At 71.8% G+C, this 57,671-nt stretch carries 46 protein-coding genes and 1 pseudogene (1 of these 47 running past the window's edge); 19 read left to right on the top strand and 28 right to left on the bottom strand.

Features of this window, described 5'->3' with window-relative positions; translation table 11 throughout:
* Window positions 1–1,193: the 3' portion of a cytochrome P450 gene (locus tag AB0B48_RS03705; protein WP_357195392.1), read on the top strand. Its footprint begins 85 nt before the window's first position; only the last 1,193 of its 1,278 coding nucleotides appear in the window; its start codon lies beyond the left edge, outside the window; it ends in the stop codon at window positions 1,191–1,193.
* 4 nt (window positions 1,194–1,197) lie between these two features.
* Window positions 1,198–2,226: a glycosyltransferase gene (locus AB0B48_RS03700; RefSeq protein ID WP_357195389.1), complete on the top strand. Its 1,029-nt coding sequence runs from the start codon at window positions 1,198–1,200 to the stop codon at window positions 2,224–2,226.
* A gap of 105 nt (window positions 2,227–2,331) precedes the next feature.
* On the opposite strand, the gene AB0B48_RS03695 is transcribed toward AB0B48_RS03700, so the two are convergent.
* From AB0B48_RS03695 to AB0B48_RS03685, 3 genes are read right to left on the bottom strand one after another with little or no spacing between them, the layout of a single operon-like run.
* On the bottom strand, window positions 2,332–2,949 hold the full coding sequence (locus AB0B48_RS03695) for a DUF3618 domain-containing protein (RefSeq protein ID WP_355009310.1): 618 nt from the start codon (window positions 2,947–2,949) through the stop codon (window positions 2,332–2,334).
* A complete protein-coding gene (locus AB0B48_RS03690) occupies window positions 2,946–3,413 on the bottom strand; it encodes a phage holin family protein (RefSeq protein ID WP_355009311.1) in 468 nt (155 codons plus the stop codon). Before AB0B48_RS03690 ends, AB0B48_RS03695 begins: the two co-directional genes overlap by 4 nt.
* A gap of 31 nt (window positions 3,414–3,444) precedes the next feature.
* Window positions 3,445–4,290 carry a hypothetical protein gene (locus AB0B48_RS03685; protein WP_357195384.1) on the bottom strand — a complete coding sequence of 282 codons (846 nt, stop codon included), beginning with the start codon at window positions 4,288–4,290 and terminating at the stop codon, window positions 3,445–3,447.
* Window positions 4,291–4,519: 229 nt separating this feature from the next.
* On the opposite strand from AB0B48_RS03685, the gene AB0B48_RS03680 reads away from it, so the two are divergent.
* On the top strand, window positions 4,520–5,011 hold the full coding sequence (locus tag AB0B48_RS03680; protein ID WP_357195381.1) for a DUF4383 domain-containing protein: 492 nt from the start codon (window positions 4,520–4,522) through the stop codon (window positions 5,009–5,011).
* A gap of 78 nt (window positions 5,012–5,089) precedes the next feature.
* On the opposite strand, the gene AB0B48_RS03675 is transcribed toward AB0B48_RS03680, so the two are convergent.
* The 11 genes from AB0B48_RS03675 to AB0B48_RS03625 all read right to left on the bottom strand — a co-directional run bounded on the left by AB0B48_RS03675 (window position 5,090) and on the right by AB0B48_RS03625 (window position 18,429).
* A complete protein-coding gene (locus AB0B48_RS03675; protein ID WP_355009314.1) occupies window positions 5,090–5,539 on the bottom strand; it encodes a GNAT family N-acetyltransferase in 450 nt (149 codons plus the stop codon).
* 70 nt (window positions 5,540–5,609) lie between these two features.
* Window positions 5,610–7,088, bottom strand: coding sequence for a GTPase ObgE (obgE, locus tag AB0B48_RS03670; RefSeq protein WP_357195377.1), 1,479 nt, complete (start codon window positions 7,086–7,088; stop codon window positions 5,610–5,612).
* A gap of 96 nt (window positions 7,089–7,184) precedes the next feature.
* The gene (rpmA, locus tag AB0B48_RS03665; protein WP_007464062.1) at window positions 7,185–7,439 is read right to left on the bottom strand and encodes a 50S ribosomal protein L27; all 255 of its coding nucleotides are present in this window, start codon (window positions 7,437–7,439) and stop codon (window positions 7,185–7,187) included.
* Between the two features lie 11 nt (window positions 7,440–7,450).
* Window positions 7,451–7,765 carry a 50S ribosomal protein L21 gene (gene rplU, locus AB0B48_RS03660; RefSeq protein ID WP_007464063.1) on the bottom strand — a complete coding sequence of 105 codons (315 nt, stop codon included), beginning with the start codon at window positions 7,763–7,765 and terminating at the stop codon, window positions 7,451–7,453.
* A 166-nt stretch (window positions 7,766–7,931) separates the two neighbouring features.
* Entirely contained in the window at window positions 7,932–8,414 is a 483-nt protein-coding gene (locus AB0B48_RS03655) for a hypothetical protein (RefSeq protein ID WP_357195374.1), read from the bottom strand.
* 116 nt (window positions 8,415–8,530) lie between these two features.
* On the bottom strand, window positions 8,531–11,647 hold the full coding sequence (locus AB0B48_RS03650) for an Rne/Rng family ribonuclease (RefSeq protein ID WP_357195371.1): 3,117 nt from the start codon (window positions 11,645–11,647) through the stop codon (window positions 8,531–8,533).
* Between the two features lie 131 nt (window positions 11,648–11,778).
* A complete protein-coding gene (locus tag AB0B48_RS03645) occupies window positions 11,779–12,591 on the bottom strand; it encodes a TIGR03936 family radical SAM-associated protein (RefSeq protein WP_357195368.1) in 813 nt (270 codons plus the stop codon).
* A 160-nt stretch (window positions 12,592–12,751) separates the two neighbouring features.
* Window positions 12,752–14,164, bottom strand: a complete 1,413-nt coding sequence (gene mycP, locus AB0B48_RS03640) for a type VII secretion-associated serine protease mycosin (RefSeq protein WP_357195365.1) — start codon at window positions 14,162–14,164, stop codon at window positions 12,752–12,754.
* A gap of 10 nt (window positions 14,165–14,174) precedes the next feature.
* Complete coding sequence (locus AB0B48_RS03635; protein ID WP_357195363.1) at window positions 14,175–15,662, bottom strand: hypothetical protein; 1,488 nt, start codon at window positions 15,660–15,662, stop codon at window positions 14,175–14,177.
* 10 nt (window positions 15,663–15,672) lie between these two features.
* Complete coding sequence (locus AB0B48_RS03630) at window positions 15,673–16,113, bottom strand: hypothetical protein (RefSeq protein WP_357195360.1); 441 nt, start codon at window positions 16,111–16,113, stop codon at window positions 15,673–15,675.
* Between the two features lie 261 nt (window positions 16,114–16,374).
* A complete protein-coding gene (locus AB0B48_RS03625) occupies window positions 16,375–18,429 on the bottom strand; it encodes a TIGR03960 family B12-binding radical SAM protein (protein ID WP_357195358.1) in 2,055 nt (684 codons plus the stop codon).
* Window positions 18,430–18,536: 107 nt separating this feature from the next.
* Here AB0B48_RS03625 and AB0B48_RS03620 point away from each other — a divergent pair, with 107 nt between their 5' ends.
* On the top strand, window positions 18,537–19,832 hold the full coding sequence (locus tag AB0B48_RS03620; protein WP_357195356.1) for a hypothetical protein: 1,296 nt from the start codon (window positions 18,537–18,539) through the stop codon (window positions 19,830–19,832).
* 39 nt (window positions 19,833–19,871) lie between these two features.
* Here AB0B48_RS03620 and AB0B48_RS03615 read toward each other — a convergent pair whose 3' ends face one another.
* Together AB0B48_RS03615 and ileS are read right to left on the bottom strand one after the other, a co-directional pair.
* A complete protein-coding gene (locus tag AB0B48_RS03615; protein ID WP_355009324.1) occupies window positions 19,872–20,561 on the bottom strand; it encodes a lysophospholipid acyltransferase family protein in 690 nt (229 codons plus the stop codon).
* A gap of 105 nt (window positions 20,562–20,666) precedes the next feature.
* A complete protein-coding gene (ileS, locus tag AB0B48_RS03610) occupies window positions 20,667–23,909 on the bottom strand; it encodes an isoleucine--tRNA ligase (RefSeq protein WP_357195354.1) in 3,243 nt (1,080 codons plus the stop codon).
* Window positions 23,910–24,217: 308 nt separating this feature from the next.
* Here ileS and AB0B48_RS03605 point away from each other — a divergent pair, with 308 nt between their 5' ends.
* From AB0B48_RS03605 to AB0B48_RS03590, 4 genes are all read left to right on the top strand, one after another.
* Entirely contained in the window at window positions 24,218–25,237 is a 1,020-nt protein-coding gene (locus tag AB0B48_RS03605; RefSeq protein WP_357195351.1) for an ArsR family transcriptional regulator, read from the top strand.
* A 362-nt stretch (window positions 25,238–25,599) separates the two neighbouring features.
* A complete protein-coding gene (locus tag AB0B48_RS03600) occupies window positions 25,600–26,040 on the top strand; it encodes a carboxymuconolactone decarboxylase family protein (RefSeq protein ID WP_357195348.1) in 441 nt (146 codons plus the stop codon).
* Between the two features lie 127 nt (window positions 26,041–26,167).
* Window positions 26,168–27,436: an oligosaccharide flippase family protein gene (locus AB0B48_RS03595; protein ID WP_357195409.1), complete on the top strand. Its 1,269-nt coding sequence runs from the start codon at window positions 26,168–26,170 to the stop codon at window positions 27,434–27,436.
* Between the two features lies 1 nt (window position 27,437).
* Window positions 27,438–28,778, top strand: a complete 1,341-nt coding sequence (locus AB0B48_RS03590; protein ID WP_357195346.1) for an O-antigen ligase family protein — start codon at window positions 27,438–27,440, stop codon at window positions 28,776–28,778.
* A gap of 30 nt (window positions 28,779–28,808) precedes the next feature.
* Here AB0B48_RS03590 and AB0B48_RS03585 read toward each other — a convergent pair whose 3' ends face one another.
* On the bottom strand, window positions 28,809–30,986 hold the full coding sequence (locus AB0B48_RS03585; protein ID WP_357195343.1) for a sialate O-acetylesterase: 2,178 nt from the start codon (window positions 30,984–30,986) through the stop codon (window positions 28,809–28,811).
* A gap of 142 nt (window positions 30,987–31,128) precedes the next feature.
* On the opposite strand from AB0B48_RS03585, the gene AB0B48_RS03580 reads away from it, so the two are divergent.
* Window positions 31,129–32,157, top strand: a complete 1,029-nt coding sequence (locus tag AB0B48_RS03580) for an acyltransferase family protein (RefSeq protein ID WP_357195340.1) — start codon at window positions 31,129–31,131, stop codon at window positions 32,155–32,157.
* On the opposite strand, the gene AB0B48_RS03575 is transcribed toward AB0B48_RS03580, so the two are convergent.
* Both AB0B48_RS03575 and AB0B48_RS03570 read right to left on the bottom strand, forming a co-directional pair.
* A complete protein-coding gene (locus tag AB0B48_RS03575; RefSeq protein WP_357195336.1) occupies window positions 32,154–34,145 on the bottom strand; it encodes a trypsin-like peptidase domain-containing protein in 1,992 nt (663 codons plus the stop codon). The genes AB0B48_RS03580 and AB0B48_RS03575 overlap by 4 nt on opposite strands.
* Before the next feature lie 90 nt (window positions 34,146–34,235).
* Window positions 34,236–35,840, bottom strand: coding sequence for a DUF6541 family protein (locus AB0B48_RS03570; protein WP_357195333.1), 1,605 nt, complete (start codon window positions 35,838–35,840; stop codon window positions 34,236–34,238).
* A gap of 131 nt (window positions 35,841–35,971) precedes the next feature.
* On the opposite strand from AB0B48_RS03570, the gene AB0B48_RS03565 reads away from it, so the two are divergent.
* Genes AB0B48_RS03565 through hutH form a run of 6 tightly spaced genes read left to right on the top strand, consistent with a single transcriptional unit; the run spans window position 35,972 to window position 43,805 of the window.
* Window positions 35,972–36,823: a MurR/RpiR family transcriptional regulator gene (locus AB0B48_RS03565; protein WP_355005433.1), complete on the top strand. Its 852-nt coding sequence runs from the start codon at window positions 35,972–35,974 to the stop codon at window positions 36,821–36,823.
* Between the two features lie 17 nt (window positions 36,824–36,840).
* A complete protein-coding gene (gene hutU / locus AB0B48_RS03560) occupies window positions 36,841–38,529 on the top strand; it encodes a urocanate hydratase (RefSeq protein ID WP_357195329.1) in 1,689 nt (562 codons plus the stop codon).
* Window positions 38,526–39,728 (top strand): allantoate amidohydrolase, encoded by a 1,203-nt coding sequence (locus AB0B48_RS03555; RefSeq protein WP_357195326.1) that lies wholly within the window; start codon window positions 38,526–38,528, stop codon window positions 39,726–39,728. Before hutU ends, AB0B48_RS03555 begins: the two co-directional genes overlap by 4 nt.
* The gene (locus tag AB0B48_RS03550) at window positions 39,719–41,086 is read left to right on the top strand and encodes a formimidoylglutamate deiminase (RefSeq protein ID WP_357195323.1); all 1,368 of its coding nucleotides are present in this window, start codon (window positions 39,719–39,721) and stop codon (window positions 41,084–41,086) included. The genes AB0B48_RS03555 and AB0B48_RS03550 overlap by 10 nt, the downstream gene beginning before the upstream one ends.
* Window positions 41,083–42,270 carry an imidazolonepropionase gene (gene hutI, locus AB0B48_RS03545; RefSeq protein ID WP_357195320.1) on the top strand — a complete coding sequence of 396 codons (1,188 nt, stop codon included), beginning with the start codon at window positions 41,083–41,085 and terminating at the stop codon, window positions 42,268–42,270. The genes AB0B48_RS03550 and hutI overlap by 4 nt, the downstream gene beginning before the upstream one ends.
* Window positions 42,267–43,805 carry a histidine ammonia-lyase gene (gene hutH, locus AB0B48_RS03540; protein ID WP_357195317.1) on the top strand — a complete coding sequence of 513 codons (1,539 nt, stop codon included), beginning with the start codon at window positions 42,267–42,269 and terminating at the stop codon, window positions 43,803–43,805. The genes hutI and hutH overlap by 4 nt, the downstream gene beginning before the upstream one ends.
* 31 nt (window positions 43,806–43,836) lie before the next feature.
* Here hutH and rdgB read toward each other — a convergent pair whose 3' ends face one another.
* The 9 genes and pseudogenes from rdgB to AB0B48_RS03495 form a co-directional block, all read right to left on the bottom strand.
* Window positions 43,837–44,454 (bottom strand): RdgB/HAM1 family non-canonical purine NTP pyrophosphatase, encoded by a 618-nt coding sequence (rdgB, locus tag AB0B48_RS03535; protein ID WP_357195314.1) that lies wholly within the window; start codon window positions 44,452–44,454, stop codon window positions 43,837–43,839.
* Entirely contained in the window at window positions 44,451–45,176 is a 726-nt protein-coding gene (gene rph, locus AB0B48_RS03530) for a ribonuclease PH (RefSeq protein ID WP_203117891.1), read from the bottom strand. Before rph ends, rdgB begins: the two co-directional genes overlap by 4 nt.
* A gap of 135 nt (window positions 45,177–45,311) precedes the next feature.
* Window positions 45,312–46,055 carry an MBL fold metallo-hydrolase gene (locus AB0B48_RS03525; RefSeq protein ID WP_357195310.1) on the bottom strand — a complete coding sequence of 248 codons (744 nt, stop codon included), beginning with the start codon at window positions 46,053–46,055 and terminating at the stop codon, window positions 45,312–45,314.
* A gap of 223 nt (window positions 46,056–46,278) precedes the next feature.
* The gene (locus AB0B48_RS03520; protein WP_357195306.1) at window positions 46,279–47,244 is read right to left on the bottom strand and encodes a pyridoxal-phosphate dependent enzyme; all 966 of its coding nucleotides are present in this window, start codon (window positions 47,242–47,244) and stop codon (window positions 46,279–46,281) included.
* 143 nt (window positions 47,245–47,387) lie between these two features.
* Window positions 47,388–47,687, bottom strand: a pseudogene (locus AB0B48_RS03515) (MoaD family protein); the annotation flags it as partial.
* Window positions 47,688–47,752: 65 nt separating this feature from the next.
* A complete protein-coding gene (locus tag AB0B48_RS03510) occupies window positions 47,753–48,241 on the bottom strand; it encodes a M67 family metallopeptidase (RefSeq protein WP_357195301.1) in 489 nt (162 codons plus the stop codon).
* Window positions 48,242–48,293: 52 nt separating this feature from the next.
* On the bottom strand, window positions 48,294–48,794 hold the full coding sequence (locus AB0B48_RS03505) for a DUF2017 domain-containing protein (protein ID WP_210780952.1): 501 nt from the start codon (window positions 48,792–48,794) through the stop codon (window positions 48,294–48,296).
* Window positions 48,791–49,081, bottom strand: a complete 291-nt coding sequence (gene clpS / locus AB0B48_RS03500; protein WP_088946433.1) for an ATP-dependent Clp protease adapter ClpS — start codon at window positions 49,079–49,081, stop codon at window positions 48,791–48,793. The genes AB0B48_RS03505 and clpS overlap by 4 nt, the downstream gene beginning before the upstream one ends.
* Before the next feature lie 148 nt (window positions 49,082–49,229).
* On the bottom strand, window positions 49,230–50,738 hold the full coding sequence (locus AB0B48_RS03495; RefSeq protein WP_357195297.1) for a hypothetical protein: 1,509 nt from the start codon (window positions 50,736–50,738) through the stop codon (window positions 49,230–49,232).
* A 235-nt stretch (window positions 50,739–50,973) separates the two neighbouring features.
* On the opposite strand from AB0B48_RS03495, the gene AB0B48_RS03490 reads away from it, so the two are divergent.
* From AB0B48_RS03490 to AB0B48_RS03475, 4 genes are read left to right on the top strand one after another with little or no spacing between them, the layout of a single operon-like run.
* A complete protein-coding gene (locus tag AB0B48_RS03490; RefSeq protein WP_357195294.1) occupies window positions 50,974–53,652 on the top strand; it encodes a LuxR C-terminal-related transcriptional regulator in 2,679 nt (892 codons plus the stop codon).
* 16 nt (window positions 53,653–53,668) lie between these two features.
* The gene (locus AB0B48_RS03485; protein WP_357195291.1) at window positions 53,669–54,955 is read left to right on the top strand and encodes a nicotinate phosphoribosyltransferase; all 1,287 of its coding nucleotides are present in this window, start codon (window positions 53,669–53,671) and stop codon (window positions 54,953–54,955) included.
* 51 nt (window positions 54,956–55,006) lie between these two features.
* Window positions 55,007–55,588, top strand: coding sequence for an isochorismatase family protein (locus AB0B48_RS03480; protein ID WP_357195288.1), 582 nt, complete (start codon window positions 55,007–55,009; stop codon window positions 55,586–55,588).
* A 40-nt stretch (window positions 55,589–55,628) separates the two neighbouring features.
* On the top strand, window positions 55,629–56,876 hold the full coding sequence (locus AB0B48_RS03475) for an MFS transporter (protein ID WP_357195285.1): 1,248 nt from the start codon (window positions 55,629–55,631) through the stop codon (window positions 56,874–56,876).
* Window positions 56,877–57,671 lie beyond the last annotated feature (795 nt).

The following is a 57,671-nucleotide window of genomic DNA, read 5'->3' as shown; positions in this document are numbered from 1 at the left end:
AGCGGTACGGCAGCGACGTCTTCACGACCCGGATCCTGCTCGCCCCGACCATCTGCCTGCGGGGCCGGCCGGCGGCGGAGTTGTTCTACGACAACGACCGCTTCCAGCGCGCCACAGCGATGCCGCTGCGCGTGCAGCGGACCCTGACCGGGAGGGGCGGGGTGCAGGGGCTGGACGGGCCGGAGCACGTCGACCGCAAGGCCATGTTCATGTCGATCATGACGCCAGCGGCGATCCAGCGGCTCGGTCAGCTCTTCGACGACGAGTGGCGGACCCGGGTCGCCGCCTGGGAACGTGCCGGTCCGGTGTCGCTCTACGACGAGCTGGGTCGGCTGCTGACCCGGGTGGTCTGCGCCTGGGCGGGGGTACCGCTGCCCACGTCACAGGTCGAACGCCGCGCCGTCGAGCTGCACGCCATGATCGAGGCCCCGGCGGTGATGGGACCCCGACACTGGCGGGGACGGATCGCCCGGTACCGCGCCGAACGCTGGCTCGCCGATCTCGTCGAACGGACCCGGGTCGGTTTCGCCCCGGCGCCGGCCGGCAGCGCCCTGGCCGTGATCGCCGAATACCGGGACGGGCGCGGCAACCTCCTGCCCCGGCGGATCGCTGCGGTGGAGCTGCTCAATGTGCTGCGCCCGGTGGTCGCCGTCGACCAGTACATGACCTTCGCCGCGCTCGCCCTGCACGAGCATCCGGCCTGGCGGGAACGGGTCCGCGACGACGACGAGTCCACCGAGCGTTTCGTCCAGGAGGTACGCCGTTACTACCCGTTCTTTCCGATGGCGGCGGCCCGGGTCCGGCGGTCCTTCGACTGGCAGGGCCACCACTTCCCGAAGGGTCGACGGGTGCTGCTCGACCTCTACGGCACCAACCACCACCCGACGCTCTGGCCACAACCGGAGCTGTTCCGCCCGGAGCGGTTCGCCGGCCGCCGGGTGGACCCGTACGAGCTGATCCCGCAGGGCGGTGGCGACCACTGGGCCGGGCACCGCTGCGCCGGCGAGTGGATCACCATCGACCTGATGAAGCGGGCGGTCACCAACCTGACCACCACCATGCGCTACGACGTGCCGGTCCAGAACCTGGCCCTGGATCTGCACCGGATGCCCGCGCTGCCGCCCCTCGGGCTGACCCTCACCAACGTCCGCCATTTCTCCCGCACGGACGATGATCGTGCGTGGTCGAGGTGACGACGTGACACGGCGGACCGAAGCCCCACCGACCCGCCTACCGATGACGTACGTACTGCCGCTGCGTTGGCAAACCGACACCGACACCGACACCGGCCTGACCGAGCTGACCGACTACCTGCGCTGGCTGGGTGACCGGGTGGAGGTGCTCGTTGTCGACGGCTCGCCTCCGCCTGTCTTCGCCCGGCACGCCGAGGCGTGGCGAGGGCTGGTCCGGCACCTTCCACCGGATCCGGGTGAGCGTGGGCTCAACGGCAAGGTGCTGGGCGTACACACCGGGGTCCGCGCGGCCGGGCACCAGCACGTGGTGATCGCCGACGACGACGTCCGGTACGACGAGTCCGCGCTGACCGCGGTACACCGGCTGCTGGACCGGGCCGACCTGGTACGCCCGCAGAACTACTTCGACCCGCTGCCCTGGCACGCCTGGTGGGACACCGGCCGCACCCTGCTCAACCGGGCGCTCGGGGCGGACTACCCGGGCACCCTCGCCGTGCGGCGCAGCACCTTCCTCGCCATGGGCGGGTACGACCCGGACGTGCTCTTCGAGAACCTGGAGCTGATCCGCACGGTGCGCGGGTACGGCGGCACCGAGGCGACGCCGGCCTGGCTGTACGTCCGCCGACTACCTCCGGACGCCGCGCATTTCCGTGGTCAACGAGTGCGTCAGGCGTACGACGATCTGGCTCAGCCGGCTCGCCTGCTGACCGCGCTCGCGGTGCTGCCGGCGGTGGCGGTCGCGTCGCGCCGCCCCGGGCTGTTGCTCGGCGCGGTGGCCGGTGTCGTCGCCCTGGCCGAGACGGGTCGCCGCCGCGCCGGCGGCACCCGTGTGTTCCCGCCGGGCACGGCGCTGGCGGCCCCACTCTGGCTGCTGGAACGTGGTGTGTGCGGCTGGCTGGCGGTCACCCGACGCCTCCTGCTGGGCGGCGTCCGCTACGGCGACACCCGAATCCGTCGAGCCGCCAACCCCGCCCCGCGAAACCCACGACTCCCCGCGATCTTGCACTTCCGGTTGGGACATTACCGCCGGTAAACGCATAGAACCCCAGCCGAAACCGCAAGATCGGCGCTGACCTCAACGCGACAGCTCGCGGGCACCGGAGGGTGACCGCGAGCTGTCGTGCTGGTTGGGGGTGTTTCAGGGAGTGGCGTGGTCCTTGACCTGGTGGGCGGCGGACTTCGTGTCGTCCTTGACCGCGTGCACGGCGTCCTGAGCGGTGGACTTCACCGACTCGGCGGCCTGCTGGGCCGGCTCGCGCAGCTCGCTGGCCACCTCGCTCAGCTTCTCCTTCACCGCCCCGCTGTGCTCGCTGACCTTCGCCTTCACCTGGGCGGCGGCCTCCTGCTCGCGGCGGGAAGCCGGGATCAGCGACGAGGCCAGCCAGCCGACCCCGAACGCGATCAGGCCGGCGGCGAGAGGGTTGCCCTGGGACTTCTGCCGGATCACCCGCGGCGCGCTGTGCGCGGCGTCGCTGACAGTGGTCGCCGCCGAGTGCGCGGCGTCGCTGACGCTGGAGGCCGCCGACGAGGCGCGGTCACCCACCGAGTGGGCGGCCTGGCCGGTGCCGTGGCCGAGGTCAGACGCGGTTCCCATGACCTTGTCCCTCACATTCTGCAGAGCGGAACGGGCCCGCTGCTTACGGTCGTCGACGATGCGGCTCGGGCTGACCTTGTACGCCAGCGCGTCCACGTCGGAGCTGAGACTGTTACGGGTGGCTTCGATCTCCCGGCGGATCTGATCGGGATCGGTGCTCATCGGGTGACTCCCTCCGGGTGCGGCTTGAGCGCGTCAGGGATCCGCTGCACGCTGTCGTTCGTCTGCTTGAGCCCGCGTACGTGCTGGGCGTTCTTCTTGGCCTTCGAGTAGAGAACCGCGGCGACCGCTGCCCAGATCACTGCCACGATCAGCGCGGCCAGGCCGGAGTCCATGACGTTGTCCAGGAACTGCCAGATGGCGATGGACACGAACAGGGCCACCATGTAGCCGCCGAAGCCGGCACCGCCGAACAGGCCTGCGGCCTTGCCGGCCTTCTTGCCCTCCTGGCGGATCTCAGCCTTGGCCAGCTCGACCTCCTGACGCATCAGCGTCGACAGGTCGGTGGTGACCTGACGCATCAGGTCGCCCAGCGAGCTGCCCTTCACCTCCGCCGCGGTGTGCGGGGCACCCGCGTCGGGGTGGTAACCGGAGTCCAGTCCGGACCCCTGCGTCGGCATGCTCATGCCGTCGCCTCCCTTCGGATGACTCGGTGGCTCACGGGCGAGGGGTGCCGCTGGACGGCACGCCCGGCAGCGGGTCGGTCTGGGTCACCGGCGGCAGCGGCTGGCCGGTGCCGGAGTGCTCCGGGTGATCGCCCCGAGTGGGCTCGGCGTAGTCACCGGGCGCCGAGTCGGCGTAGGTACCGGGCGTCTGGTCGGCGTAGCCACCGGACGTCGGCGGGGTGTGCGTACCGGGGGTCGGGTCGAGGTAGCCGCCCGACGGGACGGCGTCCGGCACCGCGCGGGGCGCGGGCGGCGGCGTCGGGATCACAGCGGTCTGCTCCGGGTCGTACGCCCCGGCGCCCCGGAAGTTCGAGGAACCGTTGCCGGAGTCGTCGCCGGCAGCCGAGATGCCACGGGTCAGCCGGCCGGCCAGCACACCGAGCACCGCTGCGCCGACCAGGAAGGTGCCCGGGTTACGCCGCGCGTAGTCGCGTACCTCGGTGATCAGGTCGCCGGGCTCACGCTCCTCGAGCCAGCCGGCGACGCCGTGCACCCGGTCGGCGGCTTGGCGGGCGAGCTCGCTCACCGGGCCGGCCTGGCCACCCTGCTCGGCCATCGAGCGCATCTCGTCGGCCAGCGAACGCAACCCGCCGGCAGCCCGGCGCTGCTGCTCACCGGTCTGGCTTGCCAGCTGACTGCGGGCCTCGCCGTACAGGTTGCGGGCCTGCCGGGCCGCCTCACGGCCGACCTCGGTGCCCTGCTCCTTGGCGGTCTGGGCGACCGCGCCACCAGCCTGCGCGGCCTCCGACCCGACCTGGCGCGCCTGGTCGCGGACGCCACCGCCGTTGGTCGACTGCTGCCCGTACGTGGAAGACGTAGGTGAAAGATCGTAAGTCATGATTTCCCTTCCGCTCAGAAAGTCGTCGCGGTTGTGCTGGGGGGATGCGGCCCGTTGCTGCGGCCGCTGACTATTGACCTACCCTCCGTTTCGGCTTCCATACCTCTTCGTGCATTTATCTGCGGGGCCCCCTGGTTGGTCTTCAAAATGGAGGATCGTCGGGCTGCGTCACGTCGCCGCTGCGGACAGTGAGGTTCGCGAGATCGGCAGATCCACGAAGGGGGCAGCGATGGCACGAGACGCACGAGGCGGCCGAACGGCCGGACCCCGACCCCGGGTCCAGCTGGCCGCGCTGGTGGTGGCCGGGGTCTTCCTCCTGATCGGCGTCCTCGGCTTCATCCCCGGCATCACCACCGACTACGGCGAACTGCGGTTCGCCGGGCACCACTCGGACGCCCACCTGCTCGGGCTGTTCCAGGTGTCGATCCTGCACAACGTGGTGCATCTGCTCTTCGGGCTGGTCGGCCTGGTGCTGGCCCGCAGCGTCGCCGGTGCCCGCGTCTTCCTGGCCGCCGGTGGCGCGGTCTACCTCGCTCTCTGGCTGTACGGCCTGGCGATCGAGGCGGTCAACCCGGAGGGCGGCGCGAACATCCTGCCGGTCAATGACGCCGACAACTGGCTGCACCTGGCGCTCGGCTTCGGAATGCTCGCGCTCGGGCTGCTGCTGTCGAACCAGGCCGGCACCGGCGGACGCCTGGACAGCCCCGCCGACCGGCACTGACCTGGGTTTCGGTGCAGCGGGGTTCGGCCGGGCCGAAGCCGGTGACCGTCGAGCACGCCAGCAGCGGCGACGCGGCCGTCAGGCCGCGACCGGCAACCGCTTGGCGAAACAGACGCTGTACGGGTTGCCCACGTACTCGCCGTACACCGGGATCTGCTGGTAGCCACACGCGGAGTAGAGAGCGATCGCGGCCGGCAGGTAGGTGCCCGTCTCCAGGCAGACCACCGACTGCCCCTGCCGGAACGCGCACTCCTCCAGCGCGGCCAGCAACTGACGACCGATCCCCCGCCCCCGGTACGCGGGCCGGACGTACATCCGCTTGACCTCGCCGGTCTCGGCATCGAGTGCCTGGAGCCCGCCGCAGGCGACCGCCCGACCGTTCAGCACCACCGCCAGGTAGCTGACGTCGTCATGGGGGACGAAGACCTGCCCGTCCAACCCGCCATCGGCCTCGCGCAGCTCACGCTGCTGCGCGATGACCATGGCGGCGATCTCCGGATCGGTGGCAGGCCGGGACTCGATCAGCATCACCCCACGCTAGGACGCGTGGATTTCGCGGAGGTTTCCGGAAATCAACCCCACCACGGAGCGCAACGAACTACTCGGCGTCGTCCTCGTCGTCGATGTCATCGTCGATGTCGTCGTCGGAGAGGTCCGCGCCCACCTCGTCCTCCGGCCGCACGCGGCGAGCCTTCCGGGCGGCGAGCCGATCTGCGGCGGAGGCCCGGTTCGACTTCTCCTCCAGGCGGACGTCGGTGCCCCGGTTACCGGGCACGAACTCCACGCCGGCGAAGAGCGTCGGCTGCCAGTCGAACTCGCGCGCGCCGATCCGGACCAGATCACCGGGCTGCGCGCCGGCCTTGGCCAGCTTGTCCTCCACCCCGAGCCGGGCCAGCCGGTCAGCCAGGTAGCCGACCGCCTCGTCGTTGTCGAAGTTGGTCTGCTTGACCCAACGCTCCGGACGCACACCGCGCACAGTGAACGAGCCGTCTGCCTCGGCCGTGATGGTGAAGCCGTCGTCGTCCACGGCGATCGGGCGGATGACGATCCGGGTCGGCTCGGCCGGCGGAGCGGCCTTACGCTCCGCGTCGACCAGCTCGGCCATCGCGTAGGTCAACTCCTTGAGCCCTTCCCGGGTGGCCGCGGAGACCTCGAACACCTGGTAACCGCGCTCCTCCAGGTCGGGGCGCACGATCTCGGCGAGGTCGCGACCGTCCGGCACGTCGACCTTGTTCACGGCGACCAGACGTGGGCGGTCAGCCAGACCGCCGTACTGGCTCAGCTCCGCCTCGATGGCGTCGATGTCGGCCACCGGGTCGCGGCCGGGCTCCAGGGTCGCCGAGTCGATGACGTGCACCAGCACCGCGCAGCGCTCGATGTGCCGCAGGAACTCCAGGCCCAGACCCTTACCGGTGGCCGCGCCGGGGATCAGGCCCGGCACGTCCGCGACGGTGAAGGTGTGGTTGTCCATCCGGACCACGCCGAGGTTGGGCACCAGGGTGGTGAACGGGTAGTCGGCGATCTTCGGCTTCGCGGCGGAGATCACCGAGATCAGCGACGACTTGCCGGCGGACGGGAAGCCCACCAGGCCCACATCGGCGACGCTCTTCAGCTCCAGCACGATGTCCAGTTGGTCGCCGGGCTCCCCCAGCTCGGCGAAGCCGGGCGCCTTGCGCTTGGCGTTGGCCAGCGAGGCGTTGCCCCGCCCGCCGCGCCCACCACGGGCGACCTCGAAGGTGGTGCCGGCGCCGACCATGTCGGCCAGCACCGTACCGTCGGAGGTCTGCACCACTGTGCCGTTGGGCACCTTGAGCACCAGGTTGCGGCCGTTGGCCCCGTCCCGGTTCGAGCCAGCGCCGCCCTTGCCGTTGTCGGCCTTGACGTGCGGGTGGAAGTGGAAGTCGAGCAGCGTGGTCACCTGCGGGTCGACCACCAGGGACACGCTGCCCCCGTGCCCACCGTTGCCGCCGTCCGGTCCACCGAAGGGCTTGAACTTCTCGCGGTGGATCGAGACACAACCGTGCCCGCCATCGCCGGCCTGCAGATGCAGAACGACCCGGTCAACGAACGTTGCCACGGCGTCAATCCTTCCAGCGAGGTCCAACCTCGCACTTCGCGAAAAAGGCTAAGCGGGCCGGGACCCGGAGGTCCGCGGCCCGCTTAAGCCCGAGAACTACTGCTGCGGAACGATGCTGACGGTCTTGCGACCGCGCTTGGTGCCGAACAGGACCGCACCGGCGGACAGCGCGAACAGCGTGTCGTCGCCGCCACGGCCGACCAGGTCACCGGGGTGGAACTTGGTGCCACGCTGCCGGATGATGATCTCACCGGCGCTGACGACCTGACCACCGAAGCGCTTCACGCCGAGTCGCTGGGCCGCGGAGTCACGACCGTTACGCGAGCTGGACGCACCCTTTTTGTGAGCCATTGGAGGACGACCTACTTCCCGCTGGAGATGCCGGTCACCTTGACCTGGGTCAACGGCTGACGGTGACCCTGGCGCTTGTGGTAGCCAGTCTTGTTCTTGAACTTGTGGATCCGGATCTTCGGGCCCTTGGTGTGCGCGGCGATTTCGCCGGACACCGCGACCTCGGCAAGCTTCGCCGCGTCGGTCACCAGGTCGTCACCGTCGACGAGGAGCACCGCGGTGAGCTTCACCGCGTCACCGGGGGCACCGGTGAGCTTCTCGACCTCGATCACGTCGCCCTCGGCGACCTTGTACTGCTTGCCGCCGGTCTTGACGATCGCGTACATCGGAGGCGGACTCCCTGTCGTTGAGGCTGCTGGCGGTCGTTCCCGCAGCGGCTCGCCGGGTAGCAGTGCACGGCGGCGCGGGCACACGGGAACTCGGCACACCAAAGGTGGGCCGCAGGCAAGAGTACGCCATCGCTGGCCCGGACCCCAAACCGGCCCGCCCTGGTCAGCGCTCGCAGAGCTGGTCGAGGCGCTGCTGGAGCCGGTCGAGTTCGGTCTCGTCGATCGACTCGACGTCGGCCCCGAGCGCGGAAACCTCGGCGCCGAGGTCGGTGAGCAGCGTCTTGAGCTGCGGATCGTCGGTCCGCTCCGACTGCTCCCGCAGGACGGTCCGCCAGCCCGCCAGCGCCCCCTCGGCCCGGCTCCGGGCGGCCTCGGCGGTGCGGCTGTCCCCGGCGCCCACCGCCGCGAGCATCCGACCCAGCTCACCCACGTACGTCCGAACGGCAGTGGTGCTGGCCTCCTGTGCGGCGGCGCACACCTGGGTGGCGTCGCCGCCCGCCACACCACCGCTGGCCGGCATGCCGGTCGGGCCCCCAGGGGTGCCAGCGACCGCCGAGCCGGCGTCCTCGGCGGTCCCACCGGTGGAGCAGCCGGCCGCGACGGAGAGCATGGTGAGCAGCGCGGTGACCGCGAGCAGACGGCGCATCTTCTTCTCCTGACCGGGGACAGCCGACCGAGGACCGGGTGGCCACAACGGCGAGGTCCCTCCCCCGTCACTTTGCCGGGAGAGGGACCTCGTCAAACACGTGGCCGGTCAGGCGCTCAGGGGCGGGTCCGCCGACGGGCGCCACCGCGACGCGACCGGCGACGGCCGCCACCGCCCTCGGTGCTTTCCTCGTCGCCCTCAGCGTCGGCGAGCGCGTCCGGGTCGTCCGCCGCGGCCAACCGAGCCGACTCACCCTGCTGAGCGTCGGAGATCGCCGGTGCGGCGGCGGTGTCCGACTCGTAGCGGGACAGGTCGTAGCCCATGGTGTCCTGGTAGGCGGCGTCCGGCTCGGCAGTGGTGTCGGTGTCGACGACCTCGACAGCGGTCCGCTCGGCCGCGGCCGGGGCGTTCTTGCGCGCCCGGCGACGGGACGAGGGGGCACCCTGCTCGGCCGCCGGGGCGGGAGCCACCGCTGAGGCGACCGCCTTGACCTTCTCCCCCGCACCGGCGGGACGCGGCTTCTCCGGCACCGGCTCGGTGTGGATGATGACGCCCCGGCCCTTGCAGCACTCGCAGGTCTCGCTGAACGCCTCCAGCAGGCCCGCGCCGATCCGCTTACGAGTCATCTGCACCAGGCCGAGCGACGTGATCTCGGTGACCTGGTGCTTGGTGCGGTCCCGGCCCAGGCACTCAGTGAGTCGGCGCAGCACCAGCTCACGGTTTGACTCCAGCACCATGTCGATGAAGTCGATCACCACGATGCCGCCGATGTCCCGCAGCCGGAGCTGACGGACGATCTCCTCCGCCGCCTCCAGGTTGTTACGGGTGACGGTCTCCTCCAGGTTGCCCCCGGAGCCGGTGTACTTGCCGGTGTTGACGTCGACGACAGTCATCGCCTCGGTACGGTCGATCACCAGCGAGCCGCCGGAGGGCAGAAAGACCTTGCGGTCCAGGCCCTTGATGATCTGCTCGTCGATCCGGTACTCGGCGAAGACGTCGCTCGTGCCGACGTGCCGGCGCACCCGGTCGACCAGGTCCGGGGAGACGTGCGACAGGTACGACTCGACCATGTCGTACGACTGCTCGCCCTCGATCACCAGCTCGCGGAAGTCTTCGTTGAACAGGTCCCGGACCACCCGGATGACCAGGTCGGGCTCCCCGTAGAGCAGCACCGGAGCGCCACCCTCGGCAGCCTTGGCCTGGATGTCCTCCCACTGCGCCTGGAGCCGCTTGACGTCGCGGGCCAACTCGTCCTCGGTGGCGCCCTCGGCGGCCGTCCGGACGATCACGCCCGCGCCGTCCGGGACCAGCTTCTTGAGCACGTCCCGCAGTCGCTTGCGCTCGTTGTCCGGCAGCTTGCGGCTGATCCCGGAGGCGTTGCCGTTGGGCACGTAGACCAGGTGCCGGCCCGAGAGCGCGATGTGGCTGGTCAGCCGTGCGCCCTTGTGCCCGATCGGGTCCTTGGTGACCTGGACCAGCACCGAGTCGCCGGAGCGCAGCGCCTGCTCGATCGAGCGGGCCCGCCCCTCCAACCCGGAGGTGTCCCAGTTGACCTCGCCGGCGTACAGCACGGCGTTACGGCCCCGACCGACGTCGACGAACGCGGCCTCCATGCTCGGCAGCACGTTCTGCACCTTGCCGAGGTACACGTTGCCGGCCATCGTCCCGGAGGAATTGCGGGTGACGTAGTGCTCGACCAGCACGCCGTCCTCCAGGACGGCGATCTGGGTGCGGTCACCGCGCTGGCGGACCGCCATCACCCGGTCGACGGCCTCGCGGCGCGCCAGGAACTCCGACTCGCTGAGGATCGGCGGTCGGGTACGGCGCTGCTCCCGACCGTCCCGGCGGCGCTGGCGCTTGGCCTCCAGCCGGGTCGAGCCGGACACACCCTGCACCTCGTCGACGGTCCGACGCGGCTCGCGGATCTTCACCACGGTCGGCACGCCGTCGTCCGCCGCACCCTCGGTGTCGCCGGCGCCACGACGGCGGCGGCGACGACGACGACGGGTCAGACCGTCCCCGCCCTCGGACTCCTCGTCCTCGTCGCCCTCGGCTTCGACCTCGGCGGTCTCTTCCTCGTCGGCCTGCGCCGCCTCCTCGGACTCCTCGTCCTCGGCGTCGTCGGCGCCGCCCTTGCCCCGGCCACGGCCCCGGCGACCACGTCGGCGGCGGCGGCGCGCGGCGGCGCTGTCCTCGTCATCCTCATCCGCCTCGGCGGCCTCGTCGGCCTCCTCGGTCGGCTCCTCTTCGGCCTCGACGGCCTCGATCGGCTCCACCGGCTCGGCCTCACGGCGACCACGCCGACGGCGGCGGGACGGCTCGGCGGCTTCTTCGACGGCCGGCTCCTCGGTCGCCGCGGCGGGCTCCACCGGGCGGGTCACCGGCACGGCGTCCGGCTGGGGTGCCATGAACAGCACTGTGGGCGCGGACAGCGCAGCGCGCCGACGACGGGTACGCGGCTGCTCCGGCTCGATCTCGGCCGGCTCGGTCGGCTCATCCGTCACACCGGAGACGGCCACACCCGGTGGCACCTCGCCGGAGCGGTCCTGCGCACCGCTGCTCCAGGCCAGCTCGGCAGCGGACGTGCTCGGGAGGGCCGGGGAGTCGTTCAACTCGGCCTCGGCCTCGCGCAGGTCGGACTCCGCCGGTTCCTCGGTGACGTCCGGCTCCTCGACGACCGGCTCCTCGATCGCGGGCGGCTCGTCGGCCGCGGCCGGCTGCTCGGCGGCGGGCGGCTCCTCGACGGCCGCCGGCGTGGCCTTCTTGCGCCGGGTACGGGTCACCTTGACCGGCGGCACCACCTCGGCCGAGGCCGCCTCTGCAGCGGCGGCGACCAGCGGCTCCTCGGCTGTCGTCTCGACGGGGGTGGCCTTGCGGCGACGCCGGGGGGTCTTCGGTGCGACGTCCAGGTCGCCGGAGATCGGGGCGAAGACCTCCGCCTGCGGCGACTCGACGTTGCCGGCGCCACCGGTGGGCGCCTCGATCGGGGCGTCGGTCTGCTCCGGCTGGTTGAGCGGGGCGGCCCGACGACGGGTCGTCCGGGTGCGCCGCACCGGCGCGGCGGGTTCGGCGGCCTCAGCGGAAGCGCTCTCCGCCGGTTCCACCGAGGCCGAACCGACAGCCGTGGTGGGGGTCTCGACGGCGCCGCCGTCGGCCGTGGTGCTGTGGTCGGCGCTTGCACCGGCCGGCTGTGAACCGGCCCGTTCGCCGCCCTCGGGCTCGTTCTCGAGCATGGACGTTCTCCAGTTCTGGCTAGCCCGGGCGCGGGTGAGCGCTGCCACGCAGGGTCGCCGCAAAAGTGTTTCCGCCGGGCGCGCGTGGTGCGCGACCGCCGAAGTCTGCCTGCCAGAACACCGACCGTCGGTCAGTGCCCAACGATGGCTGCCCCGTCGCGGTCCGCATCCAACGGATCCACGATCGCACCCTGCGCGGTCAACGTGCCCTGAGCCAGCCGTGTCACCCTCGGCGAAACCGGCGGCTCCAGGTCGGCCACCACGCGGAGGCCGGAAAGGACGTCATCGGGCCGTACGGACGGGGTGACCTGCCGCACGACCAGTTCGAGTATCGCACACGGTACGGCCGGCGCCCCGGAAGGCGTCGGCGTCGGCAGTTGGACATCGATCGACATCACGGCGGCTCGGGCGTCGAAAGTACGTCGACCCTGCTTGGTCATCCGCTCGACCAGCACCTCGTCGGCCGCGACGAAGGCGTCCACGGCGTCGCGCAGCACCGCCGTGTCGACCTCAGGCAACTCGATGTGCCAGTGCGACGCCTCGATCCGGTCCGGCAGGTTGCCCCCTTCGGCGATCACGGCGTCCAGGACGTCCAGCCCCGGCGAGAGCGCGGCGTCCAACGCGGCGCGCAACGCCTCCGGGTCGACAGCCGCCTGAAGGGCGATTTCCAGGTACTCCGCCTCGCTCGCCACCCCGGTCGGGGCGGCGCTGGCGTAGGAGATCTTCGGGTGCGGGTGGAAACCCTGGGAGAAGGCGACCGGCACAGCCGCCCGCCGTAGCGCGCGCTCGAACGCCCGGGCGAAGTCCCGGTGCGAGGTGAATCGCAGCGGCCCGCGCTTGGCGTACCGGATGCGGACGCGCTGGACGACCGGTGCCTGGCCGCCCTCGGGTTGAGGCTTCTTGGCGATCGTGGGCTCCTCGGGTGTACCTGCGTGTCCGCCCATCCTGGCGCAGGGCTCGTGACGGTACGCAGCCGGGGCGGCCGAAACCGCAGTGACGGACGGGCACAAACCGGTCGCGACGGCCGTGACCCCCCGCCGGGAAAGTCGGTGGCCGGCCGGCGACCGCGGAGGTCACCGGCCGGCCATCATTGATCGGGACCGGTTACCGCTCCGACGGCGGCGCGGGCGGCGACCCGCCCGGAGGCGGACCGTAGCCGGAGGGCGGGGGCGGGGTGTAGCCCGGCGGTGGGGCGTAGCCGGAAGGCGGCGCGTACCCGGCAGGAGGGGCGTAACCGGGTGGGGGCGGGTAGCCCGGCGGTGGGGCGTAACCCGCGTCAGGTGGGGGGTACGCGCCCTGGGCCACCCGGTCGAGCACCTCGTCCGGGATGTCGGCGGCCCGGGCCGCCTCCCGCCGGTACCGACGACGGTTCCAGATGAGGAAGACCACCAGACCCAGCAGCAACACCAGCACCACGGCGATGCCGATGCCGACCACCATGACCTGCTGGTCGGTGGGGCCACCGCGATCGCCGTGCTGGGTGACGTCGAACTCCTCGTCCGCACCCTCGGCACGGCCCGGGCCCGGGTCGGTCGCCGCGACGGCCGGGTCGAGCAGCGGATTGGCGGTGACCGGTGGCACGTTCGCGGTCAGCGCCCGCGTCGGGTCGATCACCCCGAAGCCGTACTGCGGGTCCCGCCCGGACGCACCGGCGTCCCGCGCGGTCCGGATGATCCGGTTGATCACGTTGGGAGCGCTGAGGTCCGGATATTTCGACCGGATCAAGGCGGCGAGACCGGAGACGATCGCGCTCGAGTCGGAGGTCCCGTCGCCCCAGCCGTAGCCCCCCTCGTTGGCGACGTTGTAGATCCCGTCGCCCGGAGCGGCGACCACCGCCTCCGGCCCCTGGACCGAACCGGACCAGAACGCGCCGCCCCTGGTCGTCCCGGTCACCGCGATGACACCGGGGGTGTTGGCGGGCTTGCCCACTGTGGTGCGGCCCTGGGCGGTGTTACCCGCGGAGGCGACCAGGACGACGTCACGGTCCAACGCGTACTGGATTGCGCTCTGCTGCACGGGATTGGCGAAGCCGGGGCTACCAATGGATACGTTGATCACTTTGGCCCCGCCGTCGACGGCCATCCTGATGCCCCGGGCAATCTCGGCGTCGGTGTAGACCCCGTCCTCCTTGCGCATCTTGATGGGCAGGATCTTCGCGCCGGGGGCGATGCCGTCCACCCCGTCGCCGCTGGGTTTCGCCGCGATGATGCCGGCCATGTGCGTGCCGTGCCCGACCTCGTCGGCCCGGCCGTCTCCGGAGGCGCCGTAGCTGCGTCCACCGGGAAGCACCTGACCTCGCAGGTCCGGGTGGCTGGCCTCGACGCCAGTGTCGACCACGGCCACGACCACGCCCCGCCCGGTCGAGATCTTGTGCACCCGGTCGATCCGGAGCTCGTCCAGATACCACTGCTCGGCCCGCCGGGGTGCGGCTGCCGCCGGCTGAGCGGCCCCCACCACCAGGAACCCCGCCAGCAGACAGGCGACTACCGGCCGGAGGCGTCCGACGTTCACCCTCATCCGTCCATCCTCATCGAAGGACACCCGGGGACGCCCCGTCACCAGGACCCCACGGATCGTCATCCTCAGTCAACCACGACGAGTGCTCGGAGCCGGTGCTGCCACCCTGGCCGGCACCACCCGCGCCGCCCATCATTCCGCCGCCCATCATTCCGGCACCGCCGACGCCGGCACCGCGCGCGCCGCCCGCCATCCCGGCGCCGCCGGCGGCCTGGGCGGTGCGCAACGCGTTCGCCGCGCTCGTCATCGGCGGCAGTTTTCCGTTGCCGCCACCCACCATGCCGGGGATGCCGCCCACGCCGATCCCGGCACCGCCGCCCAGGCCACCGCCGGCACCGCCGCCGATCCCGCCGGCCGAGCCGACGCCGGCACCGCCGCCGAAACCACCGCCGGCGCCACCGAGACCGGCGCTGCCGACCCCGCCGCCGCCGATGCCGCCGCCCAGGCCGCCGACCCCGCCCGGGGTGGCGCCGGCCAGCCCGCTGCTGTAGCCAGCGTCGCCGTCCGCGTAGCCCGGCAAGCCGGAGCCCGTCGACGGGGGTGTGAACTGACCCGTGCCGCCGGTGGGCGAGCCCTCGCCAAGCCCACCGGGCTTGGTCGGAGAGAACGGGTCGACGGTGGACGTCGGACCGCCCGTGTCACCGATGCCCGGCGGCCTGCTGCCGATCGTGGGGCCGCCACCACCGATGTCGGGCTTCCCGCCGAATTCGCCACCACCGATGTCGGGCCGCCCCGAGGGCGGGACCCGGGGGTCGCGACGAAAATCGTCCTCTATGGCCCCTTTTTCCGGGCTGTTGACGGTGAGCTTGGGGCGCTCCGTATAGACGGCCTGGGGCAGCGGTGCCATCGCCGTGTTCGCCGCGTTCTGATTGTCCCGATACCAGTTGTCCAGGTGGGCTCCGGTGTCCCACCAGCCGCCCCGCTTCTGGTCACCGGCCTGGCCGTCGACCTTCATCGTCGCTTCCAGGTCGTCGGCCTTGTCCCGGAACGCGCCGTCGGCGTACGAGCCGGGGTTGCTCTGGTAGTCCTTGCGCAGCGCGGCGAGGAACCCCGACGAGCTCTCGCCGTCGCGGGCATCGTCGAGCTCGGTGCCGTTGGGCAGGCTCCACTCGTTGAAGCCGAAGTCGTCCATCAGCGGAATCGGGATCGTGGAGACCGACTTGCGGATGTCGCCCTCGATCCGCGTCAACGCGCCACTGACGTTGGTCGCGTCGGTGATGAGATCCTCGATCTGCTTGCCTATCTTGCCCAGGTGCTCGCGGTACGCGTCACCACCGCCGCCCTTCCAACCGGCGAGCATCCCGGGCAGCCCGCCGACGTGCGGGCGCTCCTGGCCGGTCGCGATCGGGCCGACGAACGAGCGACCGACGAGCGCGTCCCGCAGCTGTTGCAGGCCGCTGGAGAGGTTGCTCCAGCCCGCTCCGACCGATCCGACCGTTTCCGGGTCCGCGGAGAGCGTCACCTCACGGACGCACCGCTCCCAGGTTCCTCCAGCCATGACGTCCCCCTCAGGCCGTGTACGGGTAGGTGGGCGCGCCGCTGGCAGTGGGCGGCGGGGCCGCCGACTCCAGCAGCCGCTCGATCTCCTTGCCGTTGGCGCCGTTGCGCGCCTCGGTGTCGCGGAACGCCTTCGCGATCTCCTCGGTGCCTTCCTTGAGCGCGGCGAGCTTCTGGGAGAGGGCGTTGAGGTGCGCTTCCATGTTCACCGTTGACGCCTCCAGGGCCCGCCACTGCATGACGGCGTCCTCGTACGCGCCGAACGGCGTGCCGCCGGGGACGGCCTGGGCGTTGTTACTGTCGCCCTTCATCCGCGTCTTGATGCGTTCCATCTCGTACTTGATGGTGTCGTCGATGTACTGCCGGAGCCGCTCGACGTATGTGGCGGCGGCGTCCAGGTCCTCGACGCTGACGTGCAGATCGCCGATGCTCGGCGGCGGGATGCTACCCATGCGATTCCTCCCCCGTCCCCGACCCGCCGGGTCGGTCCATGTCAGACGCAGCGTATCGAGTCTGACCTAGTCGAGGCAGCCCCAGCCACCAGCACGTGGTACAGATGACGGCCGATCTCGTGGACGGTTCGGCGCGGGCCACCGGACGGGCCGAGCCCGAACAACGCCAACGGGCCCGCGAGACGCGGACCCGTTGGGCGACATGTCGGATGTGGAGGGTGGCGGGTCAGCGCCAGCCGGCGCTACCTCACTGCGGCGCGGTCAGGGGTGCGAGTGCGAGTGACCCGACGGGACCTTCATGCCGTTGCCGCCCAGCGGGGTGAGCGGCAGCAACTTCTTGCCGGTGGGGCCGATCTGGATCTCGGTGTCCATCGACGGGCAGACGCCGCAGTCGAAGCAGGGCGTCCACCGGCAGTCGTCCTGCTCGAACTCGCTGAACGCGTCCTGCCAGTCCTGCCAGAGCCAGTCCTTGTCGAGGCCCGAGTCGAGGTGGTCCCAGGGCAGGACCTCCAGCTCGTCGCGCTGACGGGTGGTGTACCAGTCGAGGTCCACCCCGAACGCGGGCAGCGTCTCGGCCGCAGCCTGCACCCAGCGCTGGTACGAGAAGTGCTCGCTCCACCCGTCGAACCGGCCGCCGTTCTCCCAGACCTTGCGGATGACCGACCCGACCCGGCGGTCACCCCGGGAGAGCAGCCCTTCGATGAGCGACGGCTCGCCATCGTGGTAGCGGTAGCCGATGGCCCGGCCCAGCGAACGGTCCGCGTTGATGGCCTGCTTGAGGATCTTGAGCCGGTGGTCGATGACCTCCGGACGGTCCATCGCGGCCCACTGGAACGGGGTGTGCGGCTTCGGCACGAACCCGCCGATGGAGACCGTGCAGCGGATGTCCTTGGAGCCGGTCGCGGCCCGGCCGGCCCTGATCACCTCGTGGGCCATCTCGGCGATCTCGAGGACGTCCTCGTCGGTCTCGGTGGGCAGGCCGCACATGAAGTAGAGCTTCACCTGCCGCCACCCGTTGGTGTACGCGGTGACGACCGTACGGATCAGGTCTTCCTTCGACACCATCTTGTTGATGACCTTGCGGATCCGCTCCGACCCGCCCTCCGGGGCGAAGGTCAGGCCGGTACGCCGCCCGTTGCGGGACAGCTCCTGCGCGAGGTCGATGTTGAAGGCGTCCACCCGGGTCGAGGGCAGCGACAGCGAGACGTTCGTGCCCTCGTACTGCTGGGCGAGGCCCGAGCACATGTCGCCGATCTCGGAGTGGTCCGCCGAGGAGAGCGACAGCAGGCCGACCTCGGAGAAGCCGGAGAACTCCAGGCCCTCGCGGACCATCTGCGCGACAGTGGTGATCGACCGCTCCCGCACCGGACGGGTGATCATCCCGGCCTGGCAGAACCGGCAACCCCTGGTGCAACCCCGGAAGATCTCCACCGCGTACCGCTCGTGCACCGTCTCGGCCAGCGGCACGAGGGGCTTCTTCGGGTACGGCCAGGCGTCCAGGTCCATCGTCGTGCGCTTGTGCACCCGGAACGGCACGTCCGCCCGGTTCGGTACGACCCGCTGGATCCGGCCGTCCGGCAGGTAGTCGACGTCGTAGAAGCGCGGCACGTAGACGCTCTCGGTGCGGGCCAGCCGCAGCAGCAGCTCGTCGCGGCCGCCCGGCGAGCCCTCGGCCTTCCACTCCCGGACGATCGCGGTGATCTCCAGGACCGCCTCCTCGCCGTCGCCCAGCACCGCGGCGTCGATGAAGTCGGCGATCGGCTCCGGGTTGAACGCGGCGTGCCCGCCGGCCACGATCACCGGGTCGGCGTCGGTGCGGTCGGCGGCCAGCAGCGGGATGCCGGCCAGGTCGATCGCGGTGAGCATGTTCGTGTAACCCAGCTCGGTGGAGAAGGAGATGCCGAACACGTCGAACCCGCGCACCGACCGGTGCGCGTCGACGGTGAACTGCGGCACGCCGTGCGTGCGCATCAGCGTCTCCAGGTCCGGCCAGACCGCGTACGTCCGCTCGGCGAGGGTGTCGGGCAGCTCGTTGAGCACCTCGTAGAGGATCTGCACGCCCTGGTTGGGCAGACCCACCTCGTAGGCGTCGGGATACATCAGCGCCCAACGCACGGTCGCCGCGTCCCAGTCCTTCGTCACCGCACCCAACTCGCCCCCGACGTACTGGATGGGCTTGGAGATCTGGGGCAGCAGCGGCTCGAGCTGGGGCCAGACCGACGGCTCCGAGCCGACGCGCGGCGTCGGACGGGCCGAGCTGGAGTCGTCGCGAGAGTTGGTCGCGGCCGCGTGCGGGCTCGTGGACGGGGCACTCATGATGCCCAAGGGTACGCGTTCGTCCGCCGCCGATCGCGCGCACGCCCGATCGGCGGGGGTGGCGGCGCGGTACTAACCTCGGTTCGGCGCGAGAGGAGATTGCCGCGATGCCGGAGACCCAGCCGGGAGCACAGCCGGCCGACGGGAGCACCCCGGGCGCGGAGCCGGAGCGGGACCGGACGGTCGCCGACGAGCCGACCTCCCCACCCGTACCCCCGGAGCAGCCGGAACCCTCGGACCAGCCAGACCCCTCGGACCTGCCAGAACCCTCGGACCACTCGGACCAGCCAGAACCCCCGGACCAGCCGGAGCCTGCCCCGGCCTCGGAGGTCCCGGCGCCCAGGTGGAGTGGTTCGGCCCCGGTTCCACCCCCGCTGCCCCGCCGACAGGCCTGGGGCGAGTCGGCCGAGCCGACCCCTTTCCCGCCGGTGGCCGCCGGGCCGCCGGAGGACCAGACCCCGGTCGACCCGTGGGCCGGCGTGGACACCGGCGGCTGGGACCTGCCCTCCGCCGAACTGCCCCCGCTGCCGCCCACGATGTCGTATCCGACGCCGCCGGACACCCGGCAGTGGTCCGGGCCGCCCGCTCCCCCGGCCTCATCGGGCGACACCCGGCAGTGGTCCGGGCCGCCCGTTCCCCCGGCCGGGTCGCAGCCGGTGCCGCCGCCGGCCGCCCCGGGCGCAACCCGGGCCATCGGACCCATGGTGCCGGCCCGGCCGATGTCGCCACCCGCACCACCCGCGCCGCCGAAGGTGCCGAAGCAGCGCCGGGGTCGGCGATCCACCACGCCACCGCCATCACCGCCGCCCGGGTGGCAGGCCCCCAAGGGGTACGTGCCGGTTCCGGTCCGCCGACGACGCCGCTGGCCGTGGCTGCTGCTGCTCACCCTGGCCTGCTGTTGTGGTTGCCCCGCCTACTACGGGTTCCCGATCTCGGCCCAGTACCCGGCGCGGGCGGCCCTGCCCGTGCAGGTGGACGACCTCAGCCTGCGGCAGGACAGCCGCAGCACCGAGGCGGCCCAGAAGTTGGAGAGCGAGGTACGCAAGGAGAACTGGCTGGCCGAGGACACGTTCGCCGGCGTCTACGCCACGACGAGCGGCAAGCGGGTGACGGTCTTCGGCGGCACCGGTTTCCGGCTGACCCCGGAGTCGGACGCGGAGGCCGAGATCAGCCGGCTCACCGATCGGTACGCGTTGGGTGCCCCGGAGAGCGTGGACACCGGTGTACGGGGCCGGCACGAACGGTGCGCGGTGGGTAGCGCCGACGGGGGCGCCGTGGTCGTGTGCACGTCGGTCGACCACGGCAGCATCGCCACCGGGGTGTTCACCCGACTCTCCGTCGCCGACAGTTCCGACCTGTTGGGCACCCTGCGCGCCCAGATCGTCCAACCCGAGCGGGGCTGATGCCGCACCCTGGCCCCGGCCGGGGTGCGGCCGGCGGGGTCAGGCGTCGCGGGTCGGGTCCGGGTGGGCGCGCGGCGGGGCGTAGCGGGGCACGTACTCCTGGCCGGTGAGCTTCTGGATCTCGCTCATCAGCTCGTCGGTCATCTGCCGCAGCGAGGCGCGGTCGTCCGGTCGGCCGGTGAAGTCCAGCGGCTTGCCGAATCGAACCGTGATCTTGGCAGTGCCCGGCCGGGGCACCCGAGCGCCGATCGGCTGCGCCTTGTCCGTGCCGATCATGCCGACCGGGATGATCGGCACGCCGGCCGAGATCGCCAGCCGGGCCGCGCCGGTCCGCCCCCGGTAGAGCTTGCCGTCCGGGGAGCGGGTGCCCTCCGGGTAGACCACCACCAGGTCACCGCCCTTGAGCGCCGGGATCGCCGCGTCGAACGCGGACAGCGCCGCCCGGCCGCCGGCCCGCTCGACCGGGATCGCACCCAGGCCGGTGAGGACGAACTTGGAGATCGCACCCTTGACGCCGGTGCCGTTGAAATATTCCGACTTGGCCCAGAAAGCCAGGTGCCGGGGCACGACCGTGCCGAGGAACAACTCGTCGGCCACCGAGAGGTGGTTGCCGGCGAAGATCGCGCCGCCGGTCTCCGGCACGTGTTCCAGACCCTCCACGGTCGGGCGGAACGCCACCCGCAGCGTGGGGCCCACGGTCAGCTTGCCGATGGTGTAGAGCAGCGGCACTGGTCCTCCGGCAGATGAAATGCGAGCAGGCGGTGTCACGGTAGCGGACGCCTCCACACCTCCCGGACGGAGGTGGTGAGGCGCCCGCACCCTGGCGATGGTCCGTTATACCCGGCGGACGACCACCGTTACCCGCTCACCATCGCCGACCTCGCCGGCGAAGCCCTCCAGCCCCTCGACGACGGAGCCGTTAAGCCCTTCGACGACGGAGCCGTCCCGACCCTCGACGGCGGAGCCGTCCGGGCCCTCGACGAAGTCGAGCGAGTCGGCCAGCACCTCCGCGGAGACGAAATCGACGTACGCCGCCACCGCCGCGCGTACCTCGTCGGACGCCGACACCGACACCACGATCCGGTCCGAGACGTCCAGGTCGGCGTCACGGCGGGCCTGCTGCACCACCCGCACCACGTCGCGGGCCAGCCCCTCGGCGGCCAGTTCCGGTGTGACGTCGGTGTCCAGCACCACCACTCCCTCGCCGCCGGGCAGCGGCGCGGAGTGCTCGGCGTCGGCGGCGACCAGGCGCAACTCGTACTCACCCTCGGCGAGGGTGACGCCGGCGGCCACCGGGGCGCCGTCGACCAGCTCCCACTCGCCCGCCTTGACCGCCTTGATCACCTGCTGCACCTGCTTGCCGACGCGTGGGCCGAGCGCCCGGGGAACCACAGTCAACACCTGCTCGCAGTACGCGGACAGCTCCGCGCTGAACTCCACGGTCTTCACGTTGACCTCGTCGGCGACCAGGTCGGCGAACGGCCGCAGCTGCTCCGCGGCCGGCGAGGCCACTGTCAGCGTCGACAGCGGCAGTCGCACCCGCAGCCCCTTGGCCTTGCGCAGCGACAGCGCCGCCGAGGCGACCGCCCGAACGTTGTCCATCGCGCGGACCAGATCGTGGTCGGCCGGGAACTCCTCCGCCGAGGGCCAGTCGGTCAGGTGCACCGAACGCTCCCCGGTCAGGCCACGCCAGATCTCCTCCGCGGTCAGCGGCGCGAGCGGCGCCACCACGCGACAGAGCGTCTCCAGCACCGTCGACAGGGTGTCGAAGGCGTTGGCGTCACCGGACCAGAACCGGTCCCGGGACCGGCGCACGTACCAGTTGGTCAGCGCGTCAAGGTAGGACCGGACGGTGGCGCAGGCACCGGAGATGTCGTACGCGTCCATCTGCGCGCCGACAGTGGACACCAGCTCGTTCGTCTTCGCCAGCACGTACCGGTCGAGCAGGTGGGTGGAGTCGGTACGTCGCCGGGCCTGATACCCGTCGGCGTTGGCGTAGAGCGTGAAGAAGTAGTACACGTTCCACAGCGGCAGCAGCACCTGCCGGACGGCGTCGCGGATGCCCGCCTCGGTGACCGCCATGTCCCCACCGCGCAGCACCGGCGAGGACATCAGCATCCAGCGCATCGCGTCCGAGCCGTACGCGTCGAAGACGTGGTAGACGTCCGGGTAGTTGCGCAGGCTCTTGGACATCTTGCGCCCGTCCGAGCCGAGCAGGATCCCGTGGCTCAGGCAGTTACGGAACGCCGGCCGGTCGAACAGCGCGGTGGCCAGCACGTGCATCGTGTAGAACCAACCACGGGTCTGCCCGATGTACTCGACGATGAAGTCACCCGGGTAGTGGTGCTCGAACCAGTCGGCGTTCTCGAACGGGTAGTGCACCTGGGCGAACGGCATCGACCCGGACTCGAACCAGCAGTCCAGCACCTCCGGCACCCGGCGCATCATCGACTGCCCGGTCGGGTCGTCCGGGTTGGGGCGGACCAGGTCGTCCACCGCCGGCCGGTGCAGGTCGGTCAGGCGTACGCCGAAGTCCCGCTCGATGTCGGCCAGCGAACCGTAGACGTCCAGGCGCGGATAGTTCGGGTCGTCGGACTTCCACGCCGGGATCGGCGAGCCCCAGAACCGGTTCCGGCTGATCGACCAGTCTCGGGCGTTGGCCAGCCACTTGCCGAACGAGCCGTCCTTGATGTGGCCGGGCGTCCAGTTGATCTCCTGGTTCAGCTCGACCATCCGGTCCCGGAACTGCGTCACCGCGACGAACCACGACGACACCGCCTTGTAGACCAGCGGGGTGTCGCAACGCCAGCAGTGCGGGTACGAGTGGGTGTAGGTGTCCTGCCTGAGCACCACCCCCCGGTCCTTCAGCTCCCGGATCACCGGCTTGTTGACGTCGAAGACCTGCTCACCCTGGTACGGCGGGACCAGCGCGGTGAACCGGGTGTGGTCGTCGACAGTGACGATGGTGGGGATGCCGGCGGCGTTGCAGACGTTCTGGTCGTCCTCACCGAAGGCCGGGGCCAGGTGCACGATCCCGGTGCCGTCCTCGGTGGTGACGAACTCCGCGCCGAGCACCTGGTAGGCGTTCTCCCCGGCCTGCTCGACGAGGAAGTCGAACAGCGGCGTGTAGCGGCGTCCGACCAGGTCCCGGCCGTGAACCGAGCCGACCTGCTCGTAACCCTCCAGCTCCTTGGCGTACGCGGCCAGCCTCGCCGCCCCCACCAGGTAGCGGTCGCCACTGCGCTCGCTGTCGGGGGAACCCCGGTGTTCGAGCACCGCGTACTCGATGTCGGGCCCGACGGCGAGCGCCAGGTTCGACGGCAGGGTCCACGGCGTGGTGGTCCAGACGCCCAGCTTGACCGGCCCGCGCAGCAGCTCCGGTGCGGACTCGTCGGCGGTCAGCTCGAACCACACCGACAGGGTGGGGTCGTGCCGGTCCCGGTAGACGTCGTCCATCCGGGTCTCGGTGTTCGACAGCGGCGTCTCACAGCGCCAGCAGTACGCCAGCACCCGGAAGCCCTCGTAGATCAGACCCTTGTCGTGCAGGGTCTTGAAGGCCCACATGACGCTTTCCATGTAGTCCAGGTCGAGGGTCTTGTAGTCGTTGGTGAAGTCGACCCAGCGGGCCTGCCGGTTGATGTACCGCTCCCAGTCCTGGGTGAACTCCAGCACCGAGGTACGGCAGGCCTCGTTGAACCGGTCCACGCCCAGGTCGATGATCTCCGCCTTGCTGGTGATGCCGAGCTGCTTCTCGGCCACCACCTCGGCGGGCAGGCCGTGACAGTCCCAGCCGAAACGCCGCTCGACGTGCCGGCCCCGCATGGTCTGGTAGCGCGGCACCACGTCCTTGACGTAGCCGGTGAAGAGGTGACCGTAGTGCGGCAGGCCGTTGGCGAACGGCGGGCCGTCGTAGAAGACGTACTCGTTCTTGCCGTCGGTGCCGGCGGGGCGGGCCTCGATGCTGGCCTCGAAGGTCTTGTCAGCCGTCCAGTGCTCCAGCACGCGGCGCTCGACCGCGGGCAGGTCCGGGCTCGCCGGAACACCGGCGGCGGTCGCGTCGTGCAACGGATAGGCCATCGGGGGTCGCTCTCCTCATGCAGCTCACTCAACGTGGGTCTGCGAGGACGAACCTCCGGGTACGCCTGGAACGGCGCTCCCGGGTGGCCCGCGGTACCACCCCGCTTGGCGGTCAGGATCGACCGCCCGCTCATTGTCGGCTGTGACGGGCCGCACCCGTCCGGTTCTACTGGGCCGGTTGCCCGGCTGTTCTTCCGGAGGCTCACCGGTGATGGCCGGGTCATCGCCTTACGGGGTCCAACGATACTCGACCCGCCGACCGCCCCGCCGCCGAGTGAACGCCCGCGCCGGCACCCTAGGCTGACCGGGTGATCCGGATCGAGTTGGACGAGCCGACGCTGCTCCGGACCCGGATCGCCACCAGCCCGCTCTGGGAGGTGCTGACCAGTCTGTTACTGCTGCACCGCAATCCGGTTGAGGCGCCCTGGCCGTACACCGCCTGGGCGCGGCACGCACGGCGGGTGCTCGACGACGTGCCGGCGACCGCACCGGCCCGGCTGCTGACCATCGGCCTACCCGCACCGGACTTCCTCAGCCCGATCCCCACGTTGGCCGCGCCGACCCTGGCCGACCAGCTCGCCGAGCTGCGCGCGACGCCGGCCGAGGTGATCACCGAGCAGATCCCCCACTACTACCACCCGGACGACCTGCCGGAGTGGCTCCGCCCGTTCGTCACGGACCGGCGGGCCGCCCTGGACCGGCTCGCCGACGGCATCCAGGCGTACTGGGACGCGGCCATCGCGCCGTGGTGGCCGGCGATGCAGGCGGCGCTGGACGAGGAGGTGCTGCATCGGGCCCGGGCGCTCGCCGCGTACGGCCCGGACGCGCTCCTGGAGAACCTGCACGAACGGGTGCGCTGGAACAAGCCGGTGCTGACCCTGGTGAAGCCGTCGGAGCAGCAGTTCACGGCGGTGAACCAGCGACTGCTGCTTCTCCCCTTGATCTTCTCGGAGGGGGCACTCGTCTGCGCCACCGACCATCCGGAGATCATCGCCGTCTCCTACCAGGCGCGCGGGGCGGCAGTGCTCGCCGAGGGTGGGCCGGTCTCGGCGGCCCGGACGACACCGGCCACGGACCGGCTGGCGGTGCTGGTCGGTCGGGGTCGCGCCCAGGTGCTGCGGGCGCTGGCGAGGCCAGCCACCACCGCGGGCCTCGCGGCCACGTTGGGGCTGGCTCCGAGCACCGTGTCGGAGCAGCTCTCCGCGCTGCTGGCCGCCGGCGTGGTACACCGGCGCCGGGTGGGCCGGCGGGTGTTGTACGGGCTGGAACCGGCCGGTCTGGCACTGGTGCAGCTCGTCGGTGACGAGCCGACGAGCGCCTCGGCCTGAGCATTCGGCTCGATCCGAATCCGTTTCCCACCCGTATCCGTCACTTCTAGCCTGCTGATCACGAGCGTCGGAAGGTCCGGGCAGACCGCGGCGTCGACCTGACGGTCGGCAACGGGGAGCTGTTCGGCCTGCCGGGGCCAGACGGCGCTGGCGGGCCCCATCCCCGACCCAACCCACGTTGATCATGGAGTTGTTGCCTCGCTCGACGGCGTGTCGTGGCAACAACTCCATGATCGACCGGGGGTCGGGGACGGCCCGCCGATCCAGGCTTCTTCATTGAGATGAGCGGGATCACAGCCCTGGTTGTCACGACCCGCCCGGCCCGGCCGTCGTAACGGTGTCGGACCTATCAGGAGGTAGTCGTGCAACGGATGAACCCGGCCGAGGTCGCACCGCAGGCGTACAAGGCCGTCTTGGGGTTGGAGAAGTACGTTCAGACGAACGTCGACCGCACAGTGCTGGAGCTGGTGAAACTGCGGGCGTCGATGATCAACGGGTGCGCGTACTGCGTGGACATGCACAGCCGGGACGCGCTCGCCGGCGGCGAGTCGAGCCGCCGGCTGTTCGCGGTAGCCGCCTGGCGGGAGGCTCCCTTCTTCGACGAGCGGGAGCGGGCCGCGCTGGCCCTCACCGACGCGGTCACCCGGCTCGGCGAGCACGGGGTGCCGGACGAGGTGTGGGATGGCGCCGCGAAGGTCTGGTCGGAGAAGGAACTGGCCGACCTCGTCATCGCGATTGCCACAATCAACGTGTGGAATCGGATCGGGGTGACGATGCGGCTGGAGCCTCCAGCCCAGGCGTGACAACCGAGGCGGCAGCGGAGGCGGGGGGGGGGGGCGGGGGGGGGCCCGCCCCCCGCCCGCCCCCGCCCCCCCCCCCCCACCGCGGCCACGGTCGCATCGGCGTCCCCCGAGCGGACGCGACACCTTCCTGAAGCGGTCCGGGAAGTTCTTCACCGGCACACTGCTACGGACCCTCGCGCAGGGCGTGCTCTTCGTCCTGCTCGCCCGGGAGATGTCTATCGACACCTACGGGCTCTTCGTCGGTGTCACCGCCCTCGTCGCCGTGGTCTCCCCGTTCGCGTCCGCCGGCGCACCAAGTCTGATCTTCCAGAGCTACGCCGAGGCCCCCGGCGAGTGGGCCCGACACCTCACGCGGGGCCTGGTCCTGACCGTCGTCTTCGGTGTGGGCGCGACAGTGTTGGTGAGCGCGGCCGGGGTGGCGATCTGGGGTAGCGAGGTCAGTGCCGTCGACATGCTCTGCCTCGCTGCCGCCGACCTGGTGGCCTGGCGGCTCATCGAGGCCGTGGCCGCGTCGGTGCAGGCCCGGGGCAAGGTCTTCGTCGCCTCGGTCATCCCCGCTCTGCTGCACGTGTTCCGGCTGGTCGGCGCGCTGGTCCTCGCCACGGCGGACGAGCCGATCTCCCTTCGGAACTGGGCTCTCACCGCGCTGGCGGTCTCCGTCGTGGTCTGCGTGCTGGCCACCTGGTACGGCTTGCGCGGCGGAGGGGGTGCTTCCTGGTCCGTCGGGCCGGCACTCCGCCAGGCCCGCAGCGGACTGCTGTTCGCCGTCGGCCTCTCCGCCCAGACGGTCTACAACGACATCGACAAGGTCATGCTGTCCCGGATCGGCACCACCGAGGCGGCGGCGATCTACGCTGCGGCCTACCGGGTGGTGGACTTCGCGTACACCCCGGCCCGGTCGATGTCCGCGGTCGCCTACCCCCGCTTCTTCGAGGTTGGCCGCGAGGGACCCCGGGCGGCGCTCGGGCTCGCCCGTCGCCTTCTGCCTCGCTTCCTGATGTTCAGCGTGCCGAGCAGCCTGCTGCTGGTAGCAATGGCCTGGACCATGCCGCTGATCTTCGGACCGGAGTACGAGGACGCGACCCTGGCACTGCAGGGCCTCAGCGCGATCCTGGTCCTGAAGTCGATCCACTACCTGGCCGCCGACGCCCTCTCGGGAAGCCGACTCCAGGGCCGTCGTACGGTGTGCCAGATCGCGGTGGGCGTCGTCAACGCGGGGCTCAACGTGTGGCTCATCCCCGCCTACGGATGGCAGGGCGCGGTCGTGTCGAGCCTCCTGTGCGACGCTCTGCTCGGCATTCTGCTGTGGGGATGCCTCGTCATCGCCCTGCGGCGACACCCGCACCGCGATGCCGTCGCCGCTCCGGCAGCGGCACCTGACCGAGAAAGGGTCTGACGTGACCACCATCTTCGGTGTCCTACTGACCGTCGGTGGCGTAGCGGTGGCTCTGTGGTTGATCCGGATGAGGCGGTCCGTCGCCACCGCGTTCGGCGACCCCGCATCGGCGGTCGCCCTGGTCGGCTTCGCGTTGCTCACCAACGCGGCCCCGGCGCTCGCCGGCAGCCGCAGTTCGATGCTGATCGGCGTGCTGGTGGTCGCCCTGCTGGCCTGGCTGGTGCTCTCCGGCCGTGGTCTCCTCCGCGGCCCGTCCGATCTGTGGCTCCGGATCTCGCTGGCGATGGCCGGCGGCCTACTCGTCTGGTGCGCCCTCATCGACGTCGTCACCGGCACCGGGATCTACGGATCGCGGTTGCCGGCGTACGGGGCGGCCGGGCTCCTGCTGATCGCCGTCTGGATGATGGCCGCCCGCACCACGGTCAGCGTACGGGCGATGGCCTACACCGGGCTGGCGGTCCTGGCGCTGCTGGCCATTCCGACCGCTCTGTCCGGGCAGGCGGCGTGGCGGGCGTGCACCGGCGGGAAGCTGGAGAAGTGCTCTCTGGCCGGCGCGCTGTTCAAGAGCTTCTACAACTCCGAGAACTATGCGGCGATGCTGGCGTCGTTCACCCTGGTCGCCGCGTTCTGCGCGATGCGCCGCGCCGAACTGGTGGCGACGGCGTCGTTCTGCCTGCTGGTGATCGTCGCCACCGGCTCCCGCACCAGCTATCTGGCTGTCGGCGCGGTAGCCGTCTGGATGCTGGGCGCACTGCTCGTGCAGCGTCTGCGACCGAGCCCACGGATCCCCTTCGCGCTCTGCGTGGCGCTCGTCGTCGGCGCACTGACAGCCGCCACATACCTGATGTGGAGCGCGTCGAAGACCACGCTGAGCAACCGCGGCAACATCTGGGTCGCCGCCCGCGAGTACCTCAGCGGCCGGGAGGCCGTCGGCGTGGGCGTCTCGAAGTGGTACTACCTCCAGGACATCGAGAAGGCACCGACCCACTTCTTCCACTCCGGGTACGTCCTGGTCATCTTCTCCGGCGGGCTGATCGCGCTGACCCTGTTCGGTCTGTGGATGGCCACCCTGCTGCACCGCAACGTCGAGGACGGGCACGCCTTCACCGCCAAGGCGCCGGTGGTGCTCCTCGTCGTCTACTCGTTCACCGAGGTCGTCTGGAACCCGCTGTCGGTGGACGGGCTGACCTGGATCATCGTGCTGCTGGCCCTCACCGCGTCGGCGTCCGCCGCCCCGGCCCGCAACCCGGCCCCGGGGCCGGTGGACCTGGTGGACCGCCCAGGTCGGTTCGCCGCCCTCAAGCGGTTGACGGGTCGGCACGACGCCGTCGCCGCGCGGTAGGGACCCAGGACGCCGCGCCGGTCGGAGTGACTAGGCAGCACCGATCGGCAGGCCCTTGAACGCCAGCAGACCGACCCCGGTGGCGTTGACGCACCAGGGCCCGGCGTCGCCCCGGTAACTCAGCCCGGTCGCGCCGTCGGCCGGGCCGGACAGGCTCAGCACGAGCCGCCCTCCCTCGCGGTACTCGACGGCGGTGACGGTGGCGGTGCTGCCGTCGATCGTGAAGTCGGTGCCCGCGCCGGCCCGGACCGTCAGCGGGTCGGTGCTACGGAGCTGAACCACCACCTGGGTACGCCGAGCGTCGGTGAAGGCGGCCGACCGAGGGTTCGGGGCTGACACGCCCTCGCTGGGGCCGCGGTGGATGTCTCGGGCCAACACGGCGAACGCCTGATCGCCCAACTCGCGGTAGCCCTGCTCCCAGGCGAAGTGGCAATCCTCCCGGCCCGACAGGGCCGTTGTCGACAGCACCGTCACCTTCAGGGTGTCGACCATCCGTCGCTGGGCCTCACGCAGCGGGCCGCCGGAGGTGTTCCCGCACGGTGAGCTGCCGACCTGGACGACGTAGTACCGGGTGCCGCCGGCGGTTCGGAAACCCACCTCCCGACGCCAGTCCGTCAGCAGCGCGGTGAACCCGGCGACGTGCCCTGTGGCGTTGTTGTTGTCGGCCTCGCCCTGGTACCAGAACACCGCCCGGACCTCGCCGATGACGTTCGCGGCGCTGAGCCGTTGCCGCAAGCGGCCGTAGTTGGTGCGCAGGTCACCGGGGTTGCCGTCGTTGCGTTGGAAGAACGACACGACCTTGCTGCTCTCCGCGCCGTTGATCACGGCTACCGGCACCTGGTAGGTGTCCATGAGTCGGTGGGCCGCGCGGATCCCCCACTGGCCGACCGAGCCGGGCTGCCGGACCGTACCCGAGACGGCGTAGTTCCAGGTACGGTCCGCGCCGGAGAGGACCCGGTCCCCGGTTGTCGAGCCGAAACTGCGGACGTACGGGGACTCCTCGCCGATCGACGAGCCCCGATGACTGGCCGCCACCGCGTTGGACTGGCCCTGGATGACGTACACGTCGCCGGACACCACGCCCTCCCAGAGTGCCGCTCGTCGGGCGACGCCGTCGCCGAGCACGTGCAACTCGAATCGGTACTCCCGAAGCGCGGCGGTGATCCGTTGCCGGAACGCGAACTCACCGCCGGGCCCGATGGGCACCGTCTCGTCCCAGCCGTCGGCCCCGCTGACGACCTTGAGGCGTACGGCGCGGACCCGCGGGTCGGTAGCCTTTCCCGCCACCGGCACGACGGCGCCGCCGGCTGCGTCCCGGGGGTACAGCTGCCGGTCCCGAGGGTGCTGACCGACGGTGAGGACCGAGGCGCGGGCGTAGACCGTCAGCCGCCGTTGGGTGTACGTGCCGGCGTTGCCGGCGGCCGTCCAGTCGGGCTGACCGGTGGGGGCGGTCCCGATGCCCACCGACAGCGGCTGGACGTCCGAGGTGAAGCCGTTGACCGCGAGAACCGTCTGCGGGGCCGCCGCTGCCGGGCGGGTGGCAGCGATCGTGTGCACCTGGAAGGAGCCGTACCCGATCGACGAGTACACGTCGTCGTCGGCGTCGTACCGGTCGGTGGTGGCGCCGGGGACCTGGCCGGAGTTGACCGGCCCGTACTTGTTCGGCCACATCTCCAGATAGCCCGTGAGACCGGTGCCGGTGGCCAGGCCCGGCGCGTTGGTGGCGACCTCCAGATCGGCGATCCGTTGGCGGACGATCTGACCGGCGCGGGTCGGCAGGCCGAGGCGTCGGGCGTCGGTCGTGAACGGCGACATGGCGGTCCACACCCACTGCGTCCCGGTGGGGCCGGTCAACTCCAGGCAGTAGCCGATCCGGTCGAACCCGCCGGCCACCGCCCCGGCCCGGTCGAACAGGAGGGCAAGCGGCCTCTTGGGGTCGTTCCGCTCGGGCAGATCGAGGGCGCTGACCGGGGTGAAGCCGGCCATACCGTGCGCGTTGGCGGCACAGGCGGTGCCGTCTATGGGCGCGACGGGCGGCGGGGTGTCCACGTCGGCTGCCGACCAGGCCGCGTCCGGTGCGCCGGTTTTCGTCGGCCACCAGCCGAGCACGGGGACGGCCGCCAGGAGCAGGACGACCACCCCGAAGCCGATCCAGGCCAGTCGGGGCAGCGATCCGAGGCGGGCCCACGGAGGGTGGGGACGAGACACCCGGGAACCTCCACAGTGTGGGCAGCGTGTCGTGCCCCAGATTAGGCGATGCGCCGTACCCGACGACGCCGGCACGACCTCCGGCCGAACCGGTGCTGATCCGGGGCGTAGGTCGGTCCCGCTGTCTGAAATGATGCCGGCCATGGCCGCAACGAGCACGACAACGGCGGCGGGTAACCGCTCCGCCGGTGTCGACCTCCTCCGGATTGTCGGAATCGCCGCGGTTGTCGCGGGCCACGTCTGGAGCGACGATCTGACCCGGGCGTCCATCTACACCTGGCACGTTCCCGTGTTCTTCGTCCTGACCGGCTACTTCTGGTCGCCCGGCCGACCGCTCGGTGGGGAACTGCGTAAGCGGTGGACGACCCTGGGCGTGCCCTACGTGGTGTGGTTCCTCATCCTGGTCGCGGCACTGCTCGCCGCGGACGCCGCGACCGGCCAGGTCGCACCGGGCACCATCGGTGACGCGCTGTACGGCGGCACGGCAGCGGTCCGACCGTTCTCCGCCTTCTGGTTCGTCTCGGTGCTCTTCATCGCGGCGGTCGCGTTCCGGTGGCTGGAGCGGTTCCCCGCCGCGGTCGCCTGGACGGTCGCGGTAGTCGGCCTGGTCACGGCGTACCTCGCGCCCAGCGTTGTCACCGCCGGCCCGCTCGGGCTCTTCCTGGTCCCGGCGTGCCTGGTCTTCGTGCTGGCGGGGCGGCTGCTGCGGCGGTTCCGCCCGCGTCTTCCGGCCAGCGCCGGTGCGGCGTCACTCTCGATCGGCGTCGGCTTCGTGCTGCTCGGCCTCAACCGGGACCTGGACCTCAAGGCCGGCGACTTCGGCTCCCCGGTGCTGGGGGTGCTGACCGCGGTCCTGATCAGCGTCGGTCTCATCCGGCTCGCGGAGGAACTCGACCTGCGCATCGGCGCGCGGGCGTCGCGGGTGATCAGTCGACTGGCCGGCTGCGGCATCGCCGTCGTGCTCAGTCACGCGGGCATCCTGTGGGTGCTGAAGACGCCCAGGTCCGGTGGGGTGCTCGACCTGGTCGCCGCTCTCGTGGTCCCCTGGGTGTTCGCGTGGATCGTCATCAGCACGCCGCTGGGCCCGTGGTTGACCGGCACCCGGATCGGCGGTTCCGCGCGGGCCGCCAGCGGTGTGGCGCCTCGACCGGGTGCCGCCCAGACGCACTAGAAACGGCTGTTGCGCCGCCGCGCCAGGAGCATCGCCACCGCCACCACGATGGCGACAGCGAGCGCGCCTCCGGCCGCGGCGATCACCGGCACGGCCCAGCTCGACCCGCCTGAATCGTCGCCGGGCCCCCGGCTGTCGACGGCCGCCTGTCGGTACGACTGGGCCAGCAGGTTGGTCGGGGAGGTCCGCGCGGCCTCGTCGAACCGCGCGATGGCCTTCGACTCGTCTCCGGCGAAGTACGCGTCGAGGCCACTGCGGTACTGGTTGTCACCCTTGCCGAGTGTGTTCGTGACGCCGGCAGCCTGGAGGAGTGCGGTCATGGCGGAGACCGGCACGACGAGGCGGTTCGCCTTGTCAGGCCGCAGAACGTCGTTGTCCAGCATGCCCACCACGCGGCCGCTCGGGTCGATGGCGATCCCGCCCCGCGAATAGAGCCCGAGATCCTCATTGATCCGGTACGGGTTCAGCGGAGTCGAGGAGTCGATCCCGGTCACTGTCACCGTCTTCGACAGCACCGTGTAGGTGGCGGCGCGGAAGCTGGTGTCGGTGGTGCCGTAGCCCAGAACGAGCAGCGACGTCTCCGGGCTGACGCTGGCCGACGTGTTCAGCTCCGACGTGGGCAGGTTCTTCTGCTCCAGCTTGATCAGGGCGACGTTCCCCGCCTCGATCGGGAGGGCCTGGACGACGGTGCCGGCAATCGCCGGGCTGTCCGTGACCTCGCCCTTGGCGATGTTGAGCTGCCCGTACAGCCGGGTCTCCGGCTGGTCGCCGGCGTTCGCGCCGGTCAGGACCGAGGTGCTCAACCGACTGCGGGTGTAGGTGCTGATGTCCTTGGCCTGGAGGCTGCCCTCGGAGACGAGCCGGTTGGCCACGGCGTTCAGGGCACCCCCGACCAGGACGTCGGGGGTGGGCTGCACGCACTGGCTGTTGCTGAGGACGTACCCCTCGTGTTGGACGACCACGCCACTACAGCGCCGGCTGAAGGTCACCGGGGCCTTGTCCAGCAGGGCGCCGCCGGCCTTGTTGCGGACGTACCCGGTGAACACGACCTCCACGAAGACCATGGACGGCCCGGCAACGGCCAGTGCCCGCTCCTCGGGGCTGCGCAGGGCGGCCTGCGCCCAGGGCTTGAGGCCCGGGGCGAGCGGGGTCGCGGCAGGGAAGCCGCTGGAGGTGGCGGTCGGCGGGACGTCCGGTTCGTCGGGCTCATCCGAGCTGAGGGAGTAGATGCCGGCACCGCCGCCGACCACTGCCACCAGGGCCAGCGCGGCCACACCCGCCCAGAGGCCGGTACGCCGCTTGGGCGGCGCCGACGGCTTGATCCGCCGTACGGGGGCGGCGTACGGGTCGAACGGGGGCACGTCGGCCGGTGGGCCGGACACGGTGGCCGGCGTCGGCGCGACGTCGTGGCCGGCCGGCCCGGCGGGCGATGCGGGTGCGCTCGACGCCGGCGCGGCCGAGACGGGGTGGGCAGGCGACTGGTTCGGAATCGCGGCCGACTGCACCGCCCACGGGGCATGCGGCATGTCGACGACCGGCTGCGGCACACCAGACACGGGTTGCGGCACACCGGAGACCGGCTGCGGCACGCCAGAGACGGGTTGCGGCACACCTGACACGGGTTGCGGCACACCCGACACCGGCTGGGGAGGGGCGGAGACGGGTCGGGGGGCGGCAGGCACCGGTTGGTACTCCACGCCGAGCGCGCGGAACAGCTTCTCCGGGGCGGGTCCGGCCTCGGCGGCGTACGCCACCCAGGGCGCGGCGGCCGAGAAGTCGGCGTACGTGATCGGGGGTCCGTCGGGGGTCTGGGCGAGCGCGTTCGCGACCTCGGCGAACGCCTCCCGCCAGCCGGGGGCGGCGGCAACCGTCGCGTCCAGCACGGCCACGCTCACGAACCGGCCCTGCTCGTCGATGGCGGCCCAGGCCTTGCCCACCGGTGAACCGCCCAGCAAGTGGGTGAACCTGTAGGGGCCTTCCGGCTGCATGCCAACTCCTCCGCTCGACCGCCAGGCGCATGGTACCGACCGGTGCCACAGTCAGTCGCCTGGCGGTCACCCGTCAACTCGTCGTCGCCGTCACCTTTGGCTGATCAGGACCACCGGCTCCGGTCCGGACGTGACGCGTTCCACGCGATAGTCGGCGAGCGCGGCCTGCCACACCGGCTCGCTCGGGTGGGTGTACGTGCGGACCAGCCAGACCCGGGTGCCGGGCGGCTGTTTCGCGGCCCGGGCCAGAATCTCGTCGAGGGCGTCCTTGATGGACGGTGCGTCGGCGGCTTTCGGGAGGATCACGTCGGCGCGGGTGGGCATGGCGACTGTCCAACCGACGGTGCCACTGACCGGCGCGACCAGCTTCAGTGGATCCTGGTCGGAGTAGAGCGTGAACCCGAACCAGGCGGGCCCGCTGACCACGACGAGGTCGTGCGGCCCCTTGTGCGCCGCGACGTACCGGGTCGACGACCCGATGTCGGTGATGGCCTGGTGTGCCCGCCAGACCCCGGGTTCGTCGCCGTCCAGGCGGTACCAGCGGTGGTTGACGGCGGCGAAGCTGGCGAGCAGGACAGCGCAGGTCACGGCGGCCACCACGCCCGGTGCCAGCCTGGGCAGCCCGCGGCGGACCAGGGCGACGACCAGGTCCGCCAGACCGACGATGCCGATGCCGGCCACCAGGCCCGCCACCACGATCAGGAAGTGGGACGTGCGCGGGTCGAGCAGCGGGTAGATCCCCGCGACACCCAGCCCGCTGGCCGCCACCGGCAGCAGGAGGACGGCGATCGCCGGGGCCGCGTGTCCGCGTCGGAACAGCGTGACGACGCCGAGCACGAGCAGCACGGCGAGGATCGGCACGGGTGCGCCGAGCATCGGTGACAGGGCCTTGATCTGCCGCACGAGGTGTGCGGGCAGTTCGGAGATGCTCGGCAGGAAGTCGTCCCAGTAGTCCCGCATGGCATCGCTGTTGCCCCGGGCAGACACTCCGAAGTAGACGGCCGCGACGAGTACGCCGGCGACCAGGCCGGCGACGGTCGCCTCGACCGTCCTCGCCCACTCCCGACGAACGGCGACGGAGAGCAGCAGACCGCCGAGTACACAGACCGCGACGATGGCGGTGGTGTGACTCAGCAGCATGCCCAGACCCACAGCGGCCACCACCAACGCGAGCCGTCGCCGGGACCAGGAGCGCCCGGTCCAGGTGGCCAGGGCGAGCAGGCAGACCGCCACCGCGGCGTCAGCCGTGTACTGCTTCAGGTCGTGGCGGGTCTGCTGGACCGGCAGGAGCAGGACGGCGAGACCGCTGACGACACCGATGAGGATGCCCCGGGCGCGCTCGGACGCCAGCGAGCGGCCCAGCAGGTAGGCGGCGACGACGGTCAGCAGTTGGAACCCCAGGGGTACGACCCGGAGGTGATCGATGTCCGGGACCAGTCGGAGCAGGAAACTCCACCCGATCGGGCTCGACGAGGTCGTCACCGGCAGGTCGGCGAGGGGAAAGCGGACCGAGAGCGCGACCCACGCCTCGTCGCCCCAGTACTGGGCTGTCAGCCACGACCGGATGTCGTTGACGACGAAGAAGGCCCCGATCAGGGCGATGATCGGCAGCGCCTCGCCGACCGTCGCCCGGACGCGCCGCTCGGGCGCCGGCGGGGCGACGCGAATGGGCGGGGCGTCCTCGACTGCGACCACGACGCTCCTTCTCGCTGGCGCGATCCTGCTCGCGCTGGACGCCCGCATGTTACGAGCCGCGACGGCTGAATGGGGGGCGGGGGTGACCCGAGGCGGTTGTCTATGAAAGTTTCTATGCATAGAGTCAGCTCATGAATGAAGGAGCTGTCGCGGCACCCGCTGACCGGGTGCTCGACCTGTTCCAAGGGGTGCGGCTCACCCCCACCCAGCGCCGAATCGCGCACTGCCTGGTGCAGCACGCCCCCGGCGTGGCGTACCTGTCCGCCGCCGAGGTCGCCGAGCTGGCCGGCGTGAGTCAGCCGTCGGTCACCCGGTTCGCCGTCGCGCTCGGCCACGACGGCTACCCGGCCCTGCGCCGCCGGCTGCGCGACCTCACCGGCTCGACTCCGGGCGGATCGACCGACACCGGCAACGAACTCCAGCAGGCGGTACGCGCGGAGATGGGCAACCTGGACCGGCTGGCCGGTCAGCTCGCCGACCGGGACCGGATCGCCGAGACCGGGCGGTTGCTCGCCGAGAGCCGCCCACTGCCGGTGCTCGGCCTGCGCGCCGCCGCGCCGTTGGCCGCGTACTTCGCCTACTTCGCGGCGAAGGTGCACCCGGACGTACGGGTCCTCGACGACGGCGGCAGCCTGCTCACCGACCGCCTGGAGCAGGCGGCCGAGGCCGGGGCGTCCGCCGTCCTGGCCTTCGTGCTGCCCCGCTACCCCCGGGAAACCCTGGACGCGCTGCGCGACGCCCGCCACGCCGGGTTGACGGTGGTCGCGATCACCGACTCACCGGTCAGCCCGGCCACCGAGCACGCCGACGTGGTGCTCGCCGCAGCGGTCGGCGCGCAGCTCGTCTTCGACCTGCACACCGCCCCGATGACCCTGGCCATGGTGCTGTTGCAGGCGATCTGCGACGCCACACCGGGCGAAACCCAGCGCCGACTGGAGGCATTCGAAGCCTCCGCGGCCCGCCGACAGTTGTTCCTCGGTTGACCGGAGGAGAACCAGAGATGACCCAGCCCATTCGTGCCGCACGGGGCAGCCAGCTCACCACCCGCGGGTGGCAGCAGGAGGGCGCCCTGCGGATGTTGATGAACAACCTCGACCCCGAGGTGGCCGAACGCCCCGACGACCTGGTGGTCTACGGCGGCACCGGCAAGGCGGCGCGGGACTGGCCGTCGTACCACGCGTTGGTCCGCACGCTGACCGACCTGCGCGAGGACGAGACGATGCTGGTGCAGTCGGGCCGTCCGGTCGGGGTGATGCGCACCCACGAGTGGGCGCCGCGGGTGCTGCTGGCCAACTCGAACCTGGTCGGCGACTGGGCGACCTGGCCGGAGTTCCGCCGCCTCGAACAGCTCGGCCTGACCATGTACGGGCAGATGACGGCCGGTTCGTGGATCTACATCGGCACCCAGGGGATCCTCCAGGGCACCTACGAGACGTTCGCGGCGGTGGCCGCCAAGATCGCCGACGCCCGCGGCGACGGGCAGGGGCAGGGCGCAAGCACCCTCGCCGGCACGCTGACGCTGACCGCCGGCTGCGGCGGGATGGGCGGCGCGCAGCCGCTCGCGGTCACCATGAACGGCGGCGTCTGCCTGATCGTGGACGTGGACCGCACCCGGCTCGACCGTCGGGTGCACGACCGCTACCTGGATGAGGTCGCCGACTCCCTGGATGACGCGATCGCTCGGGTCCGCGCCGCGAAGCGGGAGCGCCGGGCCCTGAGCGTGGGCGTGGTCGGCAACGCGGCCGAGGTCTTCCCGGACTTGCTGAACCGGGGCGTCGAGATCGACATCGTGACCGACCAGACCAGCGCGCACGACCCACTGGCGTACCTGCCGGTGGGGGTGGAGCTGGCCGAGGCCCGGGACTACGCCGCCGCGAAGCCGGCCGAGTTCACCGACCGGGCCCGCGCGTCGATGGCCCGGCACGTCGAGGCGATGGTCGGTTTCCTCGACGCGGGCGCCGAGGTGTTCGACTACGGCAACTCGATCCGGGGTGAGGCGCAGCTCGGCGGCTATCAGCGCGCCTTCGACTTCCCGGGCTTCGTGCCCGCGTACATCCGGCCGTTGTTCTGCGAGGGCAGGGGTCCGTTCCGGTGGGCGGCGCTCTCCGGCGACCCGGCCGACATCGCTGCCACCGACCGCGCCATCCTCGACCTGTTCCCGGAGAACGAGTCGCTGGCCCGGTGGATCAAGCTGGCCGGCGAGCGGGTCGCCTTCCAGGGCCTGCCGGCCCGGATCTGCTGGCTCGGTCAGGGCGAACGGGACCGGGCGGGCGTGCGGTTCAACGACATGGTCGCCTCCGGCGAACTCTCCGCCCCGGTAGTGATCGGCCGGGACCACCTGGACACCGGCAGCGTCGCGAGCCCGTACCGGGAGACCGAGGGGATGGCCGACGGCTCCGACGCCATCGCCGACTGGCCGCTGCTCAACGCCCTGGTCAACACGGCAAGCGGGGCGTCCTGGGTGTCCATCCACCACGGCGGCGGGGTGGGTATCGGCCGGTCGATCCACGCCGGGCAGGTGTGCGTGGCCGACGGCACCGCCCTCGCCGGTCAGAAGATCGAGCGGGTGCTCACCAACGACCCGGCGATGGGCGTCATCCGGCACGTCGACGCCGGCTACGAGAGCGCCCGCGAGGTAGCCGACCGCACCGGGGTCCGGGTGCCGATGACGGAGGGCGACCCCGCGTGAGCGACGACCTTTCCGCCCGGTTCCGGGCGCTGTGGGACGAGATCGCGCCGGTCGGGCGGGACGCCGACAGCGGCGGCTATCTGCGGTACGCGCTGACCGAGCCGGAGCGGGAGCTGCGCGCCTGGTTCCGGGCGCAGGCCGAGCACCGTGCCATGCCGGTCACCGAGGACGGCAACGGCAACCTCTTCGCCCACTGGGGTGACCCGGAGGCGTCCGACGCGGTGCTCACCGGCAGCCACTTCGACTCGGTGCCGCACGGCGGGGCGTACGACGGGCCACTCGGCATCGTGAGCGCGTTCCTCGCCGTTGACGAGCTACGCGCCGCCGGGGTCACCCCGGACCGGCCGCTGGTGCTGGGTGCCTTCGTCGAGGAGGAGGGGGCGCGTTTCGGCGTACCCTGCCTGGGGTCTCGGCTGCTCACCGGGGCGCTGGCGCCCGAGCGCGCGGCCGGCCTGCGCGACGCGGCCGGGGTGAGCTTCGCCGAGGCGCTCGGTGACCGGCCGGCGGGCGCCCGCCCGGAGCTGCTGGGCCGGTTCGGGGCGTTCGTCGAGTTGCACGTCGAGCAGGGCCGCGCACTCGTCGACACTGACGCGCCGGTCGCGGTGGCCAGCGCGATCTGGCCGCACGGCCGGTGGCGCTTCGACGTCGTCGGCGAGGGCAACCACGCGGGTACGACCCGGATGGCCGACCGCCGCGACCCGATGCTGACCTACGCGTTCACGGTGCTGGCGGCCAACAAGGAGGCCCGGCTGCGCGGCGCGCACGCCACTGTGGGCCGGGTCGCCGTCGAACCCAACGCCACAAACGCGATCCCGTCGAAGGTGACCGGCTGGCTGGACGCCCGGGCCGCCGACCCGGAAACGCTCGCCGGGCTGGTCGACGCGGTACGCGGCAAGCTTGCCGAGCGGGCCCGCCGTGACGGTACGACGGTGACCGTCACCGAGGAGTCGGCCACAGCGGTGGTCGCCTTCGACGGCGGGCTTGCCAAACGCCTCGCCACGCTGCTCGACGCGCCGGTGCTGCCCACCGGGGCGGGGCACGACGCCGGGGTGCTCGCCGCGTACCTGCCCACCGCGATGCTCTTCGTGCGCAACCCGACCGGTGTCTCGCACTCCCCCGCCGAGGCCGCCACCGACGACGACTGCGCCGCCGGGGTACGGGCGCTGGCCCGGGTGCTGGAGGAGCTGACATGCCGGTGACACCGAACCGCTGGCTCGCCGAGTACGCCTGGCTGCCCGAGCACGCCGAACCCACCCCCGACGTGCTGATCGAGGTCGAGGACGGCCGGATCACCGCGGTGACGCCGCTGCTGGGAGCACACGGACCGGAGGCCGGGGTCGAGGTGTACGCCGACGCGGTGCCACTGCCCGGCCTCACCCTGCCGGGCCTGTCCAACGTGCACTCGCACGCCTTCCACCGGGCGCTACGCGGGCGTACCCACGGCGGCCGGGGTGACTTCTGGACCTGGCGGGACCAGATGTACGCCGTCGCGGACCGGCTGGACCCGGACACCTACCTCGCGCTGGCAAGGGCCGTCTACGCCGAGATGGCGCTCGCCGGGATCACCTGCGTGGGCGAGTTCCACTACCTGCACCACCGACCGGACAGCGGCGCCTACGACGACCCGAACGCGATGGGCGCGGCGCTGGTGGAGGCCGCCGCGCACGCCGGGATCCGGCTCACACTGCTGGACGCCTGCTACCTGACCTCCAGCGTGGACGGTCAGCCCCTCGCCGGGCCGCAACGTCGCTTCGGCGACGGTGACGCGGGCCGCTGGGCCGAGCGGGCCGCGGCGTTCCAACCGACGGACCCGCACGTCCGGGTCGGCGCGGCCGTGCACTCGGTGCGGGCCGTCCCGGCCGATCAGTTGCGCACTGTCGCCGACTGGGCCCGGGAGCGGCAGGCGCCGCTGCACGTGCACCTCTCCGAACAGCCCGCCGAGAACGACGAGTGCCGGGCCGTGCACGGGCACTCGCCCACCGCGCTGCTCGCCGAGCACGGGGTGCTCGGGCCGCACACCACCGCCGTCCACGCCACCCACCCCACCAGCGCGGACCTGTCAGTGCTCGCCGACAGCCTGACCGGGGTGTGCCTCTGCCCGACCACCGAGCGGGACCTCGCCGACGGCATCGGCCCGGCCCGGCTGATGGCCGACGCCGGCATCCGGTTGAGCCTCGGCAGCGACAGTCACGCCGTGATCGACCTGTTCGAGGAGGCTCGGGCGGTCGAGCTGGACGAGCGGCTGCGGACCCGCCGGCGCGGCCACTTCGCGCCGCTCGACCTGCTGAACGCGGCCAGCCTCGCCGGGCACGCCGCGCTGGGCTGGGCCGACGCCGGAAGGATCGCGGTGGGCACCCGCGCCGACCTGGTGACGGTACGCCTGGACAGCGCCCGCACCGCCGGGGTGCCACCGGTGGGCGCGTTCTTCGCCGCCGGCGCGGCGGACGTCGAGCAGGTGGTGGTGGACGGCCGGGTGGTGGTGGCCGAGGGCCGGCACCTGACCGTCGACGTGCCGGCCGAACTGTCGTCCGCGATCGAGGCGGTGACGCCCGCATGAGCGGCAGCCTGCTCGTCGACAACATCGGGGAACTGGTCACCAACGGCGCCGGCGAGGGCCCGCTCGGCATCCGCCGCGACGCCGCCGTGCTGGTCGAGGCGGGTCGGGTGGTCTGGGTCGGGCCGTCCGCGTACGCGCCGTCCGCCGACCATCACGTCGATGCCGGTGGTGCCGCCGTGCTGCCCGGGTTCGTGGACAGCCACGCCCACCTGGTCTTCGCCGGGGACCGGGCCCCCGAGTTCGCCGCCCGGATGGCCGGTCAGCCCTACACCGGCGGCGGCATCCGGACCACAGTCGGTGCCACCCGGGCCGCCACCGACGAGGAACTGCGTGCCACGGTGCGCCGGCTGCGCGGGGAGGCGCTGCGCCAGGGCACCACGACCATGGAGATCAAGAGTGGGTACGGCCTGACCGTCGCCGACGAGGCCCGCTCGCTGCGGATCGCCGCCGAGAGCAGCACCGAGACCACCTTCCTGGGCGCGCACGTGGTGCCCGCCGAGTACGCCGACCGCCCCGACGACTACGTGGGGTTGGTCTGCGGGCCGATGCTGGCCGCCGCCGCTCCGTACGCGAAGTGGATCGACGTGTTCTGCGAGCGGGGTGCCTTCGACGTGGACCACGCCCGCGCCATCCTGGCCTGCGGTCAGGCCGCCGGCCTGGGCGTACGGCTGCACGCCAACCAGCTCGGCCCCGGCCCCGGAGTGCAACTGGGTGTGGAGCTGGACGCGGCCAGCGTCGACCACTGCACCCACCTGAGCGACGCCGACGTGGCCGCGCTGGCTGACACGGCCCACAGCGACGGGTCGGGCACCCGCACCGTGGCGACCCTGCTGCCCGGCGCGGAGTTCTCCACCCGCTCGCCCTACCCGGATGCCCGCCGGCTGCTCGACGCCGGTGTCACGGTGGCGCTGGCGACGGACTGCAACCCCGGCTCGTCGTACACCTCGTCGATGCCGTTCTGCGTGGCCCTCGCGGTCCGCGAGATGCGGATGACCCCGGCGGAGGCGGTCTGGGCCGCCACCGCCGGTGGGGCACGGGCGCTGCGCCGCGACGACATCGGTGTCCTCACCCCCGGCGCGCGGGCCGACCTCGTCGTCCTCGACGCGCCGTCACACCTGCACCTGGCCTACCGGCCCGGTGTCCCCCTGATCCGCCAGGTAATACGCAACGGAGTTCCGCAATGACGCACGTGACCATCCAGCCCACCGGAGTCTCCGCCGACGACGTGCTCGCGGTGGCCCGCGGCACCGCCACCGTCGTCCTCGCCCCGGCCACCATCGACGCGATGGCGACCAGCCGGGCCATCGTGGACGGCATCGAGTCGTCGGGCCGTCCCGTCTACGGGGTCTCCACCGGGTTCGGCGCGTTGGCAAACACCTTCGTCGCTCCGGAGCGGCGGGCCGAGCTGCAACACGCGCTGATCCGCTCGCACGCCGCCGGGGTGGGCGCCCCGATGCCGCGCGAGGTGGTCCGGGCCATGATGCTGCTGCGCGTCCGGTCCCTCGCCCTGGGCCGCTCCGGGGTCCGGCCGCTGGTCGCGGAAGCGCTGGTCGACCTGCTCAACCACGACATCACCCCGTGGGTCCCGGAGCACGGCTCGCTGGGCGCCTCCGGTGACCTGGCGCCGCTGGCGCACTGCGCGCTGGTACTGCTCGGCGAGGGCTGGGTGCTCGGCCCGGCCGGTGAACGGCAGGACGCCTCCGACGCGTTGACCGCCGCCGGGCTCAAGCCGATCGAGCTGGCCGCCAAGGAGGGGCTGGCGCTGATCAACGGCACCGACGGCATGCTCGGCATGCTGCTGCTGGCCATCCACGACGCGGAGCACCTGTTCGCCATGGCCGACGTGACGGCCGCGCTGGCCATCGAGGCGATGCTCGGCTCGGAGCGGCCGTTCCTGCCCGAGCTGCACGCGATCCGCCCACACCCCGGTCAGGCGACGTCGGCGGCGAACATCCACCGCCTGTTGCAGGACTCCCGGGTGATGGACTCGCACCGCGACGACCTGGCGCACGCCGTGCAGGACGCGTACTCGATGCGCTGCGCGCCGCAGGTGGCCGGCGCGGCCCGCGACACCCTGGACTTCGTCCGCACCGTCGCCGGCCGGGAGCTGGTGTCCGTTGTGGACAACCCGGTGGTGCTGCCGGACGGCCGGGTCGAGTCGACCGGGAACTTCCACGGCGCACCGCTCGGCTTCGCCGCGGACTTCCTCGCCATCGCCGCCGCCGAGGTGGGCGCGATCGCCGAGCGGCGGGTCGACCGGCTGCTCGACGTGACCCGCTCCCGGGAACTGCCGGCGTTCCTCTCCCCCGACGCCGGGGTCAACTCCGGGCTGATGATCGCCCAGTACACGGCGGCGGGGATCGTGGCCGAGAACCGTCGACTGGCCGCCCCCGCCTCGGTGGACTCGCTGCCCACCAGCGGAATGCAGGAGGACCACGTCTCGATGGGCTGGGCCGCCGCGAAGAAGCTGCGCACCGTCCTGGACAACCTGACCAGCCTGCTCGCGGTGGAGCTGCTGGCCGGCGTACGCGGCCTCCAACTGCGCGCCCCGCTGGAGCCGTCCCCGGCCGGCCGGGCGGCCGTCGCCGCGCTCGGTACGGCAGCCGGCGAGCCCGGCCCGGACGTGTTCCTCGCCCCGGTGATGGAGGCGGCCCGTGCCGTCGTCGCCGGGCCGGAGTTGCGCGCCGCCATCGAACGGGAGGTCGGCCCGCTGGGCTGATCTCCGGCGGGTCGCTGTCGTCCGCCGCGGGTCAGGCGGCGGGCGGCAGCACCTTGGCGACCAGCTTGGCCAGCTCGCGCAACGCCTTGCCCCGGTGACTGATCGCGTCCTTCTCCGCCGGGGTCAGCTCGGCGTTGGTCCGGTCCTGTCCGTCGCCCAGGAAGATCGGGTCGTAGCCGAACCCACCGTCACCACGCGGCGCGCGCAGCACCCGACCGGACTGCCGGCCGTCGACGAGGTGCTCCTTGCCGCCCGGCAGCACCAACGCGACGGTGCAGACGAACGAGGCGGCCCGCTGCTCGTCGGGCACGTCGCCGATCTGGTTTAGCACCAGCTGAAGGTTGGCCCGGTCGTCGCCGTGCTTGCCGGACCAGCGGGCGCTGAACACACCCGGCATCCCGTTGAGCGCGTCGACAGCGAGCCCGGAGTCGTCGGCGATGGTCGGCAGGCCACTCTGCCGGCAGCCCTCCCGCGCCTTGATCAGCGCGTTCTCGCCGAAGGTCAGGCCGGTTTCCGGCAGCTCCGCGTACTGCTCGATGTCGTCCAGCCCGAGCAGGGCGATCCGGTGCGCGCCGAGCGCGCCGTCCAGGATCCGCTGAAGCTCGACCAGCTTCTTACGGTTACGGGTGGCGAGCAGGACCTTGTTCATGCGAGTGCCTTCCGCTGGGCTTCGGCCAACTCGGCGCAGCCGGCGACGGCCAGGTCGAGCAGGGCGTCGAGCTGGTCGCGGGCGAACACGCCCGCCTCGCCGGTGCCCTGCACCTCGACGAAGTCGCCAGCGCCGGTGCACACCACGTTCATGTCCACCTCGGCGGCGACGTCCTCCTCGTAGCAGAGATCGAGCCGGGCCTCCCCGGCGATGATCCCCACGCTGACCGCGGCCACCGAGCGGTGCATCACCTTCTCCGGCTTACCGGCCAACGACTTGCGGGCGGCGAGCCAGCCCACCGCGTCGTGCAACGCGACGTACGCGCCGGTGATCGCGGCCGTGCGGGTGCCGCCGTCGGCCTGGAGCACGTCGCAGTCGAGCACTATCGAGTTCTCGCCGAGCGCCTTGAGGTCGATGCTGGCCCGCAGACTACGGCCGATCAACCGGGAGATCTCATGGGTACGGCCACCGACCCGACCCTTGACGCTTTCCCGGTCGGAGCGGGTGTTGGTGGCCCGGGGCAGCATCGCGTACTCAGCGGTCACCCAACCGAGCCCGGAGCCCTTGCGCCAGCGGGGCACCCCCTCGGTGACGCTCGCCGTGCAGAGCACCCGGGTGCCGCCGAACTCGACGAGCACCGAGCCCTCCGGATGGGTGCTCCAGCCTCGGGTCACTGTCACCGGTCGGAGTTGAGAGGGCCCTCGCCCGTCAGGTCGCGCCATCCCTGCACCCTATGCGGTGCGGCGATCCACCCCGCTCGCGGTGCCCAGGAGAACGTCCGCGTCGTGCACACCGAGGAACCCGGCAACCGCGGCCGGCCAGCCGAACTCCTCGGCCCGCGCCCGGGACCCGGTGCGTCAGATGTCGTAGCTGGCGCCGGGCCGGACCACCTCGAGCGGCCCGCTGTACGCGGCGGCGGCCGACTCCAACGTGTGCGCCTCGCTGCCCCAGGCGGGCACCAGGTGGGTGAGCAGCAGTCGACCCACAGCGGCCTTGGTCGCCGCCTCGCCGGCCTCCCGGCCGGTCAGGTGCAGATCCGGCGGATTGTCCACGCCGTCGAGGTAACTGGCCTCGCAGAGGAACACGTCGGCGTTCTGGGCCAGCCGCAGCAGCGCCTCACAGGGCGCGGTGTCCGACGAGTAGCACAGCGAACGGCCGTCGTGCTCCAGCCGCACACCGTACGTCTCGACGGGGTGGTTGACCCGGTCGACGGTGACGGCGAACGGGCCGATCGGGAAGGTGCCCGGCTGGAGCGCGTAGAACTGGTACACGTCCTCCACCGAACCGTCGTCCCCGTAGGCGGCGCTGAGCCGGTCCGGCGCGCCGGCGGGCGCGTACACCGGCAGCGCGGGGTAGGGGCCGTCCGGGGCGTACCGGCGCACCACCACGTAGAGCACGGCGTCGAACATGTGATCACAGTGCAGGTGGGTCAGCAGGATGGCGTCCGGGGCGTGCAACCCCGCGTACCGCTGGAGGCTGGACAGCGACCCCGAGCCGAAGTCGACCAGGAGCCGGAAACCGTCGGCCTCGACGAGGTAGGCCGAGCAGGGCGACTCGGGGCCAGGGAAACTGCCGGCGCTCCCCAGAACAGTCAGTCGCATCGAGTGGTCTCGCTGTCACTGTCAGTAGCAGCTGTGCCGGCGATAGTCCCAGCCATGATCTCTACCGACGCGTACGCCACGCTGCGCAGCCTACGCTGGCGCACCCGGCAGCAAGAATCATCCAACGGAAGTTGTCACGAACGTGACACCTGCTCGCGGTACATCACAACGCGGACGGGCCGTCGACGAATGTCGACGGCCCGTAGTCGGCAGACCAGATCGGTCAGGCCCAGAGCTGCCCCTCCAGGGCGTCCTCGGCGTCGGCGAGGGTGCCGCCGTACGCGCCGGTGGACAGGTACTTCCATCCACCGTCGCAGACCACGAAGGCCACATCGGCCCGCCGGCCGTCGCGCACCGCCTCGTGCGCCACCGCCAGCGCGGCGTGCAGGATCGCACCGGTGGAGAAACCGGCGAAGATGCCCTCCACCTCCACCAGCTGGCGGGTACGCAACACCGCGTCCCGGGTGCCGACCGAGAACCGCCGGGAGAGCACCGAGGCGTCGTAGAGCTCCGGAACGTACCCCTCGTCGATGTTGCGCAGCCCGTAGACCAACTCGCCGTAGCGCGGCTCGGCAGCCACGATCTGAATGCCCTCGACCTTTTCCCGCAGATAACGCCCGGTGCCCATCAGGGTGCCGGTGGTGCCCAGCCCGGCCACGAAGTGCGTGATGCTGGGCAGGTCGTGCAGCAGCTCCGGCCCGGTCGTCTCGTAGTGCGCCCGCGCGTTCGCCTCGTTGCCGTACTGGTAGAGCATCACCCAGTCGGGGTGCTCGACGGCGATCTGCTTCGCCGTGGCGACCGCCTGGTTGGAACCACCCGCCGCCGGCGAGAAGATGATCTCGGCCCCGTACATCCGGAGCAGCTGCACCCGCTCGGTGGAGACGTTCTCCGGCATCACGCAGACCAGCCGGTAGCCGCGCATCTTCGCCACCATGGCCAACGAGATGCCGGTGTTGCCGCTCGTCGGCTCGAGGATGGTGTCACCAGTGCGGAGCCGGCCAGCCTCCTCCGCCGCCCGGACCATGAACAGCGCCGCGCGGTCCTTGATGCTGCCGGTGGGGTTGCGGTCCTCCAGCTTGGCCCAGAGCCGCACCGGAGGGGCACCCTCGGGCGCCGTCGGGGACAGTCGGGGCAGGCCGACCAGCGGAGTACCCCCGCAGGCGTCGAGCAGGCTTTCGTACCGCGCCATGGCGGCCGACCTCAGCGAGCCGCGACGGCGTCGCGGGCCAGCACGTCGACGGCACCCTGCGAGCTGATGCTGTGCGAGCTGATCGCCGCTGCCGCGGCGCTGTGCGAGCTGATCGCCGCTGCCGCAGCGCTGTGCGAGCTGATCGCCGCTGCCGCAGCGAAGCCGAACGCACCGCCGGCCACCGCCGGCAGGATGGTGACGCTGTCGCCGTCGGAGAGCTTCGCGTCGAGCGCACCGAGGAAGCGGACGTCCTCGTCGTTGACGTAGACGTTGACGAAGCGGTGCAGCGTGCCCGCGTCGGTGATCAGCCGGCCGCGCAGACCGCCGTGCCGGGAATCCAGGTCGGTGAGCAGATCGGCGAGCGTGTCGCCGGTGCCGTCGACGACCTTGGCGCCGCCGGTGTAGCTGCGCAGGATGGTGGGGATGCGAACCTCAATAGCCATGATGGGGAACTCCTCGATCGGGTGTGCCTACGGTGACGGGACGAGATGGCTGCGGCGCTGACAGGTCAGCGGCCGGAACACTCGTAATCGACCGTCGCCGGGCTCTGCCCGAACATGTAGGACTGGACGGCGTGCGGGTCGACACCGGCCTCCACGACACGGACCGGCTCCTCGGTGATCACGCCGTCGACGATCCGGAACGACCGGATCTCCTCCGAGTCGGGCTCACGGGTCGAGACGAGCAGGTAGTGCGCCCCCGGCTCACCGGCGAAGGCGACGTCCGTCCGCGACGGGTACGCCTCGGTGGCGGTGTGCGAGTGGTAGATGACGACGGGCTCCTCGTCCCGGTCGTCCATCTCCCGCCACACACGCAGATGCTCCATCGAGTCGAACTCGTAGAAGGTCATCGACCGCGCCGCGTTGTCCATCGGGATGTGCCGGGTCGGAGTGTCACTGCCGACGGGACCGGCGACCACGCCGCACGCCTCGTCAGGGTGATCCCGGCGCGCGTGGGCGACGATCGCGTCAATGATCGACCGGTCGATGCTCAGCACGTGCACCAGCCTAACGCCTGCCGGGCACAGGTCGAAGTGGTGCCGGTCACCCTTAGTCGATCAAGGCGTTGAGCAGCGACTCCTGTAGATACCCGAGATAGGCGTAGACCGAAAGCTGGAACACCCGGCTGGAACCCGGGTCCTCAGCGACAGCGTCGTCCAGCTCCTCGCCCAGATCCGTGCCGTCCTTGATCTCCAGGCGGACGCCCATCGCGAGCCGTGCGTCGTTCAGCGCCCGCAACCACGCCTCGGCGGCCTCGGCGTCCAGCCGCACCTCGCCGCCGGCCTCGTCCGGCAACGCGGCCAGGATCGCCCCCGCCTGATCGATCTTCGCGGTCTTCAGGTCGCCCTCGGTGTAGCGGCGAAACTCGGCGGTGCCCGGAGCGTCCTGCGGGTAGACCGCCGGAAAAAGCCGACCGACCACCGGGTCGGTGTGGTCGAAGCCGTCGGTGAGCAGACCCACCACCTCGGAGGCGACCTTGCGCAGCACCCGCACCTCGTCGACGGCGAAGACGGCGACGTAGTGACCGGCCTGGCGATGGAACATGCTCATGATCTGTCCACCGTCGCCCACAGCCCGTACGCGTGCAGCTGCGACGCGTCGTGCTCCATCCGTTCGCGGGCACCGGTGGAGACCACGGCACGGCCCTTGTGGTGCACGTCCAGCATCAGCTGTTCGGCCCTCTCCCGGCTGTAGCCGAAAAGCTTCTGGAAGACCCAGGTCACGTACGTCATCAGATTGACCGGGTCGTCCCACACGATCGTCACCCACTGCCGGTCGGACGCCGGCACCTCGTCAGTGTCCGGCGTCTCGACCGGTGCAACCTGCGGAGCCGCCATGCCCCCCATCGTGCCACCGGTTTCCCGGAACCGAGGAACCGGAACGCCGGACCGGCGCGGATCACCCACCCCGGGCCCTCCCGACCCGCCCCGGACGCCATCGGCGGCGGGGTCCGGCCCGGACCCGGACCAACCGGTGGGCGCGCCGTCAGGCGAGCAGAATGCCGTGATCGACTGCATCGGAGAGCACCACGCCCAGCGAGAGGCGGATCACCTCGAACCGTCGGGAGATCTCCCTGGACAACCCCAACTCGACCTCGCGCACCGCCCGCTGGGACCAGGCTCGCGCCGCGCTGTGGTCGCCGTTGCCCGGCGTACGCCACTGCTGCCAGCACCCGCCGGAGAGCGCCACCGCAATGGGCGGGAGCACCTCGTCCCGGGACGCCATCGGATAGCTGGCGGCGGCGTCGATCGCCTCCAGGCCGGTCAACTCGGCCACGCCCGCCGTGCTGGTGATCAACAGCACCTTGTCCAATTCGTGGCCGGGCCGGTGATCGGCCAGGCCGTACTGCACAGCGGTGGCGATCCGGCGGCGCACGCCTTCGGCCGGCGGCGCGCCGAGCACCTGGGACGCGACGTCGGTCATGATGCCGCGCACCGCCTGGTCGCACTGCGCGGTCGCCAACAACGACAACGCCGCCATCTCACGGTCGAGGAGATCGGGTAGGCCGGCAAGGCCGACTCCGAACACGATCTCCTGAACGGCCCGAAGGTGGATGTTCGCCAACTCCAGGGCGAGGTGCTGGCGGATCCGCTGAGCACACGAGCGGGCATGGCGGTCGAGCCGCTCGGACCAGTCACCCGGATCGGCGGCCACGGCCACGCGGCCCTGCTGGCCCGGCAGGATCGGTGGGTCGACGCTGGCCCGCTGCAACCCCTCACGCGACGCCCAACCCACCAGCGCCCGCCGCAGGTCGGCGGCAGTGTCGGCGCCGTCGACCGGGAACCACCGCGCGCCGGCCAGCGCCGGCACCGCGGCCAGGAGCGCCGCCCGATGCGCCTCCACAGTGACCGCGACCGCATCCACCTCGGTCTCCGCATCCCCGACCGGCGGGACGGACGCCCCCGCGCCCTCCGTAGTCGCCGTGCCGTCGGCCAGCGGAGCCCACCCCGCCGCGCCCGGGGTGACCGCGAAGACGACCTCCACCGAGGTCGGGGCGACTTCGGCGAGCAGGTTCAACTCGGCGGCGGTGAAGGCCTGGTCGGCGGCGATCACGAAGAGCAACGCGCCGGCCCGGCCCACCGCTTCGAGCAGCACCCGGGTGCCGGACACACCGAGGGTGGCGGTGTCCGGAACGTCGACCAGGGTGAAGTGCCGCAGCAGCGGCTGGGGCACGCTCAGCTCGACACGCCGGGGCGGGCGGGCCAACGCCGGACCGGCGGCGTCCCGGTCCGCGCCGTACGAGTGCGGCTGCCGGTAACCGGGCACGAACGCCGCCCGGGTGGGCACCTTGGCGTCGCGCATCACCAACCAGCTGCCCGCCGGCACTGTGAGCATGACCGGGTCGAGCTCGAGCAGGGTGGCCAGCACAGCACGCCGCTCAGCACCGGCCGGGCCAACGGCGACCACACCAAGCGGCTCATCCGGGGCGGCGCCGGACACGCCGACCCGGGTGGGGAGGGGGCCGCAGGTCGGTAGGTCTGCTGGACCGGTCATGTCGTCCGGCGAATCGACCGAGGGGAGAGGGCCCTGCTTCATCAGGTGCCTCCCGTTGCGGGTGACCGGAGATCCGGTCGCGGAATTTCCGGTACGTCAATCGGATGTCGGAAGACTACGGGCGGGCCGACGACCGGGCGGAACACCTCGAATACTCAGCGGTAATTGTGCGATTACTCAACTTCGCACGGTGACGGTACGGGCGCGGACGGATTCCGGTCGATATGCTGCGCGAATGAGTCGATGGGAGTTCGTCGGCCGCACAGATGAGCTCAACCGTTTGCTGGAGGCCGTGACCGGCGAAGCCGGCCGCGGGCTCTTCTTCAGCGGCAGCGCTGGCATCGGCAAGAGTCGCCTGCTGCGCGAGGGCGTGGGCGCGTTGCCCACCGACCGGTTCGCGATCTGGTCCATCGCCGCCAGCGCCACCACTGCGGCGCTGCCATTCGGTGGGCTCGTCCAGGTCCTCCCCGCCGAGCAGCCGCAGGGCCTCTCCCCCGCCGGCATCCTGCGCTGGGCGCTCAACGTGCTGCAACAGCAGGCGGCCGGCCGACGGATCGTGCTCGCCATCGACGACGCCCACCTGCTCGATCCCCCCTCGGCCGCACTCGTGCATCTCGTCGCCCGCGCCGAGAACGCCACAGTGGTCGGCACCCTGCGCGACGGTGAGCAGATCCCGCTGCCGATCCGCGCGCTCTGGACCGACGACCTGGTCGAGCACGTCGAGCTGACCCCGATGCCGCAGGAGGAGACAACCGACCTGCTGGCGGCGATCCTGGGCGGCCCGGTCGACGCCAACTCGGCCGACCGGCTCGGCCGGCTGTCGGCCGGCAACCCGCTGCTGCTGCGCGAGCTGGTGCACGCGGCCAACGGCAGCGCCGAGTTGAAGCGCACGTACGGGATCTGGAAGTGGACCGGGCGACTGGAGCTGGCGCCCAACCTGACCGACCTCATCGACACCCGGGTCGGCAAACTCACCGACGGCGTCCGCGCGGTCGTCGAGCTGGTCGCGTTCGGCGAACCACTGGGCCTGCACCTCCTGAGGCAGGCCGCCGAACAGTCGGACGTGGAGACCGCCGAGGAACGCGGGCTGATCACCGTCATCCAGCACGACCGGCGCACCAACGTCCGGCTGGCACACCCGCTCTACGGCGAGGTGATGCGCCGTCGCTGCCCGGTCAGCCGCACCCGCCGGCTTCAGGCACACCTCGCCGAGTTGCTCGAGCAGGTCGGCAAACGCCGACGCGACGACCTGTTGCGGGTGGCGGTCTGGCGACTCGACTCAGGCACCGCACAGGATCCGGCTCTGCTGCTGGACGCCGCGGTGCAGGCGTTCACCCGCTACGACGTGCCGCTGGCGACCCGCCTGGCGCGGGCCGCGCTGCACACCGACGGCGGCTACGACGCGGCGGAGCTGCTGGCCACCATCCTGATGTTCGCCGACCGGCCCGACGAGGCGATCGACGTCCTCGACGCGGTCACCCCCAAGCCCGGCGACGAGCGGCGGCTCTGCCGGTGGCTGACCGTACGCGGCATGGTCAGCTACTGGGGGCTGAGCCGGCAGTCCACGGTGGAGGAGATCGCAAGCCGGGCCGAGCAGCTCAGTGACTCCGCCGACCGGTCCCGGGTGCACGCATTCGAGGCGATCATGCGCCTGCACCGCCTGGACACGGCCACCGCCGTGCAGCTCAGCCGACGGGTGCTCGACCGTCCGGCGGCAGGCGTCGCCGCCCGCGAGCTGGCCCGCTCCACCATCGCGTACGTCCAGGCCGCGCAGGGCGAGCTGACCCGCAGCGGTACGGCGATCGCCCAGGTGCACTCGGCCGCGGCGAGCTGGCGCACCGACATGCCGTACCTCCAGCTGGCCCTGGAACTGGCCCGAGGCACCCGGCTCATGCTCACCGGCGACCTGGCCGGGATCGACGCGATCGTGGCCGACGAGTTCGCCGACCTCGCCGGAGCCGGCGACTTCCGCCTCGGCACCGGCTACCTGGCCATCCTCCAGGCGTACGCGGCCCGGCTGCGTGGGCAGAGCGACGCGGCCATGCGGACCTCGCTGGGTGCCTGCGCGGTGCTGGCCACGAGCCGGGTCTACGCCGGTCTGGCCCAGGCCGAACGCGCCCAGGCGGCGGCGCTGCGCGGTGACGCCGCGCAGGCGGTTGCGGCGATGGCCGAAGCCGACCGCACGCACGCGCCGGGCATGGCGGTGCTCTACCCGTGGCTGGAGCAGGCCCGGGGCGCGTCGCTCGCCGCGTCGGGCGACCTGCCGGGCGCGGTCAAACACCTCGGTGACCTGGTGGACCGGCTGCGCTCCGACGGCTTCGCCGGGCACGAGGTGCATGTCCTGCACGACCTCGTCCGACTCGACCAGGCGGGCATGGCTGTCGGCCCCACCTGCTCCGACGGCAGCCGCCGCACCGTCGCGCAGCGCCTCGCCGAGCTCTCGGAGCGGGTCGACGGGGTGCTCCCGCCGCTGCTGGCCCGGCACGCCCGCGCCGCGGTGACCGACTCCCCCACCGATCTGCTGGCGGTCGCCGACGACTACGCCGCCCTGGAGTTGACCGTGTACGCCGCAGAGGCCACCTCCCAGGCCGTCCAGCGGCTGCGCCGGCAACACTCGGCCGCCGCCAACGACGCCCGGGAACGCCTCGCCGGGTTGCTCGGGCGCTGTGACCTGATCCGGACGCCGGCGCTCCAGGCCGGAGCGCCAGTGCTCACCGAGCGGGAGTGGCAGGTGGCGCGCCTCGCCGCGCACGGCGCTCCCAGCCGGGCCATCGCCGAACGGCTCTACCTCTCGGCGCGCACAGTGGAGAACCACCTCCAGCGGATCTACGCAAAGCTCGGCGTCACCGCCCGGGCCGAACTGTGGGCGGCGTTGCGCTCGATCCCGGGCCACGACGGCGGCGACCCGAGCTGAACCTTAGGCTGGGGCGGTGAGCAACCACCGCCCCGCGCTCCTGACCGACCACTACGAGCTGACCATGGTCAGCGCGGCATTGAAGGACGGCACCGCCGACCGCCGGTGCGTCTTCGAGGTGTTCAGCCGCCGGCTGCCCAGCGGCCGCCGGTACGGCGTGGTCGCCGGGACGGCCCGGCTGATCGAGCTGATCCGCGACTTCCGGTTCGACCCCACCGAGGTCGATTTCCTGCTGCGGACCGGGGTGGTCGACGAGACGGCGGCGGCGTGGCTCACCGACTACCGCTTCACCGGCGACATCGACGGGTACGCCGAGGGTGAGCTGTTCTTCCCCGGTTCACCGATCCTCACCGTCTCCGGCGGCTTCGCCGAATGCGTGGTGCTGGAGACGGTGGCGCTGTCCGTGCTCAACCACGATTGCGCGGTGGCCGCCGCGGCGGCCCGGATGGTGACCGCGGCGCGGGGCCGGACGCTGATCGAGATGGGGTCGCGTCGGGCACACGAGGAGGCGGCGGTGGCCGCGGCGCGGTCCGCGTACCTGGCCGGGTTCCGGTTCACGTCCAACCTCGCCGCCGGCGCGCGCTACGGCATCCCGACGGCGGGCACGGCAGCGCACGCGTTCACCCTGCTGCACGACGACGAGCGGGCGGCGTTCGCCTCGCAGGTCGCCACGCTGGGCAAGGACACCACGCTGCTGGTCGACACGTACGACATCAGCCAGGGCATCCGCAACGCCATCGCGGTGGCCGGGCCGGACCTGCGGGCGATACGGATCGACTCCGGCGACCTCGCGGTGATCGCTCAGCAGTCCCGGGAGTTGCTCGACTCGCTGGGCGCCACCGAGACCAAGATCATCGTTTCCGGTGACCTGGACGAGTACGCGATCGCAGCGCTGGCCGCCGAACCGGTGGACATGTACGGCGCCGGCACTGCCGTGGTCACCGGCTCCGGGGCACCGACCGCCGGGCTGGTCTACAAATTGGTCGAGGTCGAGGGCCGGCCGGTCGTGAAGCGATCCGAGCACAAGGCCACCATCGGCGGTCGGAAGGTAGCGGTCCGCCGGCACAAGCCGACCGGCACCGCCACCGAGGAGGTCATCGTCCCGCAGGGCGTTCCCGACCGGCAGCCCAACGACCGCCTGCTCCAGCAGTCGTACGTGGTCGCCGGCGAGTCGGTGACGCTGCCCACCCTCGACGAGTCACGGGAGCACCTGCGGGAGTGCCTGATCTCCATCCCGTGGGAGGGACTGAAGCTCTCGGCCGGCGACCCGGCCGTGCCGGTCACCGTCGTACCCGCTGGCTGAGCCATCCCCCGAGCACCACCGACCGACAGTGCGGAGAGAGGAAACCCCCCGATGGCCAACGCGCTGATCATCGTGGACGTGCAGAACGACTTCTGCGAGGGCGGCTCGCTGGCCGTCGCCGGCGGCGCAGGGGTGGCCGCCGGCATCTCCCGGTTGCTCGCCGCCGAGCCGGACCGGTGGACGCACGTGGTCGCCACCAAGGACTACCACGTCGACCCGGGTGCCCACTTCGGCGATCCCCCGGACTTCGTGGAGTCCTGGCCCCGGCACTGCGTGGTCGGCACCAGCGGTTCGGAGTTCCACCCGGAACTGAACACCGCGAAGGTCGAGGCGATCTTTCACAAGGGCGAGCACGCGGCGGCGTACTCCGGTTTCGAAGGCCATGCCGAGGACGGCGAGTGCCTGGCCGACTGGCTGCGCCGGCGCGACGTGGACCGGGTCGACGTGGTCGGCATAGCCACTGACCACTGCGTCCGGGCGACCGCGCTGGACGCCGCCCGCGAGGGTTTCGCCACCACCGTGCTGCTGGAGTTGACCGCCGCCGTCGCCCCGGCGACCACCGACGTGGCCCTACGCGCGATGGAGGGCGCCGGGGTGCTCATGCACGGCCAGCCTGTGATCAGGGCCGCATGAGGCGCTAATTGGTTGGCCAAGGGGCCGCCGCCGGTCGAGGATGTCGCCGGAGGTACGGACCCACGTGAACATGAAGCCTTACCGGCGGGCGCTCGCCCTGCCCGGCCTGCGGTCGCTGCTACTGGTTGCCGTCCTCGCCCGCATCCCGCTCACCGCGACCGGGGTGACGCTCACCTTCCACGTGGTCCTCGATCTTGATCGTGGCTATGGGGCGGCCGGCCTGGTGGGCGCGGCGGTCACGGTGGGCGCGGCGATCGGCGGGCCGCTGCTCGGCCGACTCGTGGACCGGCGTGGACTGCGCCCGGTCCTGGTGCTCACCGCGATCGCTGAGGCGATCTTCTGGTCCACCGCGCCGTCCCTGGCGTACCCCGTGCTCCTGCCGGCCGCCTTCGTGGCCGGCTCCCTGGCCCTGCCCATCTTCTCCGTGGTCCGTCAGTCGATCGCCGCGCTGGTACCCGAGGACCAACGCCGCCAGGCCTACGCACTGGACTCGATGTCGGTGGAGCTGTCCTTCATGATCGGCCCAGCGTTGGCGGTGGCCCTGGTCACCGCGATCTCCGCGCAGACCACCATGTATCTGGTTGGCGGCGGCATCGTCGCCGCCGGGATCGCCCTGTGGGTCGTCAACCCACCGATCCGGGAGGCCAACGAACCCACCGGCCCACAACGCCGGGTGCCACGCCGGGAGTGGCTGACCCCGCGACTGCTCGCCATCCTGGCGCTCAGCGCGGCCGCGACCCTGGTGCTCGGGGGCACCGACGTGGCGGTGGTCGCTGTCCTGCGAGCCAGCGGCGAGGTCGGCTGGACCGGCGTGGTCCTGGCCATCTGGGCGGTCGCCTCGCTGGCCGGCGGTTTCGCCTACGGTGCCGTACACCGCTCGTTCTCCCCGCTGGCACTGACCGCCGCGCTGGCCCTGTGCACCATTCCGGTGGGGCTGGGCGGTGCGCACTGGTGGCTGCTGTGCCTGGCGCTGATCCCCGCCGGCGCGCTCTGCGCGCCGACCATCGCGGCCGGCTCGGACGCGGTCAGCCGCCTGGTACCGGCCGAGGTGCGCGGTGAAGCGATGGGTCTGCACGGCTCTGCGGTCACCGTCGGCATCGCGGTCGGCGCACCGCTCGCCGGCGCGGTGATCGACGCCAGTGCGCCACTCTGGGGCTTCGTGGTGACCGGGGCGCTCGGCGCGCTGGTCACCCTGGTGGTGCTCCCGATCGAGTTGCGCCGCCGCCGCATCGCCGAAGCAGCCACCCCGCCGCCCGCCGAGGCCGACCTCACCCTCACCGCCCGCTGACACCCGGGCCCAGATCCAACGGCCCGGCCCGGACAGGGCAATCTAAGCCGGGCACGCCCCGGGCAGCAGCCCAGGCCGGGCCGCGCACTGCGGGCCAGGGCCGCGCAGTGCAGGCGGGGCCGCGCACTGCAGGCCGGACACTGCCGGCCGTGCGGGCCAGACACTGCCTGCCGGGCGGGCCAGACACTGCCTGCCGGGCGGGCCAGACACTGCCTGCCGGGCGGGCCGAGCGCTGCGGGCCGGGCAGGGCAGCCGGGCACGAGGCGGGGCGTGGCGCTCAATATCTGACGTAGCTACATCGGCCCCGTCAGTCTCAGGCATGCCGGGATAACTGCAGATCGCGGTATCCGCCCGACAGCCGGCAGGCATACACGCCATTAAGCGTGATGTCTGTGAGTCATCGTGATGACTCACAGACATCACGCTCATGAGCGACTTCGCCTGCCCTGGCGCCGCGCCACCGCCGGACGGGCCGAGCCGCCGCCAGCCGGGGCCAAGCTGCACCGGGCCAGGCCGAACCGAGCCAGGCCAGGCCAGGCCAGACCAGGCCAGGCCAGACCAGGCCAGGCCGGACCAGGCCAGGCCGGACCAGGCCAGGCCGGACCGAGCCGGTCCAACGCTAGGCCGGGCAGAAACGGACCGAGCGAACCGTCCCGGGACGGGCCGACGCCGAGCGGGCCTGGGGAGCGAAGGGGAGCGGCCGGAACGAGGGCGAGCAGTAGGAGTGACAGTGACTGGAAATGGCGACGGGCGCCGCCCCCCCGTGCACGGGGGGGGCCGCCCCGGCCCTGCCGC

Source organism: Micromonospora sp. NPDC049089, from assembly GCF_040648775.1.
GTDB lineage: Bacteria > Actinomycetota > Actinomycetes > Mycobacteriales > Micromonosporaceae > Micromonospora.
Note: the sequence above shows the minus strand (reverse complement) of the source record. Positions and strands in the feature narration are given on the sequence as shown.

Excerpts from the sequence above, each read along its gene's own strand:
- rdgB (WP_357195314.1), bottom strand. The coding sequence starts at position 44,454 with ATGAACAAGGTCCTGCTCGCCACCCGTAACCGTAAGAAGCTGGTCGAG.
- AB0B48_RS03525 (WP_357195310.1), bottom strand. The coding sequence starts at position 46,055 with ATGCGACTGACTGTTCTGGGGAGCGCCGGCAGTTTCCCTGGCCCCGAG.
- hutH (WP_357195317.1), top strand. The coding sequence starts at position 42,267 with ATGACGCACGTGACCATCCAGCCCACCGGAGTCTCCGCCGACGACGTG.
- AB0B48_RS03625 (WP_357195358.1), bottom strand. The coding sequence starts at position 18,429 with ATGAGTGCCCCGTCCACGAGCCCGCACGCGGCCGCGACCAACTCTCGC.
- AB0B48_RS03580 (WP_357195340.1), top strand. The coding sequence starts at position 31,129 with ATGGCCGCAACGAGCACGACAACGGCGGCGGGTAACCGCTCCGCCGGT.
- AB0B48_RS03690 (WP_355009311.1), bottom strand. The coding sequence starts at position 3,413 with ATGAGCATGCCGACGCAGGGGTCCGGACTGGACTCCGGTTACCACCCC.
- AB0B48_RS03680 (WP_357195381.1), top strand. The coding sequence starts at position 4,520 with ATGGCACGAGACGCACGAGGCGGCCGAACGGCCGGACCCCGACCCCGG.
- hutU (WP_357195329.1), top strand. The coding sequence starts at position 36,841 with ATGACCCAGCCCATTCGTGCCGCACGGGGCAGCCAGCTCACCACCCGC.
- AB0B48_RS03550 (WP_357195323.1), top strand. The coding sequence starts at position 39,719 with ATGCCGGTGACACCGAACCGCTGGCTCGCCGAGTACGCCTGGCTGCCC.
- AB0B48_RS03505 (WP_210780952.1), bottom strand. The coding sequence starts at position 48,794 with ATGAGCATGTTCCATCGCCAGGCCGGTCACTACGTCGCCGTCTTCGCC.
- AB0B48_RS03650 (WP_357195371.1), bottom strand. The coding sequence starts at position 11,647 with ATGCTCGAGAACGAGCCCGAGGGCGGCGAACGGGCCGGTTCACAGCCG.
- AB0B48_RS03620 (WP_357195356.1), top strand. The coding sequence starts at position 18,537 with ATGCCGGAGACCCAGCCGGGAGCACAGCCGGCCGACGGGAGCACCCCG.
- AB0B48_RS03630 (WP_357195360.1), bottom strand. The coding sequence starts at position 16,113 with ATGGGTAGCATCCCGCCGCCGAGCATCGGCGATCTGCACGTCAGCGTC.
- AB0B48_RS03645 (WP_357195368.1), bottom strand. The coding sequence starts at position 12,591 with ATGGGCGGACACGCAGGTACACCCGAGGAGCCCACGATCGCCAAGAAG.
- AB0B48_RS03695 (WP_355009310.1), bottom strand. The coding sequence starts at position 2,949 with ATGAGCACCGATCCCGATCAGATCCGCCGGGAGATCGAAGCCACCCGT.
- AB0B48_RS03475 (WP_357195285.1), top strand. The coding sequence starts at position 55,629 with ATGTCGCCGGAGGTACGGACCCACGTGAACATGAAGCCTTACCGGCGG.
- AB0B48_RS03480 (WP_357195288.1), top strand. The coding sequence starts at position 55,007 with ATGGCCAACGCGCTGATCATCGTGGACGTGCAGAACGACTTCTGCGAG.
- AB0B48_RS03635 (WP_357195363.1), bottom strand. The coding sequence starts at position 15,662 with ATGGCTGGAGGAACCTGGGAGCGGTGCGTCCGTGAGGTGACGCTCTCC.
- AB0B48_RS03685 (WP_357195384.1), bottom strand. The coding sequence starts at position 4,290 with ATGACTTACGATCTTTCACCTACGTCTTCCACGTACGGGCAGCAGTCG.
- AB0B48_RS03565 (WP_355005433.1), top strand. The coding sequence starts at position 35,972 with ATGAATGAAGGAGCTGTCGCGGCACCCGCTGACCGGGTGCTCGACCTG.
- AB0B48_RS03655 (WP_357195374.1), bottom strand. The coding sequence starts at position 8,414 with ATGCGCCGTCTGCTCGCGGTCACCGCGCTGCTCACCATGCTCTCCGTC.
- rplU (WP_007464063.1), bottom strand. The coding sequence starts at position 7,765 with ATGTACGCGATCGTCAAGACCGGCGGCAAGCAGTACAAGGTCGCCGAG.
- ileS (WP_357195354.1), bottom strand. The coding sequence starts at position 23,909 with ATGGCCTATCCGTTGCACGACGCGACCGCCGCCGGTGTTCCGGCGAGC.
- AB0B48_RS03490 (WP_357195294.1), top strand. The coding sequence starts at position 50,974 with ATGAGTCGATGGGAGTTCGTCGGCCGCACAGATGAGCTCAACCGTTTG.
- mycP (WP_357195365.1), bottom strand. The coding sequence starts at position 14,164 with ATGAGGGTGAACGTCGGACGCCTCCGGCCGGTAGTCGCCTGTCTGCTG.
- AB0B48_RS03520 (WP_357195306.1), bottom strand. The coding sequence starts at position 47,244 with ATGGCGCGGTACGAAAGCCTGCTCGACGCCTGCGGGGGTACTCCGCTG.
- clpS (WP_088946433.1), bottom strand. The coding sequence starts at position 49,081 with ATGGCGGCTCCGCAGGTTGCACCGGTCGAGACGCCGGACACTGACGAG.
- AB0B48_RS03675 (WP_355009314.1), bottom strand. The coding sequence starts at position 5,539 with ATGCTGATCGAGTCCCGGCCTGCCACCGATCCGGAGATCGCCGCCATG.
- rpmA (WP_007464062.1), bottom strand. The coding sequence starts at position 7,439 with ATGGCTCACAAAAAGGGTGCGTCCAGCTCGCGTAACGGTCGTGACTCC.
- AB0B48_RS03495 (WP_357195297.1), bottom strand. The coding sequence starts at position 50,738 with ATGACCGGTCCAGCAGACCTACCGACCTGCGGCCCCCTCCCCACCCGG.
- AB0B48_RS03575 (WP_357195336.1), bottom strand. The coding sequence starts at position 34,145 with ATGCAGCCGGAAGGCCCCTACAGGTTCACCCACTTGCTGGGCGGTTCA.
- rph (WP_203117891.1), bottom strand. The coding sequence starts at position 45,176 with ATGGCGCGACCTGACGGGCGAGGGCCCTCTCAACTCCGACCGGTGACA.
- hutI (WP_357195320.1), top strand. The coding sequence starts at position 41,083 with ATGAGCGGCAGCCTGCTCGTCGACAACATCGGGGAACTGGTCACCAAC.